Origin of the sequence: Burkholderia sp. SRS-25, from assembly GCF_004343765.1 — a bacterium.
GTDB classification, from domain to species: Bacteria; Pseudomonadota; Gammaproteobacteria; order Burkholderiales; family Burkholderiaceae; genus Burkholderia; species Burkholderia contaminans.
The window spans coordinates 1-46,860 of the sequence record NZ_PTXM01000041.1; the positions used below are offsets into that span (position 1 = coordinate 1).

General features: G+C 67.6%; 41 protein-coding genes. 16 read left to right on the top strand and 25 right to left on the bottom strand.

The window, feature by feature from the left end; all coding sequences use genetic code 11:
* The 5 genes from C5O79_RS36655 to C5O79_RS36675 form a co-directional block, all read right to left on the bottom strand.
* The coding region (locus tag C5O79_RS36655) for a pyridoxal-phosphate dependent enzyme (RefSeq protein WP_131932272.1) at positions 1–502 on the bottom strand (502 nt) is incomplete at its 3' end.
* 310 nt (positions 503–812) lie between these two features.
* The gene (locus C5O79_RS36660; protein ID WP_122476205.1) at positions 813–1,796 is read right to left on the bottom strand and encodes a sulfonate ABC transporter substrate-binding protein; all 984 of its coding nucleotides are present in this window, start codon (positions 1,794–1,796) and stop codon (positions 813–815) included.
* A gap of 126 nt (positions 1,797–1,922) precedes the next feature.
* A complete protein-coding gene (locus C5O79_RS36665; RefSeq protein ID WP_046548116.1) occupies positions 1,923–2,762 on the bottom strand; it encodes a MerR family transcriptional regulator in 840 nt (279 codons plus the stop codon).
* Between the two features lie 9 nt (positions 2,763–2,771).
* Positions 2,772–3,332 (bottom strand): GNAT family N-acetyltransferase, encoded by a 561-nt coding sequence (locus C5O79_RS36670; RefSeq protein ID WP_046548115.1) that lies wholly within the window; start codon positions 3,330–3,332, stop codon positions 2,772–2,774.
* An 87-nt stretch (positions 3,333–3,419) separates the two neighbouring features.
* Entirely contained in the window at positions 3,420–4,292 is an 873-nt protein-coding gene (locus C5O79_RS36675; RefSeq protein WP_047851030.1) for a LysR family transcriptional regulator, read from the bottom strand.
* Between the two features lie 130 nt (positions 4,293–4,422).
* Here C5O79_RS36675 and C5O79_RS36680 point away from each other — a divergent pair, with 130 nt between their 5' ends.
* Positions 4,423–5,421, top strand: coding sequence for a quinone oxidoreductase (locus C5O79_RS36680; RefSeq protein ID WP_122476203.1), 999 nt, complete (start codon positions 4,423–4,425; stop codon positions 5,419–5,421).
* A 64-nt stretch (positions 5,422–5,485) separates the two neighbouring features.
* On the opposite strand, the gene C5O79_RS36685 is transcribed toward C5O79_RS36680, so the two are convergent.
* Positions 5,486–7,000, bottom strand: coding sequence for an MDR family MFS transporter (locus C5O79_RS36685; RefSeq protein ID WP_047849758.1), 1,515 nt, complete (start codon positions 6,998–7,000; stop codon positions 5,486–5,488).
* 230 nt (positions 7,001–7,230) lie between these two features.
* Between C5O79_RS36685 and C5O79_RS36690 the strand changes: the two genes are divergently transcribed.
* Entirely contained in the window at positions 7,231–8,790 is a 1,560-nt protein-coding gene (locus tag C5O79_RS36690; RefSeq protein ID WP_047849759.1) for a methyl-accepting chemotaxis protein, read from the top strand.
* Positions 8,791–8,864: 74 nt separating this feature from the next.
* Here C5O79_RS36690 and C5O79_RS36695 read toward each other — a convergent pair whose 3' ends face one another.
* Together C5O79_RS36695 and C5O79_RS36700 are read right to left on the bottom strand one after the other, a co-directional pair.
* Entirely contained in the window at positions 8,865–10,532 is a 1,668-nt protein-coding gene (locus C5O79_RS36695) for an ATP-dependent helicase (RefSeq protein WP_131932265.1), read from the bottom strand.
* A gap of 125 nt (positions 10,533–10,657) precedes the next feature.
* Positions 10,658–11,512, bottom strand: a complete 855-nt coding sequence (locus C5O79_RS36700; protein ID WP_006485970.1) for a helix-turn-helix domain-containing protein — start codon at positions 11,510–11,512, stop codon at positions 10,658–10,660.
* Between the two features lie 224 nt (positions 11,513–11,736).
* Between C5O79_RS36700 and C5O79_RS36705 the strand changes: the two genes are divergently transcribed.
* Complete coding sequence (locus C5O79_RS36705; RefSeq protein WP_046548110.1) at positions 11,737–13,071, top strand: FAD-binding oxidoreductase; 1,335 nt, start codon at positions 11,737–11,739, stop codon at positions 13,069–13,071.
* 83 nt (positions 13,072–13,154) lie between these two features.
* A complete protein-coding gene (locus tag C5O79_RS36710; RefSeq protein WP_046548109.1) occupies positions 13,155–14,249 on the top strand; it encodes a potassium channel protein in 1,095 nt (364 codons plus the stop codon).
* A 211-nt stretch (positions 14,250–14,460) separates the two neighbouring features.
* On the opposite strand, the gene C5O79_RS36715 is transcribed toward C5O79_RS36710, so the two are convergent.
* On the bottom strand, positions 14,461–14,766 hold the full coding sequence (locus C5O79_RS36715; protein ID WP_047849762.1) for a DUF4148 domain-containing protein: 306 nt from the start codon (positions 14,764–14,766) through the stop codon (positions 14,461–14,463).
* A 278-nt stretch (positions 14,767–15,044) separates the two neighbouring features.
* On the opposite strand from C5O79_RS36715, the gene C5O79_RS36720 reads away from it, so the two are divergent.
* From C5O79_RS36720 to C5O79_RS36735, 4 genes are all read left to right on the top strand, one after another.
* Entirely contained in the window at positions 15,045–15,257 is a 213-nt protein-coding gene (locus C5O79_RS36720; protein WP_047849763.1) for a hypothetical protein, read from the top strand.
* A 296-nt stretch (positions 15,258–15,553) separates the two neighbouring features.
* Positions 15,554–16,231 carry a response regulator transcription factor gene (locus C5O79_RS36725; protein ID WP_047849764.1) on the top strand — a complete coding sequence of 226 codons (678 nt, stop codon included), beginning with the start codon at positions 15,554–15,556 and terminating at the stop codon, positions 16,229–16,231.
* A 79-nt stretch (positions 16,232–16,310) separates the two neighbouring features.
* A complete protein-coding gene (locus C5O79_RS36730; protein ID WP_122477460.1) occupies positions 16,311–17,642 on the top strand; it encodes a HAMP domain-containing sensor histidine kinase in 1,332 nt (443 codons plus the stop codon).
* Positions 17,643–17,700: 58 nt separating this feature from the next.
* Positions 17,701–18,384 carry a response regulator transcription factor gene (locus C5O79_RS36735; protein ID WP_122476199.1) on the top strand — a complete coding sequence of 228 codons (684 nt, stop codon included), beginning with the start codon at positions 17,701–17,703 and terminating at the stop codon, positions 18,382–18,384.
* Positions 18,385–18,458: 74 nt separating this feature from the next.
* On the opposite strand, the gene C5O79_RS38335 is transcribed toward C5O79_RS36735, so the two are convergent.
* Positions 18,459–18,614 (bottom strand): hypothetical protein, encoded by a 156-nt coding sequence (locus C5O79_RS38335; protein ID WP_163009029.1) that lies wholly within the window; start codon positions 18,612–18,614, stop codon positions 18,459–18,461.
* Positions 18,615–18,707: 93 nt separating this feature from the next.
* Positions 18,708–18,980, bottom strand: coding sequence for a DUF4148 domain-containing protein (locus C5O79_RS36740; protein WP_046548104.1), 273 nt, complete (start codon positions 18,978–18,980; stop codon positions 18,708–18,710).
* A gap of 325 nt (positions 18,981–19,305) precedes the next feature.
* On the opposite strand from C5O79_RS36740, the gene C5O79_RS36745 reads away from it, so the two are divergent.
* Complete coding sequence (locus tag C5O79_RS36745) at positions 19,306–20,481, top strand: porin (protein ID WP_046548103.1); 1,176 nt, start codon at positions 19,306–19,308, stop codon at positions 20,479–20,481.
* 86 nt (positions 20,482–20,567) lie between these two features.
* Here C5O79_RS36745 and C5O79_RS36750 read toward each other — a convergent pair whose 3' ends face one another.
* The 5 genes from C5O79_RS36750 to C5O79_RS36770 form a co-directional block, all read right to left on the bottom strand.
* Entirely contained in the window at positions 20,568–22,034 is a 1,467-nt protein-coding gene (locus C5O79_RS36750) for an efflux transporter outer membrane subunit (protein WP_131932267.1), read from the bottom strand.
* On the bottom strand, positions 22,027–23,232 hold the full coding sequence (locus tag C5O79_RS36755; protein ID WP_046548101.1) for an efflux RND transporter periplasmic adaptor subunit: 1,206 nt from the start codon (positions 23,230–23,232) through the stop codon (positions 22,027–22,029). Before C5O79_RS36755 ends, C5O79_RS36750 begins: the two co-directional genes overlap by 8 nt.
* Entirely contained in the window at positions 23,222–26,476 is a 3,255-nt protein-coding gene (locus tag C5O79_RS36760; RefSeq protein WP_046548100.1) for an efflux RND transporter permease subunit, read from the bottom strand. Before C5O79_RS36760 ends, C5O79_RS36755 begins: the two co-directional genes overlap by 11 nt.
* Before the next feature lie 157 nt (positions 26,477–26,633).
* Positions 26,634–27,308: a response regulator transcription factor gene (locus C5O79_RS36765; RefSeq protein WP_046548565.1), complete on the bottom strand. Its 675-nt coding sequence runs from the start codon at positions 27,306–27,308 to the stop codon at positions 26,634–26,636.
* Positions 27,309–27,330: 22 nt separating this feature from the next.
* Complete coding sequence (locus C5O79_RS36770; RefSeq protein ID WP_046548099.1) at positions 27,331–28,254, bottom strand: LysR family transcriptional regulator; 924 nt, start codon at positions 28,252–28,254, stop codon at positions 27,331–27,333.
* A 329-nt stretch (positions 28,255–28,583) separates the two neighbouring features.
* Between C5O79_RS36770 and C5O79_RS36775 the strand changes: the two genes are divergently transcribed.
* Complete coding sequence (locus tag C5O79_RS36775; protein WP_046548098.1) at positions 28,584–28,958, top strand: hypothetical protein; 375 nt, start codon at positions 28,584–28,586, stop codon at positions 28,956–28,958.
* A 150-nt stretch (positions 28,959–29,108) separates the two neighbouring features.
* Here C5O79_RS36775 and C5O79_RS36780 read toward each other — a convergent pair whose 3' ends face one another.
* The gene (locus tag C5O79_RS36780) at positions 29,109–30,197 is read right to left on the bottom strand and encodes a porin (protein WP_046548097.1); all 1,089 of its coding nucleotides are present in this window, start codon (positions 30,195–30,197) and stop codon (positions 29,109–29,111) included.
* A 280-nt stretch (positions 30,198–30,477) separates the two neighbouring features.
* Positions 30,478–31,401 carry a LysR family transcriptional regulator gene (locus tag C5O79_RS36785; RefSeq protein WP_236862332.1) on the bottom strand — a complete coding sequence of 308 codons (924 nt, stop codon included), beginning with the start codon at positions 31,399–31,401 and terminating at the stop codon, positions 30,478–30,480.
* 86 nt (positions 31,402–31,487) lie between these two features.
* Between C5O79_RS36785 and C5O79_RS36790 the strand changes: the two genes are divergently transcribed.
* Complete coding sequence (locus C5O79_RS36790; protein ID WP_122476193.1) at positions 31,488–32,360, top strand: NmrA family NAD(P)-binding protein; 873 nt, start codon at positions 31,488–31,490, stop codon at positions 32,358–32,360.
* A 185-nt stretch (positions 32,361–32,545) separates the two neighbouring features.
* Here C5O79_RS36790 and C5O79_RS36795 read toward each other — a convergent pair whose 3' ends face one another.
* On the bottom strand, positions 32,546–33,172 hold the full coding sequence (locus tag C5O79_RS36795; protein WP_122476191.1) for a TetR/AcrR family transcriptional regulator: 627 nt from the start codon (positions 33,170–33,172) through the stop codon (positions 32,546–32,548).
* A 321-nt stretch (positions 33,173–33,493) separates the two neighbouring features.
* On the opposite strand from C5O79_RS36795, the gene C5O79_RS36800 reads away from it, so the two are divergent.
* A complete protein-coding gene (locus tag C5O79_RS36800) occupies positions 33,494–33,838 on the top strand; it encodes an H-NS histone family protein (RefSeq protein ID WP_046548095.1) in 345 nt (114 codons plus the stop codon).
* Positions 33,839–34,112: 274 nt separating this feature from the next.
* Here C5O79_RS36800 and C5O79_RS36805 read toward each other — a convergent pair whose 3' ends face one another.
* Complete coding sequence (locus tag C5O79_RS36805) at positions 34,113–34,871, bottom strand: SDR family oxidoreductase (protein ID WP_046548094.1); 759 nt, start codon at positions 34,869–34,871, stop codon at positions 34,113–34,115.
* Positions 34,872–34,995: 124 nt separating this feature from the next.
* The gene (locus tag C5O79_RS36810; RefSeq protein WP_122476189.1) at positions 34,996–35,949 is read right to left on the bottom strand and encodes a LysR family transcriptional regulator; all 954 of its coding nucleotides are present in this window, start codon (positions 35,947–35,949) and stop codon (positions 34,996–34,998) included.
* Between the two features lie 166 nt (positions 35,950–36,115).
* Between C5O79_RS36810 and C5O79_RS36815 the strand changes: the two genes are divergently transcribed.
* Positions 36,116–37,330, top strand: coding sequence for an FAD-dependent monooxygenase (locus C5O79_RS36815; protein ID WP_131932270.1), 1,215 nt, complete (start codon positions 36,116–36,118; stop codon positions 37,328–37,330).
* Between the two features lie 149 nt (positions 37,331–37,479).
* On the opposite strand, the gene C5O79_RS36820 is transcribed toward C5O79_RS36815, so the two are convergent.
* Together C5O79_RS36820 and C5O79_RS36825 are read right to left on the bottom strand one after the other, a co-directional pair.
* A complete protein-coding gene (locus C5O79_RS36820; protein ID WP_122476185.1) occupies positions 37,480–38,415 on the bottom strand; it encodes an alpha/beta hydrolase-fold protein in 936 nt (311 codons plus the stop codon).
* Positions 38,416–38,476: 61 nt separating this feature from the next.
* Entirely contained in the window at positions 38,477–39,574 is a 1,098-nt protein-coding gene (locus tag C5O79_RS36825; RefSeq protein WP_046548090.1) for an OpgC domain-containing protein, read from the bottom strand.
* Between the two features lie 381 nt (positions 39,575–39,955).
* Here C5O79_RS36825 and C5O79_RS36830 point away from each other — a divergent pair, with 381 nt between their 5' ends.
* Entirely contained in the window at positions 39,956–41,110 is a 1,155-nt protein-coding gene (locus tag C5O79_RS36830) for a porin (protein WP_047849774.1), read from the top strand.
* A gap of 45 nt (positions 41,111–41,155) precedes the next feature.
* Here the strand turns inward: C5O79_RS36830 and C5O79_RS36835 are convergent, their stop codons facing one another.
* On the bottom strand, positions 41,156–42,067 hold the full coding sequence (locus C5O79_RS36835) for a LysR family transcriptional regulator (RefSeq protein ID WP_046548088.1): 912 nt from the start codon (positions 42,065–42,067) through the stop codon (positions 41,156–41,158).
* A 140-nt stretch (positions 42,068–42,207) separates the two neighbouring features.
* Here C5O79_RS36835 and C5O79_RS36840 point away from each other — a divergent pair, with 140 nt between their 5' ends.
* Positions 42,208–43,224, top strand: coding sequence for an aldo/keto reductase (locus C5O79_RS36840; RefSeq protein ID WP_122476183.1), 1,017 nt, complete (start codon positions 42,208–42,210; stop codon positions 43,222–43,224).
* 278 nt (positions 43,225–43,502) lie between these two features.
* Positions 43,503–44,243, top strand: a complete 741-nt coding sequence (locus C5O79_RS36845; RefSeq protein ID WP_122476181.1) for a sulfite exporter TauE/SafE family protein — start codon at positions 43,503–43,505, stop codon at positions 44,241–44,243.
* A gap of 105 nt (positions 44,244–44,348) precedes the next feature.
* On the opposite strand, the gene C5O79_RS36850 is transcribed toward C5O79_RS36845, so the two are convergent.
* Entirely contained in the window at positions 44,349–46,502 is a 2,154-nt protein-coding gene (locus C5O79_RS36850) for a hypothetical protein (RefSeq protein ID WP_122476179.1), read from the bottom strand.
* Positions 46,503–46,860 lie beyond the last annotated feature (358 nt).

Consider the following 46,860-nt stretch of genomic DNA (forward strand, 5'->3'; position numbering starts at 1 on the left):
CGTCGAACGGATGGACGAACGTGAGACCGCGCTCTTCCTGCACCTTGACCGCGTGTGCATACGCGTCGCTGTACGACTCGCCGGCCTGGATCACCTCGACGCTCGGGCCGCCGTGCGCACGCACCGCGTCCACCTTCACCTGCGGCGTCGTGACCGGCACGACGATCACGGCCTTGACGCCCATCCGCGCCGCCGAGAACGCGACACCCTGCGCATGGTTGCCGGCCGACGCCGTGATGACGCCGCGCGCGAGCGCTTCCGCCGGAATGTGCGCCATCTTGTTGTACGCGCCGCGCAGCTTGAACGAGAACACCGGCTGGTTGTCCTCGCGCTTCAGGTAGACCGTGTTGCGCAACCGGACCGACAGGTTGCGGGCGGGTTGGAGTTCGGTCTCGCGCGCGACGTCGTAGACACGGGCAGTGAGAATTTTCTTGACGTAGTCGACTGGAGGTCGGGCTTGCGCGGCAAGCGCGGTGCAAGCGTCAGGCGAGCTTCGGTACAGAGACACGGTCACTTCCTTTCGAGGGCGGGTTTGAAATGCCCTGGGCGGAAATGAAAAAACCCGCCTCAGGGGCGGGTTATCGTCATTGAGCCGGATGCGCGCTAACCCACCATTCGAAGAATGGTGCGAATAATCAGCGCAATGGTGAAGGCTCGGCAACTCATGTCTTGAAGCATCAACCATAGCGGCGGCAGTTGTCAACTGCATTGAGCGAATGGCGGCCATCGTGGCAGCTCGGTCGCAGGCACTTCGCATCGAATGCCCCGGTAATCCTCGACCAGCAACGAGCCAGGCCGCGCCGCGGTATGCGCTACTTCGCCGCGAGCGCACTCTGAACATTTTTGTCGACCCATGCGTTGTCGGCCACGTTCAGCTTCTGCGGAATCAGCTTCGCCGCATAAAACGCATCTGCAACCCCTTGCTGGGCTGCGACGATCTTTTCGTCGAGCGGCACCGCGCCGAACGGGACACGCTTGATCCACGTCTCGACGAGCGGTTGCGGCAGGCCGACCTTGGGTGCGATCAGCGCGGCCGTGTCGGCCGGATGCGAGTTGACCCACTGGCCGGTCTCGCGCGCCTGCTTCAGGATCGCGCCGACCACGTCGGGGTGCTGCTGCGCGAAGTCCCGCGTCGCTTCGTAGAAGTTGTTGGTTGCAGTGAGGTCCGTGTAGTCGGACAGCGTACGCACCTTCAGCGCGTTTTGCGCGGCTGCATAGTAAGGATCCCAGACGACCCACGCATCGACGTTACCGCTCTCGAATGCGGCGCGCGCGTCGGCTGGCGGAAGATACACGGGGCGGATTTCGTCGTAGCGCACACCGGCCCGCTTCAACGCTTCGAGCAGCAGGTAGTTCGCGCTCGAACCCTTCTGCAGTGTGACCTTCTTGCCGCGCAGGCCGGCGACGGAGCGGATCGGCGAATCGGCCTTCACGACCACGGCTTCGTTGTGCGGCGCCGGCGGTTCCGCGCCGACATAGACGAAGTGCACGCCGGCCGCCTGTGCGAATACGGGCGGCGGCGCGCCCGTATAGCCGAAGTCGATGCTGTTCGCGTTCAGCGCTTCGAGCAGTTGCGGGCCGGCCGGGAACTCGAACCATTGCACGCCATAGCCGAGCGGCTTGAGCCGCGCTTCGAGCGAACCTTGCGCCTTGATGACCGACAGCAGGCCGGCCTTCTGGTAGCCGATGCGCACGACCTTGTCGGCGCCGCCTTGCGCGAAGGCTGACGCCGCGGACAGCGCGACGAGCGTGGTGACGGCCGCGGTGCGGGCGATCCAGCGGGTGAAACGAATCATCGAACGGACTCCATGCAAAACGTCTTCGGGCGAGCGGCGGTGGTGCCGCTTGGTTGGAAGAATCGTCGCATGGGCGATTGCGCCCGCAAACGAAGCATTGCCGATATCAATATGACGGCGGCGCGCCTATGCTTCGTCGCTGCCGTTTTCCGGTGAAGGTGTGCCGGATTGCCGCGCGGCCTCGTCGCTGAGCTTCTTGTCGAGGATCGTCGCGACGCGGCCGCCGAGATAGGCGCTTGCCGCGGTTTCCAGTGCGCGGTTCGTCTCGCCTTCGACGAACACGGCCGCGAGCGGGCGCAGGCGCCAGATCGCGTCGACCAGCTCGGGTACGTCGGTGGCGGGCGGCAGCGTGCCCGCATCGTAGCGGTCGAGCCGCTTCACGACGAGATCGACGAGCAGCCGCGCGATCGCGTCGAAATGCGGCCGCGCGAGGCTGATCACGTCGAGCAGCTCGCGCGGCGGGATGCCTTCCTTCGTCATCGCGGCAGCCGCTTCGAGCAGCGCGGGGCTCTTGGCAACGAACGACAGGCCGCGTCGTTCGAGCAGGCCGAGTTCGGTCACGCGTGACAGCTGCGTGGTGGCCTGCGGGCCGAACATCTGCGCGAGCGCGGCGAGCGAATAGGTCTTCGGCAGTTCGTGCGACCAGCGGCCGCCGATTGCGTTTTCGAGGCCGAGGATCGAACGCAGGTCGTGGCCTTCGTCGATCGCCTTGATCAGGTCCTGGATGTTCGACAGCGTATAGCCGCGCGCGAGCAGGTGGTTGATCAGCTTCAGGCGTGCGACGTGCGTGTCGTCGTAGATGCCGACGCGGCCGCGCTTTTCCGGCGGTGCGAGCAAACCGCGATCCTGGTACGCGCGGACATTGCGCACGGTCGTGTCGGACACGCGCGCGAGTTCGTCGACCGTGTACTCGTTGCGGGAATCCGGCGCTGCCTCGTCGGGTGTGGAATGAGTCTGTTTTGACATGCGGCCATTCTAGCGCGACGCGGGAGGCTCAGGCGAGACGGGGAGCGTGTTCGCGCCGTCGCCGAGCGGCCGTTGCAGCAGCGCCGTATCGATCCAGCGGCCGTGCTTGAAACCGGCCGCCTTCAGCGTGCCGGCCGGCTCGAAGCCGAACGCGCGATGCAGCGACGTCGAGCCTCCGATGCCGCCGTCGGCGATCACCGCGATCATCTGCCGCCACGGGCCGGCCTCGCAGCGTTCGATCAGCGCGGCGAGCAGCGCGCGGCCGATTCCGCGCCCGCGCTGCGCATCGTCGATGTAGATCGAATCCTCGATCGTGAAGCGGTACGCGCGGCGCGTGCGGTACGGCGTCGCGTACGCGTAGCCGGCTACGCGGCCGTCGCATTCGGCGACGAGATACGGCAGCCCGTCGCGTAGCACCGCGGCACGGCGCGCGCGGAGTTCGGTGACGTCGGGCGGCGTTTCCTCGAACGATGCGACGCTGTGGTGCACGTGGTGCGCATAGATCGCGTGGATCGCATCGAGGTCGGCGTCGGTTGCGTCGCGAACGACGCAGGCGGGGGTGGTGGGCATGGCGGCAGGTCCGGTGAATTCAGAACGCAAGACGCTACTATGCCAGCCGCCGCAGCGCGCGGCAAAGCAGGGTGCGGAGGCGGCCGCCTATAGCCGGCCGTCCGCCGCGTGAACGGCTTCGGCGATCGCGTCGGCAACGCGCTGCACGCGCGGCGACCGGCGCACGTCCGGGTGGACGACGAGCCAGATCTCGCGCTCGATGTCGCAACGCGGCGCGGCCGTCAGCTCGACGAGTGACGCACCGGCGTGCGCAGCCGGATCGTCGACGAGAAACCGCGGCAGCAGCGCGACGCCGGCGCCGGCCGCGCATGCGCGATGCTGCGCAGCAAGGTCATTGGTGACGAACGCGAAACGGCGGCCGGCCGCGAAGCGGGCGAGCCACTGATGCTGCGGCGTTTGCGCGAGCGCGTCGTCGTAGCCGACGAACGGCCAGGTGTCGGGCGGCGCGTCCGCCCATTCCGGCGACGCGCACAGCGCGAAGCGCATCGTGCCGAGCCGGCGCGCGGCGAGCCCCGGCTCGGTCGGCCGCGACAGCCGCACGGCTAGGTCGGCTTCGCGCGCATACAGGTTCGCCGCGTGCATCTCGCCCAGCAGGTCGATGCGCAGCGCAGGCCACGCGCGCTGCGCGTGGGCGAGCCGCGGCGCGAGGAAGTGGCTGGCAAACACCGGTGACGCCGATACGCGCACCACGCCGTCGAGCGCTGCTGCGCCCTGGGCGGCGCGCGCGAACGCGTGCGCGTCGGTTTCGATGCGTGCCGCGTGCTCGGCAAGGTGCAGCCCTTCATCGGTCGGCGGCCAGCCGCGCGGCAGCCGGTCGAACAGCCGGATGCCGAGCGCTGACTCCAGCGCGTCGATGCGCCGCGCGACCGTCGAATGCTGAACCTGCAGCGCCCGCGCGGCGGCCGACAGGCTGCCGCCGCGCATCACCGCGAGGAAATAGCGGATGTCGTCCCAGCTCATTGGCAGCGCGGACGCAACGGGATCCGGATCGGTCGAATTTTGCACAGTAGATGGGCGCTTGGCGTGAATTCCGTTCGATTATGCACGATGGGATGATCGTGTCACTTCAATTCGATTGTGAGAGGACGCCATGACCCAGACTGCCACCGCCATCCGGATCGGGATCGACCGTTACGGCGACGCCGGGGTGCTGCGCCGCGTCGACGCGCCTGTCGCGCCGCCCGGTGCCGGCGAAGTGCGGATTCGCCAGACCGCGATCGGCGTGAATTTCGTCGACATCTATTTCAGGACGGGCGCGCACGCGTTGCCTGCGCTGCCGGATGCGCTCGGTGTCGAGGCGGCCGGCGTGATCGACGCGGTCGGGCCGGGCGTGACGGATCTCGTCCCCGGCCAGCGCGTCGCGTATGCGGGCATGCCGACCGGCAGCTATGCGAGCCTGCGCACGATGCCGGCCGAGCGTGTGTTGCCGGTCCCCGACGGCCTGAGCGACGACGCGGCGGCCGCCGGGCTGCTGAAGGGAATCACCGTCTACATGCTGCTGCATCGTGTCCGGCAGGTCGTCGCCGGCGACACCGTGCTCGTGCATGCGGCGGCCGGCGGCGTCGGGCTGCTGGCGACGCAATGGGCGCGGGCGCTCGGCGCGCGGGTGTTCGGCACGGTCGGGTCGGCCGCGAAAGCCGCGCTCGCGCGCAAGCATGGCGCCGAGGCGGTCGTCGATTACCGCGAGGAGGATTTCGTCGCGGCGGCACGCGCGTTCGGCGGCGGCGCGGGAGTCGATTTTGCGATCGACGGGATCGGCGGCGATGTGCTGACGCGCACGCTCGGCGCGGTCCGTCCGTTCGGGATGGTCGCGAGCATCGGGCAGGTGGCCGCGATCGGTGCGCGGCAGACGTTCGATCTCGACGAACTGGGGCCGGCGCGCTCGATCGCGCTGGCGCGGCCGAGCGTGCTCGGCTTCATCGCGCGTGACGTCGACGGCTATCGGGAGGCTGCGCGCGCGACGCTCGAGCGGCTGGCGGGCGGAATGCATGTGGAGATCGGCGCGCGGCTGCCGCTCGAACAGGCGGCCGATGCGCACCGGTTGCTGGAGTCGCGCGCGACGACGGGAGGGGTCGTGCTGGTGCCTTGACCGCGGGCGGATCGGGATCGCGATGCGGCTCGATGCTCGCATTGCGATCCGCTCCACGGGAGGCTCAGTTGTGCTTGCGCAGCGGCGCATCGTCGACGAACCACGCGAGCACGAACGCGATCGCGATGACCGTCGCCGCGGCCAGGTACACGACATGCAGCGAGCCGGCGAACGCGTGCAGGTACGCGTCGCGCACGGCATCCGGCAACTGGTGAACGGCGGCCGGGCCGAGCGCCGGCGGCAGCTCCGTGCCGGCCGGCAGCGCAGCCATCACCCGCGACTGCAGCCCGTGCGAGAACAGCGCGCCGAACGCCGCGACACCGAGCGAACCGCCGATCGAGCGGAACAGCGTCGCGCCCGACGTCGCGACGCCCATGTGCCGGAATTCGACCGTGTTCTGCACGGCGAGCGTCAGCACGGGCATCACCATGCCGAGGCCGATCCCGAGCAGCGCCATGTACGCGTACATCGTGTGCAGCGGCGTATCGAGCGTCAGCGTCGACAGCAGCGCCATCGCGATGCCGCCGGTCAGCGTGCCCAGGATCGGGAACATCCGGTACGAGCCGAGCCGCGAGATCAGCCGGCCGCTGACGATCGACGTCACGAGCATCCCGCCCATCATCGGCAGCAGCTGCATCCCGGCCTGCGACGGCGTCGAGCCCTTCACGACCTGCAGGTAGAGCGGGATGAACGTGACCGAGCCGAACAGTGCGATACCGACGACGAAGCCGATCAGGCTGACCAGCACGAAGGTGCGATGGCGAAACAGTTCGAGCGGCATGATCGGTTCGGCCGCGAGCCGCTCTTCGTAAATGAAGCCGCCGATCGCGACGACGCCGAGCACGAGCGTCATCCACAGTTGCGGCGACGTCCACGGCAGCAGCGAGCCGCCTTCGCTCGTGAACAGGATCACGCAGGTGAGGGCGGTGGCGAGGAACGCGGCGCCCATGTAGTCGATGCGGTGCTTCACGTGCGCGGTGTGCGGCCGGAACGCGACGCCGATCACCGCGAGCGCGAGAAAGCCGAGCGGCAGGTTGATCGTGAAGATCCAGCGCCACGACAGGTGCTCGACCAGGAAGCCGCCGAGCAGCGGGCCGATGATCGTCGCGAGGCCGTACACGCCGCCGAACATCCCCTGGTAGCGCGCACGGCGATCGGGCGGCACCAGATCGCCGATCGCGGCCATCGTGACGACCATCAGGCCGCCGCCGCCCAGCCCCTGCAGCGCGCGCAGCACGATCAGCTGCGTCATGTCCTGCGCGACGCCGCACAGCGCGGAGCCCGCCAGGAACAGCACGATCGCGGCTTGCAGCACGATCTTGCGGCCGTACAGGTCGCCGAGCTTGCCGTAGAGCGGCAGCACGACGGTGGAGGAGAGCAGGTACGCGGTGACCACCCATGACAACTGGTCGAGACCGCCGAGCTCGCCGACGATCGTCGGTAGCGCGGTCGACACGATCGTCTGGTCGAGTGCGGACAGCAGCATGACGAGCAGCAGCGCGCCGACGATCAGCCCGGTCGGCGCGTCGCGGCGGGCCGTTTCGGCGGCTGGCGAAGTGAGGAGGGTGTCGGTTGTCATCGAGATATCTGCCATGGCAGGGAATTGTGTCGAACTATAGCCACAGATAGTTGACTGGTCAATTTCTGCCCAGCCTCGATGTGTTGCAACCGTAACAGGAGATTGCAGGCCTGGAAAATTGACCGGGATCAGGGGAAAGCGGGGACCGGCTCAAGTTTTTTGCAGGCAAACCGTAATACAGAGTGCTGCGGACCGATTGCCGCGGCACTTTTCACCGCTCACGTCCCGTCATGAACCTGAACGCCCTGTTTTCCCGTTTCTCGATCCGTACGCGGATCTTCTCCACGCTCGGCCTCGTCGCCGTGCTGCTCGTCGTGTCGGGGCTGATTGGCCTCGCCGGCATGCAGAGCTCGAACCGCGCGCTCGACGAGGCTTATACGCAGCAACTGGCTGCAAAGACCGCGCTGTCGGCGGCCAGCCTGAACCTGACGATCGTGCGCACGACGCTCGACCGCGCGATGCTGCATCCGGAAGCGCCGGAAGTGCCCGATCTCGTCAAGAAGGCCGAGAGCTATCTCGCGAAGGCCGACACCGCCTGGCGCGGCTACGCGTCGATGCCGCACGACGGCGACGAAGGCCCGCTCGCGAGCCGCCTCGACGCCGCGCGCCAGGCGCTGATCGGGCAGGCGCTGAAGCCGATGATCGACGCGGTGCGCGACGGCCGTCGCGACGAGGCCGACCGGCTGCTGATGTCGGTTGCGCCGCCGCTGTCGGTCGCGCTCACGCAGGCGACCGATGCGCTCGATGCGTACCAGGTCGCACGCGGCAAGGACGTGTACGACACCGCGCAAACTTATTACGGCTGGATGCGCGCGGGTGCGATCGCCGGTATCGCATTCGGCCTGGCCGCGTGCCTCGGCTGCGCGATCGGCCTGCACTATGCGATCACGCAGCCGGTGAACCGCCTGCTGTCGCACTTCCGCCGCCTGTCGGACGGCGACCTGACGTCGGAAGTGCGCTGGTCGTCGCGGGACGAGATGGCCGAGCTGGTCAAGGGCGTGACCGGCATGCAGCGCAGCCTCGCGGATACGGTCCGCCAGGTCAGCCAGGGCTCCGAAGCGATCTCGACGGCGACGCACCAGATCGCGGCAGGCAACACCGACCTGTCGCAGCGCACCGAGGAACAGGCGTCCGCGCTGCAGCAGACGGCCGCGAGCATGGAGCAACTCACCGCGACCGTGAAGCAGAACGCTGACAATGCGATGGAAGCGCAGGCCTGCGCGGATACCGCGAGCGAGATCGCCACGCGCGGCGCGACGGTGGTTGGCGAAGTGATCGGTACGATGAACGAGATCGACCAGAGCTCGCAGAAGGTCGCCGACATCATCGGCACGATCGAGGGAATCGCGTTCCAGACCAACATCCTCGCGCTGAACGCGGCGGTCGAAGCCGCGCGCGCGGGCGAGCAGGGCCGCGGCTTCGCGGTGGTCGCGGGCGAGGTGCGCACGCTCGCGCAACGCTCGGCGTCGGCGGCGAAGGAAATCCGCACGCTGATCGGCGAATCGGTGGAACGCGTCGCGACCGGCTCGCGGCTCGTCGGCACGGCTGGCGCGACGATGCAGGACATCCAGCAGGCGATCGGCCGCGTGACGGGCATCATGACGGAGATCGCGGCTGCGTCGAACGAGCAGCGCGACGGGATCGAGCAGGTGAACCGCGCGGTGTCGCAGATGGACCAGGTGTCGCAGCAGAACGCGGCGCTCGTCGAGCAGGCCGCGGCGGCGGCTGCATCGCTGGAAGAGCAGGCCGACGGGTTGCGCCGCGCGGTCGGCGCGTTCCGCGTCGCCTGATCGATCGCGGGCGGCGACGGGCGGGCGCTTGCCCGCCTGCCGGCCGCTTGCCCGCCTGCCGGCCGCCCGTTACGTCAGACGGCCGCGAGTTGCGCGGCCGCGCGCGACGACGCGACGATCAGCAGCTTCATCGTCGCCCGCGTCGCGCCGACGAACAGCTTGCGCGCGGCACGCGCGTCGAGCGTGTCGAAGTCGACCTCGGTAAGGATCACGCACGGTGCCGACTGGCCCTTGAAGCGGTAGATCGAATCGAGCAGCACGTCGCCTTCGCGATACTCCGGATTGCCGAACAGGTCGTACTTGCCGGTAAAGCTCTTGAGCCGGTGCGGGCCGAGCTGATCGAGCGGCGCGAGCACCGAGCCTTCGCGGCCGCGATACGACAGCACCGCGATGTCCTGCTTGCGGAAGCCGAGCGACAGCGCGTGCGTGATCGCCCGCTTGGTCGCGTCGATGCAGGCGTCGGCCAGTGCGTCTCCCGACGCGCCTTCTTCCCCGTACGACGAGACAGACGGATCCGACCCGTCGAACGGGCTGCCCGAGCGCAGCTCGGCCGCCAGCGGCTCGACCCGGCCGACGATGTCGCGCACGAATTCGAGCAGGTCGCGCGGGCTGCGGTAGTTCGTGAGTGCCTTCAGCGTGACCCAGCCCGGCAGCGCGACGGGCTCGCGCACGTACAGGTTCTGCAGCGGATCTTCCAGCCACCACCATGCGCCGTCCGGCGCCAGCAAGCGCTCCAGGGCGGCCGCCCATGGTGCATGGAAATCCTGCCCTTCGTCGACGACCAGCACGTCGAAGCGCCAGTGCCCCGGAATCGGCGTTGCCGCGAAGCGCGCCTCGAGCCGCTCGAATTCGCCGGGCACCTGGAAGTCGGGTGTATAGCCGCCGTCGCGCGCGACCCAGTCGCACAGCTGGTGGTAGTTCGCGATCTTCGCGCCGGGCGGCGCGATGCGCGCGATGTAGTCGGCGAGCGGCCGGTTGAAACACACGTAGAGCACGCGCTTGCCGGCCGCGACCGCATCGCGCATCGCCTGCACGGCGAGCTGCGTCTTGCCCGAGCCGGCCGTGCCGGTGACGCGCAGCCGGAACGGCGTGAATTCGAGTTGGCGCGCCCACGCGGCGAGCCCGCCCGACAGCCGAGTGACGAGCGTGCCGGCCTGACCGACGAGCGCGCTCGTGTCGGGCGTGAGCGCGAGCTCGTCCGCGAGGTAGTGGTGAAGTTTCGGCGCGTTCGGGAAATGCTCGTCGTCCTCGGGCAGGATCTGCAGGATCACCTGCGCGAGCTGCGCCTTGCGCGACGCATCGACGATGCGGTCGGCCGCGACGCCGGCGATCGATGCGTCGCGGATCGAGTAGTCGGGGCAGTACAGCAGCGCCTCGACGCCGTAGACGCCCGCGCCGAGCGCGGCCGTCAGGCGCCGATGCAGGGTTTCCTGCGTGCGCGCGAGCTGGATCGGGACATTGCGTTCCTTCTGCAGATAGACCTTCACGAGCCCCTTTGGCGTTTCGCGCAGGAAGCCGGCCTTTTGCTCGATCAGCAGCACGCGGCCGGCCGGGCTCACGACGACGAACGCGGCCTCGCCGAATACCGAGAACGCCTGGTCGGCGCGGGTCCAGTGCACGCCGTGATACACGGTGTAGCTGTCGGGCAGCGCGTGTTCGAGCGCGGCGAGCGTTTCGCGCTCGCGTTCGGCCGCGCCGGTCGCGGCGAGGCTTTTCCAGTCGTCGGGGATGAGGCGGGCCATGGCGTCGGGCGGCGGATGCCGGCGTGGGCGTGAACGGGTGCGGCTATTGTACTGAGCTATGCACCTGTTCACGACCGCCGTGCCGCGCGGACGCCGGCCGACCGGAGGAGGAGCGGCCCGGGGGCTTATCCGCGGGCGAGCCGTTTCGCGAGATCGGCGCTGAGGATTGCCATGCGCGCGGGCTTTTCGTAGCAGACGACGTCGAACGCGCGGATCACTTCGCTGATGTCGGCTTCGCTCGCGCGGCCGGTGAGCAGGTCGCCGGTCAGCACGAAGATCGGCGCGCCCGGGTTGTCGGACGTGCGCACGGCCTTGATCGCAGTGGCGGCCGTGCTGTCGTCGAACAGCCATTCGGTCAGGACCGCGTCGAACGCCTGGCCCTGCAGCGCGTCGACGAACGGCGCGAGGCCGTCGAATGCGGCGGTTGCGAAACCCTGGCGTTCGAGATAGCGGCACAGCTCGGTCGCGCTGACGCGATCGGGGTCGATCACCGCGACGACGAGCTTGTCGCTTTCCGCGCGGCGCGGATAGATCTCGATCTTGTGCACGTCGTAAGCGTTCTGGTACAGCACGCCGGTGTGGCGCAGCACGCGCCAGCGGCCGTTTTGTTCGTACGCGACGAATTCGGGGCGCGCGCCGGCTTCGAGCGGCGCGCCGATCCATGCGGTGCACGGAATCTCGGCGACGCCCGCGTAAAGGACGGCTTCCTGAGAATAGGCGCCGACCATGCCGGGGTCGAGCGTTTGCGCGCCGAACAGCTGCGCGGCGGGTTCGCCGTACGCTTCGGCGACTTTCTTGATCTGCGCGAGCGTCCAGGGGCTGCTGCCGCGCAGCTTGCGGTGGCCTTGCGAGAAACTCAGGTCGAGGATGCGGCACAGCTCGGTGGTCTGCTGGCGCTTGCCGATGCCGTTGCGGGTCATCAGCTCGCGCACGCGCTCGGCAACCGCGAGGGAATCCGTGGTGATTGCTTCAGTGGTCATGCTACGGGAACGGATCGTGACGTTCAGAACGACGCCTTGCGGCAGTCTCGACGGACAGTCTTCATGACGTCCAGGGGCGAGCCGACCGGCCACGCGCAGAAAAGATAACTTTACCGCAAAATGGTCGTTATTCAGCGTGGTGAAAGGTGCGTTTGTGTGAAAGGTGTGTCACGACGTTACCGCCGCCGCCCACATTCGAATGCATTGACGCCTGACAGGAAACAATGACGACAACCTATCCGCTGCATGATGCCCTGACCCTCGCCGACACGCCATTCCCGCTTGAAGCCGACGTCGTGATCGCCGGCGCCGGCATCATGGGCTGCGCAGCCGCGTATTACCTGGGCCTGCGCGGCCTGAAGGCCGTCGTGCTCGACAAGTCGCGCATCGCCGGACAGCAGTCGACCCGTGCGTGGGGCTTCGTGCGGCAGCAGGGGCGCGAAGCGGCCGAGGTGCCGCTGATGATGGCCGGCATGAAGATCTGGGAGGAGTTAGAGGAAACCCTCGGTTTCGATCTCGAATGGCGGCAGGGCGGCTGTCTTTATATTGCGGACAACGAAACGGACTGGGCGTCGTTCAACGCGTGGCTCGCCGTCGCGCGCGAGCACGGGCTCGACACGCGTACGCTGACGCGCGCGCAGATCGACGAGCGCGTCAGCGGCCTTTCGCCGGACGCACGCACGCTCGGCGGGCTGTACACCGCGACCGACGGGCAGGCCGAGCCGCGTCGCGTGGCCGCCGCGTTCGCCGCGCGCGCCGCGGAGGCGGGTGCGCGTTTCTTCGAAGGCTGCGGCGTGACCGCGATCGAGACGGCCGGCGGCGCGGTGGTCGGCGTCGTGACCGAGCGCGGCACGATCCGCGCGCGGCGCGTGATCTGCGCGGCCGGCGCGACCAGCTTCCGGCTGCTCGATGGCGTCGGCATCCGGCTCCCTCAACAGGCCGTGCGCGGCACCTGCATGCGCACCAACGTGGTGCCGCCGGTGTCTGCGTCGACGGTGTGGGGGCACGGGCTCGGCATCCGGCAGCGCAAGAACGGTGCGATCAATCTTGCCGACGACATGCAGGTCGACGTCGACCTGACGCTCGGCCACTTGCGCGGGTTGAGCGTGTTCTGGCCGGAGTTCTGGTCGCAGCGCGACAAATTCCGGCTGCATCTGAACGGGGCCGCATGGCGCGATGCGCTTGCCCGCATCAACGGGGCGACCGGGCCGATCGAGCCGCGCGATCCGCAGCCGCAGCCGAATCGCGCGCATGCGCCGCGCGCGCTCGCGAAGCTCAAGGCGATCTTTCCCGCGCTGAAGGACGCGCAGATCGTCGAGGCCTGGGCCGGCCTGATCGACGTGCTGCCCGACGGCATACCGGTGATCGATGCGCCGGGCGCGCCGTCCGGGCTGGCGATTGCGACGGGGTTCTGCGGCCATGGTTTCGCGATGGGGCCGATCGTCGGGCGGCTGCTTGCCGAATGGATCGACACGGGCGCACCGTCGCTCGACCTGTCGGCGTTTCGCGCGCAGCGCTTCGTCGACGGCACGATGGTGCGGCCGCGCAGCATGCTGTAGCGAACGAGCCGGCGCGATGACGTCGGCCGGCCGCGGCCGACCCATCGTAGAATCGAGCCCGCATCCTTCAGGAGATTCCCCCGTTGGCTTCGCCCTCCGCCCAGCGCCGCTCGTTGCGCTCACGCCTGCGTCGCGCCCGCAATCCGTGGCAGGCGCCGCGTGCGCGCACGCTGTTCACGCGTCCCGCGACGTCGCCGCGGCGCACGCTGCTGTTCCGTATCGGCGCGGTCGTGCTGCTGTGCACGCTCGCGTTTCTCGTGCTGTATCTCGATCGCGACGGGTTGCGCGATTCGACCAAGAGCACGCCGATGACCGTCGCCGATCTGGTGTACTTCACGATGGTCACGGTCGCGACGGTCGGCTATGGCGACATCGTGCCCGTCACCGCGCGGGCGCGCCTGATCGATGCGTTCTTCATCGTGCCGATCCGCATCGTCATCTGGTTCATTTTCCTGGGCACGGCGTATCAGTTCGTGATCCAGCGCGTCATCGAGGAATTCCGCATGAAACGCCTGCAGAAACAATTGTCCGATCACATCGTCGTCTGCGGCTATGGCCTGTCCGGCTCGATCGCGGTGCGCGAACTGCTCGAGAGCGGCGTCGATCCGGCGACGCTCATCGTGATCGATTCGCAGCAGCAGGCGATCGAGGCCGCGACGTCGCTCGGCGTGGCGGGATTGCTCGGCGATCCCGCGCACGAGGATCTGCTGCAGCAGGCACAGGTGCGTGAAGCGAAGGCCGTGATCATTTCGGTGACCGACGATCCGACCGCGATCCTGCTCACGTTGTCGGTGCGCAGCATCGCGCCCGATACGAAGATCGTCGTGCGGATCCAGGAGAACCTGTACCAGCGGCAATTGCGGCAGGCGGGCGCCGACGTGATCGTGTCGTCGACGAAGATCGGCGCGCTGCTGCTCGCGGATGCCGTGCATAGCCGCTATATCGTGCCGTTCGTGAACGACATGCTGTCGACGCGCGGCCGCGCGACGCTGCTGGAGCGCGAGGCGTTGCCGCACGAGATCGGCTGCATGACGAACGTCGTGCCGGGCGCGATCGTCGTCGGGCTCGATCGGTGCGGGAAGATTCTTTCGTTCTACGAGGATCCGCCGTGCAGGATCGAGGCGGGGGACACGCTGGTCGTGATCCAGTCGGCGCGGATTCCGGATCCGGACATTTGAGCGGGGAGTCGATAGAAGAATCAATGATTCGACGGGCGGCGCACGGGGCCGAATCGGGCCATGTCGATCCCTGCCAGATCGGCATTCGTCTCGCGCGCGAAGCGGCCAGGCAAACCAGTCATCCATGACTGCACATCCGGGCAGATAAAAAAAAAAAGCGCACGGCCGCGAGGCGCGCGCGCAAAGTCGGAGATCGGTTGCCGGTCGCGCGTCAGTTGCCGTTCGATGCGACCGTATTGGCCGCGCCCGCGCAATCCTTCTGATACTCCTGCATCAGGCGCGCCTGGGCCGAATCGATATCGTCCGGATAGCTGCTCTCGTCGCCCGACGACGGGTTGTAGCCGACGGATTCCAGCTCGTTCAGCTCGTTGATCAGTTGCCGATGGGAGACCGGGCCTTTCGTATGGACGAACGGATAGTCGTGGCATTGCGCCGGCGTGAGCTTCGGTGCGGCGTGCGCGGAAACGCTCAGCACGAGCAGGGCGGCACAGGCGAGGTAACGGGCGGGATGATTCATCTTCGACTCCAGGGAAGCGTTGGGAATGAGCCGTACGGTGGGAGGCCAACGTCGACTGCACGACGAAGGTTAGGCGCCGCGGGCTAGCGAAACGGCAGCGCGAAAATGAAACAAGTTTTATGCGGTAAGGCACGTGTGGAGGCGCCTGTGTTCGCCCGCATCGGACGTTAAACAAACATTCATGTGCGTGCTGTCGAACGGTTAGCGGCGCGGGCGTATCGTCGAGCCGGTGATCAATCGGCGCTGCGCACGGCGCGGCCTGACATGGAGGGGATCCAATGAAAACAACGACGGTCAGGGTGACCATGCTCGTTGCACTGGCGTGCTCACCGGTGCTGGCGTTCGCGAAGGTGCAGGGAGCAGGGCTCGCGATTGCCGACGTGACGCTCGCGCATGCGAAAGCCGAGCGCCTGAATCGTGCGGAAGATGCCGCGCATCGCGTCGCATCGCAACGGGTCGGCAAGCCGGCTGCCCCACCGCAACGCGGCTGATTTCCGGCATCGTGCACGATTGCCGAGGGTGGTGCGGCATCGTGTCGCAATATTCCGGATGCCCGCCCGGGACGGCTACGGCGAGGCCGCGATGTCGCCGTATATGAAATTTTCTTCATGAAGTCGACGCGCACGATTTACGCGCGCGCGTGTAGTCTCCATCCGAGCGCGTTCGGCCGTCGGGTGTCGAAGCGCATGCATCCCTTCGATGAAGACGAGAATCGTATATGGCATCATCAGTTTCCCCGGGTAACGCGCCGGCCCTGCCCAACAAGCCGGCCGCGAACGGTGCGGCCATGGCGCACGTCCTCACGATCGAAGACGACGAAATCACCGCGAATGAAATCGTAAGAGAGCTGACAGGCCGCGGCTTTACGGTCGAATGGGTCGCCAACGGACGCGACGGCATGGCCCGCGCGCTCGGCAGCGAATTCGACGTGATCACGCTCGACCGGATGCTGCCAGTCGTCGATGGCCTCACGATCCTGACCACGATGCGCAGCGTCGGCGTGCGCACGCCGGTGCTGATGCTGAGCGCGCTCGGCGATGTCGACGAACGCGTTCGCGGCCTGCGCGCGGGCGGCGACGACTATCTGACCAAGCCGTTCGATCCCGAGGAAATGGCCGCGCGCCTCGAGGTCCTGCTGCGCCGCAGCCAGGCGGCGCCCGCGCCGTTCGACACGACGCTGACCGTCGGGCCGCTGAGGCTCGACCTGATCTCGCGCAAGGTGTTTCGCGACGGCGAGGAGATCGCGCTGTTGCCGACCGAATACCGCGTGCTCGAATACATGATGCGCAATGCCGGGCAGACCATCACGCGTACGATGCTGTTCGAGGCCGTCTGGGGCTATCACTTCGATCCCGGTACCAACCTGATCGAAGTGCACATGGGCCGGCTGCGCAAGAAGATCGATCCGCCCGATGCGAAGCAGATGATCCAGACGGTACGCGGTGCCGGTTACATTCTTGGTTGAGCCTGCTGCCTTGACGTCCTCCACGCATCACGTCCAGCCGGCGCCGAAGCGGCGCTGGTACTCCAGTACGTTCCGGCTCGTGTCCGTCTATGCCGTGACGTTTTCCATCTCGGTCATGTTGCTGCTCGGTTTCATTGCATCGGTGATCACGCACGACATGGAGCGTGAAACCGATGTGGTGATCGACTGGCAGATGCTTTACTTCGACTCGATCCAGGACGGCCAGCTTCCTGCCGCCATTCACCAGCGGATCGAGCGCGAGCGGATGCACACCAACTACTACGGGCTGTTCACCGCCGACGGCAAGCATATCGCTGGCGACGTGCTGGCGCTGCCCGACGGCATCCGCCTGAATCGCAACGGCGTGACGCTCGATCACACGATGACGATCGCCGGCGATCAGGTTCCGCCGGTCGTCCGCACGATGGCGGAGCGGCGCGCCAACGGCGACATCCTGGTGCTCGGGCGTGACCTCACGCACATCCTGCGGATCCGCGCGGCGATCATACAGGCGCTGGTCGGCGGCGGGCTGTTCTGCCTCGGCGCGGGCGTCGTCGGCGGGCTGATCCTCAGCGTCCGGCAGATGCGGCGCCTGAAGGAAGTGCGGCGTATCACGCAGCGCATCGCGCAGGGCGACCTCGGGCAGCGGCTGCCGATCGGCGGGCACGACGAGATCGACCTGCTGTCTCATCTCGTCAACCACATGCTCGAGGAAGTCGAGCGCCTGATGAACGAGGTGAAGGGCGTCTGCGACGGTATCGCGCACGACCTGCGCACGCCGCTCGCGCACGTGCACACCCTGCTCGCGCACGCGGCGGAACGGGCGGACCGTCTCGACGATGCGGCGCTGGCGAGCGTCGTCGCGCGGGCGCGCAACGAGACCGACGTGCTGCTCAGCCGCTTTCGCGCGATGCTGCGGATTGCCGAAATCGGTTCGCTGCAGCGGCGCGGCGGGTTCGCGGAAGTGGTGCTGGAGGATCTCGTCACGGACGTCGGGCAACTGTTCGAGCCGCTCGCGGACAGTCGATCGATTCAGTTCGTGGTGCGCGTCGAGTCCGTCGCACGGATCCACGGCGATCGTGCGCTCCTGTTCGAGGCGCTCACCAATCTGCTCGACAACGCGCTCAAGTACACGACGTCGGGCGACACCGTGCGCGTGGAGCTTCACGACACGCCGTCCGGTCCGCGCATCGACGTGGTAGACAACGGCCCCGGCATCGCGGCCAACGAGCGCGAGGCGGTGCTGCAGCACCGCTACCGTAGCCGCCGGACCGGGCATCTCGCCGGCGCCGGGCTCGGGCTGAGCATTGTGTCGGCGGTCATCAACGTGCACGACTTCACGCTGCGCATCGGCAATGCCGAGCCCGGCACGCGCGTGACGATCGAATGCTGGCCGAGGTCGCTGGCATGACGGCCGTCCGGATCAGGCTGCACGGGCCCGCGTATTTCCGCTGCGAGGCCCGTTGACGATGCGCGTCCTGCTCGTGACTTCGCCGCATCCTGAAGCGTCGTGGCTGCACAAGGCGCTACAGGAGAGCGGACACAGCCTGCAGCGCGCCGACGATCTGCGCGACGGCCTGTTCCTCGCGTCGCAGGAGGCGTTCGACGCGATCGTCGCGATGGCCTTCGAACCCGGCAGCGACGCCGCGCTGATCGCGATGCTGCCGCGTTTTGCTGCGGAAGGCCGCGGTGCGGCGCTGGTGGTGCTGATCGGCCCGGCGTCGGCGCGCGAGCGCATCCGCATGCTGCGTGCGGGCGCCGACGCATGCTTCGGTGCGCCATATTCGTTCATCGAGCTGCACGAGCGCCTGCAGGCGTTGCAGCGGCTGGCCGGCGCGCGCGACACGGAAGGCCCGGTCGCGGCGGTGTCTGCCCTCGAGACGCTCGCGCGCGAACTCAAGGACGGCAAGCTGCGCCTGGCTGTGACACGCCGCGAATGCCTGCTGCTCGAATGCCTGATGCGCCATCCGAATGCGCCGGTGCCGCGCGAGCAGCTGATCCGCTACGTGTGGCAGGACAAGGAGGACGTCGATCCGTCGAGCGTCAATCTCGTGGTGTCGCGGCTGCGCCGCAAGCTCGAGCGGCATCTGCCCGGCGTGCGGATCGATACGGTGAGCCGTTACGGCTACCAGGTGACGCTGACGGACGCATGAGCGTGCGGGTACGGCTCGCGCCGCGCCGCGGATACGAAGGGCGCGCTGCCGCCGGCAGCGCGCCCTTCGTCCGTTTACGAACCGAAGAACGGTACGCAGAAATCGGGCGGGCCGACGCAATCGCCGGGGCCGTCGGGCTGCGCGGCGGCGCAGCCGGACAGCACGACGCCGACGGCGATCGCGACGAGCGCGACGCGGGTCGAGCGGATGAGCAAGGGGCGAAGCTTCATGAATGGCGGGCGAGTCGGTGAAGGGGAGGTGTTGCCGCGGGCGGCGCGGGCGGCGTGAGCCGGGCGCCGCGCCCGGCCGCACGCCGGCCCGCATCAATGCGAGTAGAGCGTGGAGTCCAGGTACTTGATTTGCCCGTCCTGTTCGGCACGCACGAGCTCGGCGTAGACTTCCGCGCGCGTTTTCTCGTGAATCGCCTGGCCGTACGGCGGCACCCATTCGCCGGCAGCCTGTGTGCCGGGCACGCCGTCCTTGGTGGCGGCCGGGGACATCTGCGTCGGCTGGCCGCTGACCTGCGCAAACGCGGGAACGGACAGCGTGCCGATGGCGGCGAGCATGGCGGCGGCGACGATGTTAGCGGTTTTCATATTCGGAGTCCTCATGATGATTGACTGGGGTGATCCCCTGCGCGGCGTGTGAATGCCGCGCATCGGGTTGAGGACAAGCATAGAGGAGCGGGGCTAGCGGATCGGCATGCGCAACGTGAAAAGAAATTCATGCGCTGACGTGGCTGTCGGGCGGACATGAAACCGGCGCGTCGTGAACATGAAGAAGGTTTCATTTTTCAGGCCGTTTCGATAACGGCGCTGTCATGCCCGCTGCCTAAATTGTGCGCCATCGCATCGCGGACGGACCGGCCATCCCACACTGGCCGGCGATGCGAGAAGACCGATCCACTCTAGCGAAACCATCATGAAGAAATATCTGGCAATCCCGGCGGCGATCGCGTGCTTGCTTGCGGGCACGGCCCATGCGCAGAGCAGCGTCACGCTGTACGGCACGATCGACGCGGGCCTGGACTACATCAGCAACCAGAAATCGTCGGCCGGTGCCGGCCCGGCCTACGGCGTCCAGAGCGGCAACGTCAGCACGTCGCGCTGGGGGCTGCGCGGCAACGAGGATCTCGGCGGCGGCCTGGCTGCCGTGTTCACCCTCGAGAACGGCTTCAACGTCGCGAACGGCAAGTTCGGCAACGGCGGCGACGAGTTCGGCCGCCAAGCATGGGTCGGCCTGTCGAGCCGCCAATGGGGCACGGTGACGCTCGGCCGCCAGTACGATTTCCTGGTCGACTTCGTCGCGCCGCTGTCGGCAACGGGCTCGGGATTCGGCGGCAACATCGCCGACCATCCGTACGACAACGACAACCTCGCCAACGACACGCGGATGAACAACGCGGTGAAGTTCCGCAGCGCGGACTACGGCGGCTTCTCGTTCGGCGGCGCGTACGGCTTCAGCAACCAGGGCGGCGGGGCCGGCAACAACAACGCGTACAGCGTCGGCGCGCAGTACGTGAACGGCCCGGTCGATTTCGCCGTCGCGTACCTGCAGTCGAACCAGCCGGGCGGCGTGAACGCGCCGCAGAACACCGGCGGTTCGCTGAGCAGCTCGGATGGCGACGCGATGCTGGTCGGCGGCCGCTGGCGCACGTTCGGCGCCGGTGCGCACTACGCGTTCGACCATGCGACGGTCGGCTTCGTCTACACGAGAACGATCCTGAACGATCCGCGCGAACTGTCGCAAGGCGGCGCGTACGGCACCGTGAACGGCCAGTTGCTGACGTTCAGCAACTACGAACTGAATGCGCGCTATTTCCTGACGCCGGCGTTCTCGCTGGGCGGTTCCTATACGTTCACGCAGGGCCGCTTCGACGATGCGGGTCGCAGCATCGCACCGAAGTGGAACCAGTTCATGCTGCAGGCCGACTACGCGCTGTCGCGCCGCACCGACCTCTATCTCGAAGGCGTGTACCAGCGCGTGACGGGAGCGGACGGCGTCGCGGTGCTCGGCAACGCGGGGATCTTCAACCTCGCCGCGTCGGGCAACGATCGCCAGGCCGTGGTCGCGGCCGGCATCCGTCACAAGTTCTGAGCGGCGGAAGCCACGTAAAAAGACGGCACCCGTCATCGCGACGGGTGCCTTGAAATGCGACACGCCTGCTGCGTGTCGCGAGGGATTCAGGTCGTGGAACGGGCCGGCGTCGCGGCCGGTGCTTGCGCGCCGGATGCGGCTTCCTCCGTCGACCACCCGCCGCCCAGCGCGGCGATCAACCCCACCGCCGCCAACTGCCGGCGCGTGTCCAGTTCCAGCATCGCGACCTTCGTGTTGAGCTCGGTGGTCTGCGCGGTCACCACGTCCAGATAGCTGACGACGCCGTCCCGATAGCGCGACATCGACAGCTGCAGCGTGCGCTCGGCCGCATCGAGCGCCTCCTGTTCGCGAGCGGCTTCGTCGCCGAGGTGATGCATGAGCGCGAGGTTGTCTTCCACCTGCTGGCACGCAGCGAGCACGACCGCGCGATATTGCGCGCCGTTCTCGGCCAGTTTCGCGTGTGCCTGGTCGGTGAGCGCCTGGCGGCGGCCGCCGTCGAACAGCGTCAGCGCGAGGCTGGGCCCGATCGACCAGATCTCGTTCGGCGCGCTGAGCCAGTGGCCGAGGCCCGAGCTCTGGTATCCGCCGATCAGCCCGAGCGTGATGTCGGGGAAGAACGCCGCGCGCACCACGCCGATCTTCGCGTTGGCGGCCGCCATGCGGCGCTCGGCGGCCGCGACGTCGGGGCGCCGCTGCAGCAGCGTGGAGGGAAGGCCGGCCGGGATCGTCGGCAGATACGCGGCGTCCAGGGCCGGCGTCAGCGCGAACGACGACGCCGGCACGCCCGTGAGTGTTGCGATCGAGTGCTCGTAGAGCGCGCGGCGCGCCCGCACGTCCTCGGCCGACGCGCGGGCCGAATCGAGCTGCGTCTGCGCGCGCGAGACGTCGAGATCGGAGGCGATGCCGCCTGCATGCCGGCTCATCGTCAGTTGCAGCGCGCGCTGGTAGGTGTCGATCGTGTCGGCCAGCAACTGTTGCTGCTGGTCGAGCCCGCGCAGGTTGAAGTACGCGTTCGCGAGGCTGGCCTGCAGGCTTAGCCGCACCGACGCGAGATCGTCGGCGCTGGCCTGCGCGTCGGCGCGCCCGGCTGCGACTTCGTTGCGGACTTTCCCCCACAGGTCGAGGTCGTAGTCGAAGCCGGCGTCGAGCGTGTTGGCGCCATAGACGTTCGGCTGGTTCGAGCCGCGCAGCGGCCGCATGGCCGATTGCCGGTTGCTCGAGACCTGCGCGCCGAGGCCGATGGTCGGGAACAGCCCCGAGCGCGCCTCGTCGAACAGCGCGGCCGCTTCGTCGTGGCGGGCCACGGCAGCGGCCACGTCGGGGTTGGCTGCGGCCACCTGCGCTTCGAGCCGGTCGAGCACCGGATCGCGGAAGGCCTGCCACCAGCCGTCGCGTGCGATCCGGTCGGCCGGCTTCGCGGCCTGCCAGCCGCCCGCTTCCTTGAAGCTGGCAGGCAGCGCGGTCTGCGGCGCGCGATAGGTGGGCGCGAACGAGCATGCGGAGAGGAACGCGACGCCGGCGAGCAGCGCGCAGAGCCGAAGCCGGTTAGCCATTCGCACGCTCCGTGTCGTGCGCGGCCGATGCGACGGTGCGGGCCGGCGCCGCCAGCCTGACCGGGTCGCCCGCGGCCAGCGAGTCGGGTGGGTTGTCGATCACGCGATCGTCCGGTGCGAGGCCGGTCGCGATCTGCACGTGCGTACCGAGGTCGGTCGCGACCGTCACGGGCTTGAGCACCGCGCGATTGTCCTTGCCGACCACGGCGACCTGCAGGCCGGCCTGCCGGAAGATCAGCGAGCTGGCCGGGATCGTCAGCACGTGGCTGCCGCCGGCCGGCAGTGCGAAATGCACTTCGGTGTATTCGCCCGGAATCAGCTTGCCGTCGCGGTTGTCGACCATCAACTGCACGAGCAGCGTGCCGGTCGAATCGGCGATCGAGTCGTCGGTGTCGGCGAGCGTCGCATGGAAGGTCTCGCCCGGATGTTCGGGTACGGTCAGCGTGGCCGTCATGCCGGGGCGGATCGCGGCCGCCTCGTTCTGCGGCACGCTCACGTACACGCGCATCTGATGCACGTCGGACACCGCGAACAGCTCGGGGCCCGTGCCGCCGCCGGCCGAGATCAGCTGGCCGATGTCGGTCTTGCGCGCGGTCACGACACCGTCGAACGGCGCGACGATGCGCTTGAACGCCTCCAGCGCGTCGAGGCGCCGCACGTTGGCCTCGTTGGCCGCGACGATCGCCTGCTTGGCGGCGAGGTCGCTGGTCTTCTCGTCGGTTTCCTGCTGCGACACCGAATCCTGCGCGAGCATCTTGGTCCAGCGCGCGGCCGTGGAGGCGGCGAGTCTTTCGTTGGCGAGCGAGCTTTGCAGATCGGCACGCGCCTGCTGCAACTGCTGGTCGAGCTCGGGCGTGTCGATCAGCCCGAGCAGTTGCCCCGACTTCACGTGCGCGCCGATATCGGTGTACCACGCATGCAGGTAGCCCGACACCTGCGCATGGATCGGCGCGCTCTCGAACGCGGACAGGTGGCCGGGCAGCACCAGCGTGGCGCCGTCGGCGCCAGTCGACGGCGTGTACGCGACCACGGTCGGCACGGCCTGTTCGGCGGACCAGGTCGTCATCGCCTGTTTCGCATGCGCGCGGCCGATGATGCCGGTGGCCACGATGCCGACCGCGATCAGCGCGGTGACCGTGGCGACGAGCTTGAGGTTGGGCAGCCGTTTCGGCGACTTGATATCGATCTCAGTGGACATGGGAAGCTCCGGACGCGGAAGGGGAGGAAGCGCGGGAAGCGTCGTGCTTCAGCCCGTCGCGCCGATGCACGAGGCTGAACACGACGGGAACGAAGAACAACGTCGCGATCGTCGCGCACGCGAGGCCGCCGATCACGGCGCGGCCGAGCGGCGCGTTCTGCTCGCCGCCGTCACCGAGGCCGAGCGCCATCGGCGCCATGCCGATGATCATCGCGAGCGCGGTCATCAGCACCGGGCGGAACCGCGTGAAGCCGGCTTCGAGCGCGGACGCCAGTGCGTTGCCGGTTTCGGCCAGGCGCTCGCGCGCGAAGCTGACGACGAGGATCGAGTTCGCGGTGGCCACGCCCATGCACAGGATCGCGCCGGTGAGCGCCGGCACCGACAGCGGCGTGTGCGTGGTGAACAGCATCCAGACGATGCCGGCCAGTGCGGCAGGCAGCGCCGAGACGATCACGAACGCGTCGGCCCACGAGTGGAAATTCACGACGATCAGCAGGTAGATCAGCGCGATCGCGCCGACGAGGCCGAGCAGCAGGCCGGCGAACGCGCCGTTCATGGTCTGCACCTGGCCGCGCAGCGTGACGGTCGAGCCTTTGGGCAGATCCTTCGCGGTGGCCTTCACGATGCCGCCGATGTCGGCCGCGACCGCGCCGAGATCGCGCCCCTGGGTGGTCGCGTAGATGTCGAACAGCGGCTCGATGTTGTAGTGCGACACCACCGCGTTGCCGACGCCGCGCGTGATCGTGGCGAGACCGCCTAGCAGCTGCGACTGGCCGCTTGCGCCGGTGACCGGCAGGTTCTGCAGCGCCGACAGCGTGGTCATCTTGTACTGCGGCGTCTGCGCGACGATCGGATAGGACACGCCGTTGCGCGGGTTGAGCCAGTAGGTCGGGGCGACCTGGCTGGTGCCGGCCAGCGTCGCGACCACCGAGTTCGTCACGTCCTGCTCGGTGATGCCGAGCTGGTCGGCGCGCGTGCGGTCCACCGCCACCGTGAACTGGGGGTAAGTGCTGGCCTGCTGGATACGCGGATCGGCGACACCGGCGATCAGGCGCAGCTTGCGGTAGAGCTCGCGCGCATACGCGAGGTTCGCCTGCTGGTTGGGGCCGGCGACCTGCAGGTCGACCGGGGCCGGTGCGCCGAAGTTGAGGATCTGGCTCACGATGTCGGCGGGCAGGAACGAGAACGTGGTGCCCGGATACGCGCGCGGCAGCCGTTCGCGCAGCTGGCGCACGTAGCCGGCGGTCGGTGCGTGGTCCTTCGACAGCGAGATCAGGATGTCGCCGTCCTGCGGCCCGAGCGTGCCGCTGTTGTTGTAGGTCAGGTTGATCCCGCTCTTCGGCAACCCGATGTTGTCGATCACCTCGCCCAGCTGCGCGGGCGGGATCACGCCGCGGATCGTGTTCTCGATGCGGTCGAACTCGGCGGCGGTTTCCTCGACGCGCGTGCCGACCGGCGCGCGCACGTGCAGCGAGATCTCGCCCGAGTCGATGGCCGGAAAGAAGTTGCGGCCGAGCCACGGCGCGAGCAGAAACGACGCGGCCACCACGCACAGGAATGCGACGACGAACGGCTTGCGGCGCGTGAGCGCGAGGCCCAGCAGGATCCGGTACGACGCGCGCACGGCCTCGAAGCGGCGCTCGAACGCGCGCTGGAAACGCACCAGCGGATTGCGCGACGGCGGCGCGTCGTGCGCGCCGGCATGGCCCGCGTGCGAATCCATGATCGCGGCGAGTTCGCCTGACGCATGGCCGGCCGACGCGTGCGGCTTGAGCAGGTATTGCGCGAGCATCGGCACGAAGGTGCGCGACAGCACGAACGACGACATCATCGAGAAGATCACGGCCTTCGCCATTGGGACGAACAGGAAGCGCGAGATGCCGTCGAGCATCAGCATCGGCACGAACACGATGCAGATGCACAACAGCGAGACCAGCGCCGGCATCACGATCTGCTTCGCGCCGTCGACGATCGCGGTGCGCGTGTCCTTGCCCTGTTCGAGGTGCCAGTTCACGTTCTCGATCGTCACCGTCGCATCGTCCACGAGAATCCCGACCGCGAGCGCGAGGCCGCCGAGCGTCATCACGTTGAGCGTCTCGCCGGTGGCCGCGAGCAGCGCGATCGCCGACAGCACGGCCAGCGGGATCGACGCCGCGATGATCAGCGTCGAGCGCCACGAGCCGAGGAACAGCAGGATCATCAGCGAGGTCAGCGCGGCGGCGATGATGCCCTCGCGCGCGACGCCGCTGACGGCGCCGTTCACGAAGGTCGACTGGTCGCCCATCGTGACGAGCTTCAGCCCTGGCGGCAGCGTCTGCTCGATCAGCGGCAGCTTGGCCTTCACGCCCGCGATGATGTCGAGCGTCGACGCCGAGCCGTTCTTCAGGATGCTCATCAGCACCGCGCGGTGGCCATCCACGCGCACGATGTTGCTCTGCGGCGGGAAGCCGTCGCGCACGTGCGCGACGTCGCGGATCGTGATGGTCGTGCCGTCGACAGACTTGATCGGCAGGTCATTCAGCGCGTCGAGCGCGAGCGGGCTGTTGTTGAGCTTGATGTTGTATTCGAAGCGGCCGATCTTCTGCGTGCCGGCCGGGATGATCTGGTTCTGCTGCGCGAGCGCGTGCGCGACGTCCTGCGCCGACAGCCCCTTCGACTGCAGCGCCTGCGGATCGAGGTCGATCTGCACCTCGCGCGCCTTGCCGCCGTACGGCGTGGGAATCGCCACGCCGGGCACCGACAGCAGCTGCGGGCGGATGAAGTTCTCCGCGTAGTCCTCCAGCTTCTGCTCGTCGAGCGTGTTGCTGGTCAGCGCGATCTGCAGCACCGGCACGGTCGACGCGTTGTAGTTGAGGATCTGTGGCGGCGTGGTGCCGGGCGGCATCTGCTTGAGCACGGTCTGCGAGATCGACGTGACCTGCGCGGTGGCCGTGCGGATGTCGACGGTTGGCTGGAAGAAGATCTTCACGATGCCGAAGCTGCGGAACGACTGCGATTCGATGTGCTGGATGTCGTTGACCGTCGTGCCGAGCGTGCGCTCGTAGTACGTGACGATGCGGCCGGACATGTCGTCCGGCTGCAGGCCGGAATAGTTCCAGACGACGCTGATCACCGGAATGCGGATATCCGGGAAGATGTCGATGGGCGTGCGCACTGCCGCGAGCGGACCTGCGATCAGGATCAGCAGCGCCAGCACGACGAACGTATAGGGCCGGGTGAGCGCGAGCCGGACAATTTTCAGCATGGGGTGCTGCTCCGTTCAAAAGCGTCGTGAAGAAGAGCCGGCGGCGCGCGGCGTCGGGAATACACCGGCGCGCCACCGATGACCGCATTCTGCGGAGCGGCCCCTAACAGCCGGTCGCTAAAAAGATGAAACAAGTTTTAGGTGGCGGCGGCCGGATTCAGCCGAGCATGTAGCCCGAGCCGCGGATCGTGCGGATCAGCGGCGCGGCGCCGGGCCGGTTGACTTTCTTGCGCAGGCGGCCGACGTGCACGTCGATCAGGTTCGTGCCCGGATCGAAGCGGCAGCCCCACACGGCCTCGAAGATCATCGTGCGCGTAAGCACGCGCCCGGCGTGGCGCATCATGAATTCGAGCACGCGCCATTCGGTCGGCAGCAGCGCGAGTTCGCGGCCGCCGAGCGTGACGCGGCGCCGGACCAGGTCGAGTTCGAGCTCGCCCGTGCGCAGCACCGTCTCGACCTGCGGGCCGCGCGGTCGCCGGCGGATCAGCACCTCGATGCGCGCGCACATCTCGTCGAGCGAGAACGGCTTGACGAGATAGTCATCGCCGCCCGCGCGGAGCCCCTGGATGCGCTGGTCGACATCGGACATGGCACTCATCACGAGCACCGGCGTGTCGAGTCCGACGCCGCGCATCGTTGCGAGGATCGTGAGGCCGTCGAGATCGGGCAGCATGCGGTCGAGCGTGACGACGTCGTAGTCGGCGCTCATCGCCTTGGCCATGCCGTCCCGGCCGGTACGCGCGACGTCGACCTGGTGGCCGGCGGCGCGCAGCGTCTGCGAGATATGATCCGCGATCAGCGGATCGTCTTCGATCGTGAGGATGTGTGTCATCGACGAAGCGGACCGGGTGGCGTCACGCAGCGGCGAGCCGCGCGGCTGCGCGCTCGGGCGCGCGGTAGTGGTCGACAACGTAGTCGATGAAGCTGCGCACCTTCGTCGACAGATAGTTGCGGCTGGGATAAAGCATCGACACGCAACGCGGGCCGCCGTTGACTTCGTAGCGCTCGAGCAGCGGCAGCAGCGTGCCGCGCGCGAGATCGTCGGCGACGAGCGGCTGCGGCAGCTGCGTGATGCCCATGTGATTGAGTGCCGCGAGCCGCACCATCATGCTGCCGGTCGACGCCAGTGCGTTGCCGGTATAGACGCGGTAGGAGCCGTCGACATCCGAGAACTCCCAGCTGCGGGCGGTGCCGTTCGACACGGTCAGCAGGCTATGTTCGTTCAGTTCGACCGGATCGTTCGGCCTGCCGTGGCGCGCAAGGTACTCGGGCGATGCGACGACCACGTCACGCACGTTCATCAGCGTCCGCGACACGAAGGTCGCGTTGATCAGGCGGCGATCGTCGCAGAAGCACACGTCGTAGCCGCCTTCGACCATGTCGACGTGCGTGTCGAACGTCGTCACGTCGAAGCGCACACGCGGATGGTCGGCGCGATACGTCGACAGCAGCGCGCCGAGACCGGCCGCGACGGACGTAGCCGACGCGGCGATCCTCAGCGTGCCGCGCGGGTCACGGGTGGCCTGCACGAGATTCGATTCGATCTCGTCGAGCTTCTCGATGATCGTGCGGCACCCGTCGAGGTATTCGCGGCCGGTCTCGGTGAGCGACAGGCTGCGGGTCGTCCGGTTCAGCAGGCGCATGTTCAGATGCGCTTCGAGCATGCCGACGCTGCGCGTGACCGCGGCGGCCGACATCCCGAGCTGGCGGGCGGCGAGATTGAAACTCGACAACTCGACTACGCGCGTGAAGACGCGCATCGCTTGCAGTTGATTCATGGTCTGCGGAAAGTGGGATTGACCGGAGGCCTGCGCCGACGAGGATCGATCGGCGCATCCTGCTACGCGTAGCAGGCGAGGTAGCGAGCCGATTATGGGAGGCGGGCCCGCCGCGGACGCTTAAAAAACCACGCGGATCGGATGAAATTTCGTTTAAGGAAGCAGCGGGAGAGGCGAGGGCATGCGCTGCTCGGGCACGCGCTGAACGGCTTCGCGGCGTCGTCCGGCATCTAAAAAAAACTTCATGAAGCGACACCAAATCTTCAGGTGGGCGCGTGGCGCGGCTGCCGATAATAGGACGAGACAGGTCGCTACAAGGAACGCGAGAAATGACGCAGCCGCTGAGTATCAAGATGATCCAGGAGCACGGCAAGCCGGTGGTGCTGGTGTCGATCGAACGTGGCGCCGCGGTGCTTGATCCGGAGGACGTCGATGCGGTCATCCAGTATCTGAGCCTGCTGCGTGCATCGATGCAGCCGGCGGTGCCCGAGATGCCGCCGCGCGCGCAGCAGTTCGTGACGGAAATGGACCCGTGCTGGTATGCGGAACGCCATCCGCTGTACGGCGGTGCCGTGCTGTTGCTGCGGCACACCGGCCTTGGCTGGGCGAGTTTCGCGCTGCCACCGCAGAGCCTCGAGCGTCTGCATGGGTCGCTGACGCAACTGCTCGAGGACGAGCAGCAGGTGATCAGCCTGCCGAACTGAGGCGGCGTGCCCGTCCGTTGCGCCGGCCCCGGGGCCGGTGGGCAACGTGCCGTCACGTGACTGCGCGACGGGCGGGCAGTGTATCGATCGCCGATGCGCCGCCGGGGCAGGCTTCCGGAACGGCGGAAGCCTGCCCCGGCGCACGCTCGCTCAGAACGTATGACGCAGCCCGATCCGCCCGACGGCCTGGCGACCGTTCGACGACGGATCGAAGCCCGCGACCTGTGCGACGGCACCGCCTGACGCCATCTGCAGCGCCGCGAGCGCATAGACGGCCGTGCGCTTCGACAGTTCGTACTCGGCGCTCGCGTTCAGTTGCCGATACCTCGGCTCCTGGCCGGTCGCGTGGTCGCGGCCGGTCGTGTACGTATAGCCGAGACCGAAATTGAGCTGGCTCGTGGCGGCGAGCGTGCCGGCGATCTCGTAGTTCTGGAACTTCACGTCCTGCTCGTCGTCGCCTTGCTGGAAATCGACGTCCGTGAAGTTGCCCATCAGCTTGACCTTGCCGAGCTGGTACGACGCGCCGGCCGCGAAGATGTTCTGGCTGCGCGCGTTCTCGAGTGCGTTGCCGTATACCGCGTTCGTGTAGCCGCTGCCGCTCTGGTAGCTCTGCACGGCCTGCTCCGGATCGTTGACGCGCAGATAGCCGACGCCCGCCGAGAACGGCCCGTTCGTATACGCGACAGCCGCGCTGTAGGCGGCGTTGTCGGAAAAGCGGCCGGCCTGGCCGCCGAAAGAGTAGAGTGCCTCGCCGGTGAAGCCGGCGATCGTCGGGCTCGTGTATTTCACGGCGTTGCTGACCGCAAAGCCGTTGTCGAGGTTGTCCATGTCGTTCGGGTGCGAGAAATACCAGCCGCCGAAATAGCTGTTCAGCGAATACGGCTCGATCAGGTCGACGACCGGATCCCACTGGCGGCCGAGCGTCACCGTGCCCATGCGCTCGCTCGACAGCCCGACGTAGGCGTTGCGGGAGAACGCGAGGCCGCTGCCGAGCCCGCCGTTCGTGGAATTGAAGCCGCTTTCGAGATCGAAGATCGCGGCGAGCCCGCCACCCAGGTCTTCCCTGCCGCGCAGCCCCCAGCGGCTGCCGGCGCTGACGCCGCTCGCCATCTGCCACAGGTGCTGGTCGCCGACGTTCGACGCGAAGTCGATCCCGGTGTCGATGATGCCGTACAGCGTGACGCTGCTTTGCGCGTGCGCATGGGAGAACAGGCCGCAGCAGGCGAGCGCGCACGTCATGCGCAGTAACCGTGTCGTTTTATTCATGGATGGGTGTCTAGATCGGAGGTTGACGGATATTATTCGCAGTCCTTTGTTAAAGGGCTGGTCGTCGACAATATATCTGCGCCAATAGCGCTCGCGCCTGCAATTCAGTCTTTCAGTTTTCGCGTTGGATTCGCGCACGTGTCGATCGACAAAGGCGATGGGCCTCCCAGGAACGCGTGGGGACGCCGACCGCCGCCGCGCGATCTCGCGGCACGCGAATTCCCGATCCGGAGCGGGCGAGGATGCGCTACGGTTACATCTGCTGCGCAATCTCCGCAATCTGCCGGCGCAGCCACCCGTACGCCGGATCGTCGTGCGTGCGCTCATGCCAGATCATCGTCAACGCGAACTGCGGCACCTCGACCGGCAGTTCGGCGAGCGTGACCGGCATCGACTGCGCGACATGCTGCGCAAGGCGGCGCGGCAGTACCACCGTCATGTCGCTCTTCGCGACCACCATCGGCGCCACCAGAAAATGCGGCAGGCGCATCGCGATGCGTCGCTGCAGCCCTTGCCGCGCGAGGGCCGCGTCGACCAGTTCGCCGCCGCGGCCGCCGATCGTCACCAGCACGTGCGACAGTCCGGCGAAATGCTTCGGCGTCAGCCGCGCGGACAGCGCCGGATGCCCGTTGCGCACGATGCAAACCAGGCTGTCGTCGTAAAGCTTGCGACGATAGATGCCGGCCGGCAACGTATCGTCGTCGAACGCGCCGAGCGCGATGCCGGCCGTGCCGTCCACCACGAGTTCGACGTTGTTGCCGCGTGACGGCGGCACGTCGAGATCCATGCAGGGCGCGCGCTGTTCGAGCCGCGCATTCACGTCCGGCATCAGCGTCAGCGCCATGTGATCGATGCTCGCGATCGAAAACTGCCCGCGTGCGGTAGCCGGATCGAATACGGCCGGCGCGACGATGCTGGCCGCTTCCGTCAGCACGCGTGATACGCGCAGCGCGAGCGACGCCGCGCGCGGCGTGAACTCCAGTCCCTTCGGCGTACGCACGACGACGCGATCGTCGAGCAGCGCTCGCAGACGGCCCAGCGCGCGGCTTGCCGCCGGCTGCGTCAGGCCGAGCCGCACGCCGGCGCGCGTGACGCTGCGTTCCTTGAGCAATGCGTCGAGCAGCTTGAGCAGGTTGAGATCGACGGCGCGCAAATCCACTTCGTGCATGCTGGACATGATTGATATGCATTTGAGTTATGTGAAGCCAGCGTACATCATCGAAGCCATCGCTCCAACGGGTGGGGCGGCTGTCGGAGGAACATATGTTCGTTGTCACGGGTGTCACCGGGCGCACGGGCGCCGTCGCGGCCCAGGCCCTGATCGATGCGGGCGTCGCGGTGCGCGTGGTCGTGCGCGATCGCGCGAAGGCGGTGCGCTGGGCAAAACAGGGCGCGGAAGTGGCCGTTGCCGATCTGACCGATGCCGCCGCCCTGACGCGTGCCTTCGCCGGCGCGCACGGCGCGTATCTGGTCAAGCCGCCCAACTATGCGCTGGCGAACCTGTTCGAACACGCGGACGTGACGGCGCGCGCCGTTGCCGAAGCGGTGCGCGCGGCGGGCTTGCCGAAACTCGTGCTGCTGTCGTCGGTGGGCGCGGACCGGCCGAGCGGCACCGGCGTGATCGCGACCAACCGCACGGCCGAGCAACGACTGGCCGAGCCGGGCATTCCGGTCGTGTTCCTGCGCGCGGCGTACTTCATGGAGAACTGGGCGCGCGTCGTCGAGCCGATGCGCACGCGGGGCATCCTGCCGAGCCTGCTCGTGCCGGTCGAGCGCGCCATTCCGATGGTTGCGACCGAGGACATCGGCCGCGTCGCGGCGGACTTGCTGCGTGAAGACTGGACAGGCATCCGGAAGATCGGCCTGGAAGGGCCGGCAGCCTATTCGCCTGCCGACATCGCGGCGATCTTTGCGCGCGCGCTCGATCGACCGGTGAGGCCGACGGCGCTCGAGCCTTCGGAGTGGGCTGGCGTACTCGCGATGAATCCGTTCCCCAGTGTGGCGATCGATGGATTCATCGAACTGAATCACGGGCTGAACAGCGGGCACATCGATTTCGGGAGCGACGATACCGTCGAGCTTCGACGAGGGCAGGTGACGTTCGAACAGGTTGCCGAGGAGATCCTGCGGGCCTGACGCCGCACATCCGCAGGCGGTGATCACCGCGGCATCTCGGCGTTCGCGAGTGGTGGTGCGGCGGCACTGCCCGGACATGAGCGCCCTCGCGTGCGTCGAGCGGCCGCAATTGCCCGCACGGCATCATGCGCGATCCGGCTCCATCGTGGAGCCGGTCATTTCCCGGTCGCGAGTGACCTTTCCGGTCAACGCACGGGCTCGGCAGTGGCCAGCAGGCTACGCAGGAACACCATGATCATGCGCCCGATCGGCACCTCGGACAGGATCGATTGCTGCAACGACAGGCCTTGCGAGAGCCCCATGAACGAAATGGCGAGGACGGCCGGCGGTTCGGGCGGCACTTTCTTCAGCCGCGCGAAAATCTGCTCGATGCAACAGGCGAGGCCGTCGCGATGGGCGTCCAGCAACGCCTGCGACGCGATGGCGAAAGCGGGGTTGCGCCGCCCCTGAAGCTTGAACTCGACGCCCAGCACCGACCACTCGGGCTCGGCGTCGACGGTCCGCGACCAGACATCCAGCGCATTCAGAATGTCCTCCCCGGACGCGGACGGGTCGCTCAGCGTCCGCGCGATGTCGGCCACCTGCGTCGTCGAACGCTCCCGCATCAGCTCGACGAACAATTCCTCCTTGCTCGCGAAATTCGAATAGAACGCGCCCTGCGTATAACCGGCCTCGGCCGCGATATCCCTGAGCGACGTGCCGCCGAACCCGCGATCGACGAACAGCCGCTTCGCCGCGGCGAGCAAATGGGCGCGGGTCTGCTGTCGGCTTTCTTCGCGGCTCAGCCGCGGGGGAAGGGAGGGCATGTTCATGGCAGGCAGGATATCAGTTGATATTTGAGATAGATACCATTACGATCGCGTTTCAAATATCACTTGATATTTGAAACGCAGGGCGCGATTGTGTCGACAGACGTCAGCAGCGGGGATTCCCCGGGCGGACGTTCGGGTCGACGCGGGGGCGCGCACTGTGTATCGGTGCGCGGCGATGTGTCGTTGCCCGCGTGTCGCGTGCTTCGATGCGCCGACGCGAGCCGCTTGTCGATCGAGTGGGTACCGTCGTCACGGGGCGTCGTGAAACAGTCAGTTAGTGATGCGAATCATGGCGGTTCGCATGCAGATGTGGATGCGGGCATGAAGAAGATGAGCGCGAGCAAGACCTATGCACAGCTCGTAGTCGAGCTGGCCGAACTGGACGAGGAAATCGAGCGAGCACGCGCGCGCGAACGCGTCGATGCGATCGCGGCGGTTCACTCGTTGATGGATACCTATGCGATCAAGCATCGCGACCTGGTCGGCCGCAACGGCAGCCGGGGTTCGTACGTCGTGAAAGCGCTGCCGGCGCGCTATCGCGATCCGGCGAGCGGAAAGGAGTGGAGCGGGCGCGGCAATGCGCCGCTCTGGATCAGGGGCAAGGATCGTCGTCAGTTCGTCATCGTCAAGCCGCCGTCCACCGGCAAGAAAACCCGGACCGGCTGACGCACGGCGCCTGGCTACGGCGACAGCGGCTCACCGGGCCTGACCCGGCGGCATGAGCACCACGAGCAGCGTCGCCTTCGGGCGACGGCGCCACGTACGCATGCGGCCGATGCGACGAGATCAGCGCGCGCTCACCGGCGCGCAACCGCGTCGGTTCGCCGTGCTCGACGTGCAGCTCGAGTTCGGCCGACAGCACATGACGTCGTCAGCAATCGTGGGCGGGTGACGTCTCCCGCTGCGGGCCGGCCGGGACCGGGCGTCGCGAGCGCATCGTTCAGCCCCGGCCGACGAACGGCATCGCGGTCGCCATGATCGTCATGTTCAGGATGTTCGTGTCGAGCGGCAGGTTCGCCATCTGGACGATCGCGTTCGCGACGTGCGTGACGTCCATGCGCGCCTCGGGCGCGAGGCTGCCGTCGGCCTGCGGGACGCCTTGCGTCATCCGTTCCGTGAGCGATGTCGCCGCGTTGCCGATGTCGATCTGGCCGCACGCGATGTTGTATCGGCGGCCGTCGAGGGCCAGCGACCTGGTGATCCCGGTCACCGCATGCTTGGTGGCCGTGTACGCGATCGTATCGGGGCGCGGCGCATGGGCCGAGATCGAGCCGTTGTTGATGATCCTGCCGCCCTGTGGCGATTGCGCTTTCATCAGGCGCCACGCGGCTCGCGCACACAGGAAGACGCCGGTCAGGTTCGTCGCGACGACGCTGTTCCATACGTCGAATTCGTATTCGTCGAGGGAAACCGGCGGCGCGTTGCGGCCGGCGTTGTTGAACAGCACGTCGAGCCGGCCGAACTGCTGCGCGATCTGCGCGAACGCGTGGTCGACCGATGCTTCGTCGGTGACGTCTGCCGGAAACACGTGCGCGTCGCCGCCGGCGGTGCGGATCGCATCCTGCGTTTCGCGCAACGATGCTTCGGTGCGTCCGAGCAGCGCGACGCCGAATCCCGCCTGGGCGAGCGCGATGGCCGCTGCGCGACCGATGCCGGAGCCTGCGCCCGTGACGGCTGCGAATTTCTTCGAGACAGACATGGCTTGATTTCCTGCGAGTTGAATGACGGGTGAGGCTGGGGGATGAACGATGACCCTGCCGCTTCGGCAATGTAGTCGAAATGCGCGGCACGCACGTTCGAGCAACATCGTAAAGCACGCTCGATCACGTCGACGACTCTTCCCGGCCAGGCACGGCCTTCCGCGCCCGCGTGCCTGACTCCGCAAACAGATCGACCACCACGTCGCGCAGCCACTTGTTCCCTTCGTCCTGATTGACCCGCGTATGCCAGAGCATGTGAATCGGCGCGCCCGGCACGGTGACGGGCAACGCACGCCAGCCCAGCGAAAACGGTGCGGCAAGCTGCTGCGCAAGATGCTCGGGCACCGTCGCGATCAGGTCGGTGCGCTGCAGGATGTAACCGACGCTCATGAAGTGCGGCACCGTGAGCCGCACCTGGCGCGCCACGCGGCGGCGCTTCAGCCATTCGTCCACCTGCCCGTGACCGGTGCCGGCCGACACCACGACCAGGTGCTCCGCATTGCGCCACGTGTCGACCGTCAGCGGCGCGTCCTCGAGCGGATGCCCGCGCCGGAACAGGCACACATAGCGCTGATCGAACAGCCGGCGCTGATAGAAGCCGCCCTTGAGCTGCGGCAGCAGGCCGATCGCGAGGTCGACGCGGCCCTCGGCCATTGCGTCGCCGAGGTTGACGCTCGTGTCGCGCACCGTATTGAGCGCGATGCCCGGCGCTGCTTGCGACAGGTGTTCGAGCAGCGCCGGCAGGAACACGACTTCGCCGATATCGGTCATGCCGATGGTCAGCGTGCGCGTGGCGCGCAGCGGATCGAAACCGGTCTCGGGGTTGAGCGCGGCGTGCAGCGTCGCGAGCGCGTGCGACACGGGTTCCGCGAGGCGCAGTGCGAACGGTGTCGGCACCACGCCGCCCGGCCCGCGCACGAACAGCGGATCGCCGAGCCGGCGGCGCAGCTTCGCGAGCGCATTGCTCACGCCCGGCTGGCTCATGTTCATCTGCTCGGCGACGCTCGATACGCGCCGTTCCTGCATCAGCCGCTGGAAAAGCAGCAGCAGGTTGAGGTCGACATCGCTCAGTTCCATGGGTTGGGCCTCGCCGGGTTCATTGCATTCAGTGATGAAGCAGATTCCGGTCATTTTATTGCGGGATGAAAGTCCGCTCCCGAGAATACCGATACGGCCCATGCAATCGGCATGACCGCTGCGCACGCCGCACACCCCACATCGGAATATCGGAGACACCTTCATCATGCAGACGAACCTGAAGATTGCGATCGTCGGCGCCGGGATCGGCGGCCTGACGCTCGCGCTCGCCCTGCGCGAGCACGGCATCGACGCGCAGCTCTACGAACAGACGGAGGTGTTGCGCGAAGTCGGCGCGGCCGTCGCGCTGTCGGCCAATGCGACGCGCTTCTACGAGCGGATGGGATTGCGTGCGGCCTTCGACGCGGTGTGTTCGGACATCCCGGGGCTCGTCTATCGCGACGGCCGCAGCGGTGCGGTGATCGGCCATCATCGCGGCGACCCCGACTATCGCCGGCAATTCGGCGGCGCGTACTGGGGCGTGCATCGCGCGGATCTGCAGGCCGTGCTGTCCAAGGCGGTCGGCCTCGACGCCATCCATCTCGGCCATCGGCTGATCGATCTCGCGCAGCATCCCGATCGCGTTACGCTGTCGTTCGACAACGGTGTGCGCGTCGACGCCGATCTCGTGATCGGCGCGGACGGCGCGCGCTCGATCACGCGGCGCTGGATGCTCGGCTACGACGATGCGCTGTATTCGGGGTGTTCGGGTTTTCGCGGCGTGGTGCCGGCGGCGCGGCTGAGCCTTTTGCCCGATCCCGAAACGCTGCAGTACTGGATCGGGCCGCACGGGCACCTGCTGCACTATCCGATCGGCGACGACGGCGACCAGAATTTCCTGCTGGTCGAGCGTCATCCGTCACCGTGGCCGTCGCGCGACTGGGTGATGCCGTCGGAAGAGGGCGAGCAACTGCGCGTGTTCGGGGGCTGGCATCCGGCGGTGGTGCAGATGATCACCGCCGTGCCGATCAGCCAGCGCTGGGGGCTGTTCCACCGGCCGCCGCTCGGCCGCTGGAGCCGCGGGCGCGTGACGCTGATCGGCGACGCCGCGCATGCGCTGGTGCCGCATCACGGGCAGGGCGCGAACCAGTCGATCGAGGATGCGGTGGTGCTCGCCGCGCAACTGGCGCAGGCCGGGCCGGGCAACTGGCGCGAAGCGCAGGAAGCGTATGAGCGACTGCGTCGCGGCCGCACGCGCAAGGTGCAGTACGCGTCGATTTCCGTGGCCGACGTGCTGCACCTGCCCGACGGGCCGGCCGCGCAGGCGCGCAATGCGCGTCTGGCCGAGCGCGACAGCGTGCTGCATCACCTGGACTGGATTCACGATTTCGATGCGCTGGCCGGGGAGCCGAGCGAACGGCAGGGTGGCACGTGGCTGTGAGCCCGCGATCGTGAGCACGCCATCAGGCGCGAACGGCGCGACCGGTGCGCCGCGATGGCGGACGCGGGATACGCGACTGATCGAAAGGCTACCGTTCGCCGGTCACCGGCCAGCCTGACGAAAACGGTCGAGGCCGCGCCCGCCCACCATCACTTCACGCATTCGAGCGCGTACTTCAACCCCTGCCCGAGCAGCCCGCGCCAGACGTCCCACGTATGCCCGCCGTCGACGATGCGCAGCTCGGCCGGGTTCTGCGCGCGGCGCAGGTGCGTGTACAGCACGCTCGATTCGGCCTGGATGGTCAGGTCGTCGTCGCCGGCCGCGATGAACATCGGGATCCGCCAGCTGCGCGCGAAGTAGCCGCGCATCAGCGCCGGGTAGTTGAGCTCGTGCCACACGCGCGGGTCGAACTGGCGGTCGCCGAACACGCCGACGTAGCGCGCGGCGGAGTTGAGCGGCGGCTCGTTCGCGTAGATCGCGGGGCTCAGCAGCATCGCGCCGCAGAACAGGCCGGGTTCGAGCAGCGAGAAACGCAGCGCGCCGAAGCCGCCCATCGACACGCCGCCGATCGCGCGGCCCGCGCGCTGGTTCGACACCGCGAAGTGCGCTTCGACCTCGGGCAGCAGGTCGTTGAGGAACGCGCTCTGCATCTTCTCCTTGCGGTCGACGTACCAGTCGGTGCCGCCCTGCGGCATCACGATCACGACCGGCGGGATCTCGCGGCGCTCGATCAGCGTGTCGGCGGTGGCCTGCAGCCGGCCCTGCGTGACCCAGTCGTTCGCGTTGCCGGCGTTGCCGTGCAGCAGGTACATCACCGGGTAGCGGGCGCCTTCCGGGTTGTAGCCGGGCGGCAGGTAGACCGTGTACGACCAGTCGCGCTTCAGCGATGCCGACCGGAACGTGCGCAGCACGACGCTGCTGCCCGGATTGAGCGCGGGCTCCTGGGTGGCCGACGGGGTCGTCGCGGTCTGGACGGCCGGTGGCGGCGGCGCGGGCGCTGCCACCGGCGCGGGCGGCGTGGCGCGGGCGGTGGCGATGGCGCCGGCGATCAGGGCGAGGGCGAACGGAAGGGCGAGTCGGCGCATGTCGAATCGTTTCAGGAGAGGCGCCGGCTATCGTAGCAGCGGCGCATGACGGCGCGGCGCGTCATCGCCGCGAACGGAACGGCAGCCGCGCGACGAGCGGCCCGTAGAGTTTGGCGACGAGATACAGCAGGCCCATTGCAACGACGTCGGCAATCAGGCCGAGCTTCACGTCGAGATAGCCTTCGGTCGCCTGGTAGAGCACCGAATCGACCGCGAGCGAGATGGCGGTGCCCGCGACGAAGCACAGCAGCCCCTGCCGGCCGATCGTGCCGATCCACGGCATCGCGTGCGCGACCTTCTTCATCCAGCCGAGGTGGACCAGCTTGGCAGCGAGCCACGCGATCGCGAGGAAGTTCGCGAGCCGCAGCGCGCCGAGGTTCTGCTTGATCGACGGATCGGTCGGGAACGGCTCGATGCGCAGCCGGTAGTACGCGCCGGCCGCGACGATCGCGAGCGCCGCGGCCGTCAGCAGCCAGCCCTGCGGCTTCGGCGCGAGCGTCTGGTAGACGGGCTGGCAGCGCGCGATCACGCCGAGCACGAACAGGAACTGCCATGCGAACGGATTGAAGTCCCACGGCGCGCCTTCGACGGTCGGCAAGAAGCGCGCGACGTGCGGCGCCGCGTACCACAGCGATCCGCTGAACGCGAGCAGCAGCCACGGCTGCGTGCGCGCGAGCGGCAGCGTGAGCGGAACGAGCAGCGCGAAGAACGCGTACATCGGCAGCACCGACGCGAGGTAGGGCTGGCGGCGGAACAGCAGGATGTCGCGCAGCGCGGCGAGCGGCTTGTGGAGCAGGCCGTCGAGGTCGTTGGTCGGCATGTTCGGGCCGTCGATCGCGAACGCGTTCAGCGCGGCCGTGATCAGCAGCATCAGGCCGGCCGTCACGAGGAACGCACGGTAGATCTCGAACGCGCGCCGGATGAAGCGCTGACGCGCGGCGGCCTCGTCGTGCCGTTCGGCGAGCGAGTTGTAAGCGATCGCGGTGGCGAAGCCGCCGAGGAACACGAAGACCTCGGCCGCGTCGCACAGCGCGTACGCGTGCAGCGTCACGCGCGACAGGATGCTGCCGCCGATGTGGTCGACGACGATGACGAGCAGTACGAGGCCGCGGAAGAAATCGAGCTCGGCGTAGCGGCCGGCCCGGGCCGGTGCGGTCATCGGACCGGCTCCCGGCGCGGGCCGCGGGCGCGCCCGGCACGCGCCGCGCATGAATCGGGGTGAAGCATGACTTCGTGAAGAAATGACGAACGGATGCGCATTGTGCCACCGATGCAGTGCACATCGGGTTTACGCGAATAGCCGGCCGTCGTGCCGCTGCCGGTAAGCCGGGTAAGACAGTCTGCGCAACGGGGCAGTTGGACGAGCGCAACGGTTTGCGCGGGGTTCATCTACCCCGATGGACGGACGGTTTGCGACGTGACACCATTTTGACCTCACGCGGCCGCACACCGCGTCGTCCGCCCTGCGGGCCACACCTACAACGACCAAACATTCGCCGGGCGCTCGACCATGCCCGGCCCCCGGCTCCGGAGATTCGTCATGAAGAAGCACATCATTTTTACCGCCGCGCTGGCCGCTTTTGCCGTGCCGGTCTTCGCCCAGAACAGCGTGACGCTGTACGGTGTGATCGATGAAGGCTTCAATTACACGAACAACGTGAACGTCAATGGGGTCGGAAAAACGAATTACCAGCTCGCGAGCGGCTATGCGCAGGGCAGCCGCTGGGGCCTGAAGGGCAGCGAGGATCTCGGCGGCGGGCTGAAGGCGATCTTCACGCTGGAAAACGGTTTTGACGTGAACAACGGCCGGCTCGGCCAGGGCGGCCGCATGTTCGGCCGCCAGGCGTTCGTCGGGCTGAGCGCGCCGCGCTTCGGCACGCTGACCTTCGGCCGTCAGTACGATTCCGTCGTCGACTATCTCGCGCCGCTCACCGCCAACGGCAACTGGGGCGGCACGCTGTTCTCGCACCCGTTCGACAACGACAACACGGACAACTCGTTCCGCGTCAACAACACGGTCAAGTATGCGAGCGCCGACTGGAACGGCCTGACGTTCGGCGGCACGTACAGCTTCAGCAACAGCACCGGCTTCTCGAACAACCGTCAATACAGCCTCGGCGCGCAGTATTCGCTGGCCGGGCTGCAGGTTGCGGCCGCGTACCTGCAGGCGAACAACCCGGGTATCGGCAGCGCGGGCGCGATCTCGGCGGATGACGCGAACTTCGTCGCCGACCGCCTGCGGATCTTCGGCGGCGGCATCAACTACACGTTTGGCCCCGCTACGGTCGGCTTCGTCTACACGAAGACGGACGTGAAGAACCCGGTGTCGACGGTCTACCTGCCGGCGTCGACGTTCGCCGGCCTCGGGCTGAGCGCGACGAAGTTCCAGAACTTCGAGATCAACGGCAAGTACCAGCTCACGCCCGATTTCTATCTCGGCGCGCAGTACGTGTACACGGACGGCAAGTACGATGCCGCGGCCGGGACGTTCAAGCCGAAATACCACACGGTCGGCTTGATGGCCGACTACAGCCTGTCGAAGCGCACCGACGTCTACCTGCAGGGCGCATGGCAGAAGGTGGGCGGCGACAAGACCGGCACGGCGGCCGACGGCGGCTACGTGGTCGGCACGGACGGCCCGTCGGCGTCGTCGAACCAGTTCGCGGTGCGCGCCGCGATCCGCCACAAGTTCTGACGTTCCAAGCGGGCGGCGCCGGGGCGAGTGCCCCGGCGCCTGCCGTCAATCCGCCCCGGGTATGCCCCCGAGCGTTTCCGCAAGCCAGTCGACGAAGATCCTCACGCGTGGCGCGAGATGCCGGCCGGTCGGAAACACCACCGACACGGGCAGCGGCTCGGCATTCCATTCCGGCAGCACCTCGACCAGCGAGCCGTCGGCGAGCAGCGGCCCGAGCCCTTCGCGCGGCGCCTGGATCAGCCCGAGGCCCGCAAGACAGCACGCGAGATACGCCTGCGAGCTGTTGACCGACACGACGCTGCGCATCTTGACCGCGTGCAGCTGGCCCGAATCCATATCCGCATATTCCCAGTCCAGCTCGCGGCCCGTGCGGCTCGAGAAATAGCCGACCGCGACGTGGTCCGGCAGCTCGTCCGGCGAGCGCGGCGTGCCGTGCCGCTCGAGATACGCGGGCGCCGCGCAATTGATCTGCGCCAATTCGCCGATGCGCCGCGCAACGAGCGACGTATCGGACATCGCGCCGACCCGCACCGCGCAGTCGATGCCGTCGGCGACGAGGTCGACGAAGCGGTCGGTCGTGCCGATCACGACGCGCAGGTCGGGGTAGCGCGCGTGGAAACCCGGTAGCGCCGGAATCACCTGATTCAGTGCAAAGCGTTCGGGCAAGTCGACGCGGATCGCGCCGCGCGGCGTCGTGCCGGCGTCTTCGAACAGCGTTTCAGCGTCGTCCAGATCGGCCAGCAACCGCGTGCAGCGCTCGTAATAAGTCGCGCCTTCGGCCGTCAGCGCGACGCGCCGCGTCGTGCGCTGCAGCAGGCGGACCTTCAGGTGTTTTTCCAGATACTGGACGGCGTTGCTGACCGTCGGGCGCGGCAGTTGCAGCTGTTCGGCCGCTTTCGTGAAGCTGCCGAGATGGGCGACGCGCGCGAAGATGCGCATTGCTTGCAGGTGATCCATGCGGGGCGGGTGCGTGGGTGGAGGGGAGCAGGCTCCATTGTTAATCAGCGTCGAACGGTTTGGTTGAGTGTTTCGCGTTTATCGCGCGCCGCAATGCGCCCAGAATCCGCCCTGTTCATTCATCACTCGAGGAAACGGACATGGAAACGCGTGAACTGGGCCGTACCGGCCCGCGGGTGTCGGCACTCGCGCTCGGCTGCATGGGGATGTCGGACTTCTACGGCCCGGCCGACCGCGACGAAAGCATCGCGACGCTGCACGCGGCGCTCGACCACGGCATCACGATGCTCGACACCGGCGATTTCTACGGCATGGGCGACAACGAGATGCTGATCCGCGATGCGCTGCGCGCCCGGGCCCGCGACCAGGTGCTGATCAGCGTGAAATTCGGCGCGCTGCGCGACCCGTCCGGCGGGTTCGCCGGCTACGATGCGCGGCCGGCGGCGATCCGCAACTTCATCGCGTACTCGCTGAAACGGCTCGGCACCGACTACGTCGACATCTACCGGCCGGCGCGCGTCGATCCGGCGGTGCCGATCGAGGAGACGATCGGCGCGATCGCCGATCTCGTGAAGGCCGGGTACGTGCGCCATATCGGCCTGTCGGAAGCCGGCGTCGACACGATCCGCCGCGCCGCGGCCGTCGCGCCGATCTCCGATCTGCAGATCGAATATTCGCTGCTGTCGCGCGGCATCGAGGCCGGAATCCTGCCCGCGTGCCGCGAACTCGGGATCGGCGTGATGGCCTACGGCGTGCTGTCGCGCGGGCTGCTCGGTGGGCGCTGGAGCACGGCACGGGAAGGCGAACGCGATTTCCGCGCGGCGAGCCCGCGCTTCCAGGGCGAGAACCTCGCGCACAACCTTGCGCTCGTCGATGCGCTGCGCGTGATCGCCGACGAGAAGGGCAGCAATCCGGCGCAGGTCGCGATCGCGTGGGTGCTGTCGCGCGGCGGCGATATCGTGCCGCTGATCGGCGCGCGCAAGCGCTCGCAGCTTCACGACGCGCTGCAAGCGACAGAAATGCAACTAACGGTCAATGACATCGCTCGCATCGAAGCGGCGGTTCCCGCCGGGGCGGCTGCCGGTGAGCGTTATCCGGCCGCGCAGATGGCACACCTCGACAGCGAACAGGGCCGGAGGGCATCTCACGGCGGGTAATCGGGCCGGATCGGCGCTCGTTCAGGAGCCGGCCCGGTATTCAGCTCGGACTCGGGTGTCGAAGCAGGGTTCGGCAACCCGGATGCATGGCCCGGCCCCGCCTGCGTTGATCCAGGCGGCGCGGGTTTTTCGCCGGCGCCGCGGCGCGACAGCCCATCGGCACGATCGCGCCGCCGCCCCTCCGGCAAGCCCTAGCCAGCCTCAGGCAAAACCAGATGGCGAGCGGCGCGCTCGGGGTTCACCATCGGCGCCGTACTCAACCGGACGGAACGCCTTTCATGCAAGTTCATACGCTGACGATCATCGCGGTGGTTTTCCTGCTGGCCGGCGCGGTCAAGGGCATGATCGGGCTCGGGCTGCCGACGATCGCGATGGGGCTGCTGACGCTCGCGATGCCGCCGTCGGCTGCCGCGAGCCTGCTGCTCGTGCCGTCGTTCATCACCAATGTGTGGCAGTTGTGGCTCGGCCCGTCGTTCGGGCCGCTGCTGCGCCGGCTGTGGCCGCTGCTCGCCGGCCTGACGATCGGCACGCTGACGGGCGGGCTGCCCGCGCTCGCGGCCGGCAGCACCTGGACGCATGCGGCGCTGGGCGTGGTGCTGATCCTCTACGGGCTGTGGGGGCTGGCCGCCGCGCGGCTGCCGGCGCCGGGCCGCCATGAAAAGTGGCTGTCGGCCGTGGCCGGCTACCTGACGGGGGTCGTGACGGCCGCGACCGGTGTGTTCGTCGTGCCGGCCGTGCCGTACCTGCAGGCGCTGCGGCTGTCGAAGGACGACCTGATCCAGGCGCTCGGGATGTCGTTCACCGCATCGACGATCGTGCTCGGCCTGCAACTGCGCGTGACGGGTGCGTTGCAAACGGTCGATCTCGGCGTGTCGGCGCTCGCACTCGTGCCGGCGCTGGCGGGCATGGCAGGCGGGCAATATGCACGGCGCGTGATGAGCGAGCAGGCGTTCAAGCGCTGCTTCTTCGTCGGGCTCATCGCGCTCGGCGCGTACATGGCGGCTTCGGGGTGGCTGTAAACGGGCATCGCTGACGAGCGCGATGCCCGCTGTCGGTGACGCGCCTGAAGCCGGCTTCGACAACAGCGGGCTTCGGGCGCGTTCACCGGACGTGGGTCACATCGCTCAGCTCGGATCGGCGTACTTCAGCGTCCACCCGAACGTGCGGGTGGCACCCGCGCCGAGTGCAAACGGCTTCGTCGTACACGCGAAGTTCGAATGCAACTGGCCGATCGGCGTCGTCGAGAGCGGATTCGTCGTGCCGTTCGCCGTGTCGAAGGCCGACAGCGCGCAGGTGTCGAACCCGGACGCCGCATAGCCGGTCGCGGCGCTGTTCGCGTAGGTTACCGACACGCCGTCGCCGTTCGCCTGCGTCGACGCGAAATCCGCGAACGACGTGAAGTCCGTCTCGACCGACAGGTTGCCGGTGAGCGAGCCCGTGCTCAGCGTATCGCTGCGAGCGACCGAGCCGTGCGCGAACGTCAGCACCGTATGCACCTGCAGGTCGAGATCCGTCGTGTACGCCGCATTCTTCGAGGCGAGCCGGAACTTCGCGGTATCGAACGACACGACCACCTGCCCGTTGCTTTGCTGGACGTTCAGGTTCTTGTAGTACGTGACGGGAATGTAGGTCTTCCCGTTGTACGACACCTGCGGCACCAGCAGCGCGTAGCCGAGATCGGTCGTGCCGTAGATCAGCTTGTCGGAGAACGGCACCGGGTAGTACGGCGTGTACGAGTTGTAGTCGGGCGCCTGGCTGAGGTTCAGGTTGATCACGCGCCGGCCGTCGCGCACGGTGACGAGCGCCGCGCTGTACGGATGCGCGGTGTCGCCCGGCTGGTTGTACCAGGTGAGCGTGTAGTGCGGCAGCGCGTCGAGCCATGCGTTGTAGTCCGTATCGGCCATCGGTGCCTTGCCGCCGAAGCCGAGCTTGTTCCACCACGCGTTCACGTACAGGTACTGGTGCAGCAGGCTGAAGTTCTCGCCCATCACGCGCGGCTTGCCGCGATACGCGTCCGTGCCGCGGCCCTTGACCCACATGTTCACCGACGGCGTCGGCAGCGACGGGTCGTACCAGTACGTGTCGAAACGCTGCGCGGCCTGGTAGATGAACTTGTATGCAACCTGCTTCTCCTGGTCGGTCAGCACGCCGGCATTGGCCGCGGCCGTCAGCACTTCCATGAACGCCGAATCGCCGTACGGGCCGATCGAGCGGCCGTAGTTGAAGCCCTGGCCGTTCGCGTTCAGCTGCGGCAGGATTAGGTCGACCGACTTGCGCAGATAGCCCTTCAGTTCGGGCGTGAGGTTCGCCTCGTTGCCCATCTCGAACGTGCGCTCGGTCACTTCACCGATCAGCAGCGTGCTGTAGCGGTCGAAGCGCGCCTGGTCGTAGTAGGTCGTGTGCGTGTTCGACGCTTCGTCCGAGAACCCGCCCGACGAGTCGTTGCGGATATGGTTCGCAAGCGTGTACAGCAGCGCGTCGCGCGCGCCCATCGTCGCAACCGACGGATCGGTCTTCGATGCAAACGACGGGCTGCTCCAGCCGAGCTTCTGGCGCAGCCCGGCAATTCCGTAGGACACCGCATAGTAGTTCTGCGCGGTGTTGAGCGATGCGATGTCGATCGGCGTGCCGGCCGCGGGGCACGTATCGGTCTTGCCGCTCGCATCGGGGCCGAACATGTCGCAGAAGGTGAGCCGCCGCTGCAGCGTCGCGAGCATCGTGTCGCTGAAGACTTCGTTGAGCATCCCGCGCGCCTTCAGGTTGTTCAGCGCGACGAGGTAGTAGTACTCGCCCCAGGACGTATTCGCATATGTGTAGTTGCTGCCCGACTGCGCCATCATTGCGGTCGTGATCGTCTGGTACGTCGCGAGGTAGCTGGCGTACTGCGGATCGTTCTTCGACTTCATGTCGATCAGGATGTAAGACAGGCCGAGCGCGAGCTTGCCCGGCAGGAATTTGTCGCCGGTGTTCGTGTCGAGCACGTGGACCGGCGTGCCGTCGCCGAGATCCATCACGACCTGCGTGAAGTCGGACGATTTCCGGATCAGGTCGAACAACGCGCGCATCTGGCCCATCATCGTGACCGGAATGTTCGTGCCGGCCGGCACGCTGGTGTCGGGCGCGCCGTAGACGAGCGCCTGCAGCGAGTTCGATGCGAGCGTCGGTGTCGTGGACGGGGGCGGCGTGTCGGTCACGTCGTTGCCGCCGCAGGCGCTGACGAACAGGACGGAAAGGGCGCTGAGCGCGGCGCCGAGCGCGAATCTGCTGCGCGGATGCATTGTGTCTCCAGTTTCGAATAGTGATGAAGGACGGGCGGGTGTGGCCGTTGCCGCGCTCGATGCCCGTACCCGGCCGCCGTCTTGCAACCCTGATCCCTGAAGACGGACGGCCTGAATCACCTGTCGAGCGGGCAAGCGTTCTCCCTGCACGGGCCGTGACCGGCGTCGCGCGGACGTGATGGAAAACGTTTTCCAAATTTAGGCATCGAGCGGCGTGATGTCAATGAACTTTCACGTCGGACGGGGCGGGAAAAACCCGGGGGGTGGGAAGACGGGAGAGAAGGGGGGAAGGAAATGTTGCAGAAGTTACCGGGAGTTCTTCGGGAGGAGGAAAGCTGAAGCGTGGGAGAGCGATGCG

Coding starts and splice junctions, on each gene's coding strand:
- C5O79_RS36660 (WP_122476205.1), bottom strand. CDS start 1,796: ATGATTCGTTTCACCCGCTGGATCGCCCGCACCGCGGCCGTCACCACG.
- C5O79_RS36665 (WP_046548116.1), bottom strand. CDS start 2,762: ATGTCAAAACAGACTCATTCCACACCCGACGAGGCAGCGCCGGATTCC.
- C5O79_RS36670 (WP_046548115.1), bottom strand. CDS start 3,332: ATGCCCACCACCCCCGCCTGCGTCGTTCGCGACGCAACCGACGCCGAC.
- C5O79_RS36675 (WP_047851030.1), bottom strand. CDS start 4,292: ATGAGCTGGGACGACATCCGCTATTTCCTCGCGGTGATGCGCGGCGGC.
- C5O79_RS36680 (WP_122476203.1), top strand. CDS start 4,423: ATGACCCAGACTGCCACCGCCATCCGGATCGGGATCGACCGTTACGGC.
- C5O79_RS36685 (WP_047849758.1), bottom strand. CDS start 7,000: ATGACAACCGACACCCTCCTCACTTCGCCAGCCGCCGAAACGGCCCGC.
- C5O79_RS36690 (WP_047849759.1), top strand. CDS start 7,231: ATGAACCTGAACGCCCTGTTTTCCCGTTTCTCGATCCGTACGCGGATC.
- C5O79_RS36695 (WP_131932265.1), bottom strand. CDS start 10,532: ATGGCCCGCCTCATCCCCGACGACTGGAAAAGCCTCGCCGCGACCGGC.
- C5O79_RS36700 (WP_006485970.1), bottom strand. CDS start 11,512: ATGACCACTGAAGCAATCACCACGGATTCCCTCGCGGTTGCCGAGCGC.
- C5O79_RS36705 (WP_046548110.1), top strand. CDS start 11,737: ATGACGACAACCTATCCGCTGCATGATGCCCTGACCCTCGCCGACACG.
- C5O79_RS36715 (WP_047849762.1), bottom strand. CDS start 14,766: ATGAATCATCCCGCCCGTTACCTCGCCTGTGCCGCCCTGCTCGTGCTG.
- C5O79_RS36720 (WP_047849763.1), top strand. CDS start 15,045: ATGAAAACAACGACGGTCAGGGTGACCATGCTCGTTGCACTGGCGTGC.
- C5O79_RS36725 (WP_047849764.1), top strand. CDS start 15,554: ATGGCGCACGTCCTCACGATCGAAGACGACGAAATCACCGCGAATGAA.
- C5O79_RS36735 (WP_122476199.1), top strand. CDS start 17,701: ATGCGCGTCCTGCTCGTGACTTCGCCGCATCCTGAAGCGTCGTGGCTG.
- C5O79_RS38335 (WP_163009029.1), bottom strand. CDS start 18,614: ATGAAGCTTCGCCCCTTGCTCATCCGCTCGACCCGCGTCGCGCTCGTC.
- C5O79_RS36740 (WP_046548104.1), bottom strand. CDS start 18,980: ATGAAAACCGCTAACATCGTCGCCGCCGCCATGCTCGCCGCCATCGGC.
- C5O79_RS36745 (WP_046548103.1), top strand. CDS start 19,306: ATGAAGAAATATCTGGCAATCCCGGCGGCGATCGCGTGCTTGCTTGCG.
- C5O79_RS36750 (WP_131932267.1), bottom strand. CDS start 22,034: ATGGCTAACCGGCTTCGGCTCTGCGCGCTGCTCGCCGGCGTCGCGTTC.
- C5O79_RS36755 (WP_046548101.1), bottom strand. CDS start 23,232: ATGTCCACTGAGATCGATATCAAGTCGCCGAAACGGCTGCCCAACCTC.
- C5O79_RS36760 (WP_046548100.1), bottom strand. CDS start 26,476: ATGCTGAAAATTGTCCGGCTCGCGCTCACCCGGCCCTATACGTTCGTC.
- C5O79_RS36765 (WP_046548565.1), bottom strand. CDS start 27,308: ATGACACACATCCTCACGATCGAAGACGATCCGCTGATCGCGGATCAT.
- C5O79_RS36770 (WP_046548099.1), bottom strand. CDS start 28,254: ATGAATCAACTGCAAGCGATGCGCGTCTTCACGCGCGTAGTCGAGTTG.
- C5O79_RS36775 (WP_046548098.1), top strand. CDS start 28,584: ATGACGCAGCCGCTGAGTATCAAGATGATCCAGGAGCACGGCAAGCCG.
- C5O79_RS36780 (WP_046548097.1), bottom strand. CDS start 30,197: ATGACGTGCGCGCTCGCCTGCTGCGGCCTGTTCTCCCATGCGCACGCG.
- C5O79_RS36785 (WP_236862332.1), bottom strand. CDS start 31,401: ATGTCCAGCATGCACGAAGTGGATTTGCGCGCCGTCGATCTCAACCTG.
- C5O79_RS36790 (WP_122476193.1), top strand. CDS start 31,488: ATGTTCGTTGTCACGGGTGTCACCGGGCGCACGGGCGCCGTCGCGGCC.
- C5O79_RS36795 (WP_122476191.1), bottom strand. CDS start 33,172: ATGAACATGCCCTCCCTTCCCCCGCGGCTGAGCCGCGAAGAAAGCCGA.
- C5O79_RS36800 (WP_046548095.1), top strand. CDS start 33,494: ATGAAGAAGATGAGCGCGAGCAAGACCTATGCACAGCTCGTAGTCGAG.
- C5O79_RS36805 (WP_046548094.1), bottom strand. CDS start 34,871: ATGTCTGTCTCGAAGAAATTCGCAGCCGTCACGGGCGCAGGCTCCGGC.
- C5O79_RS36810 (WP_122476189.1), bottom strand. CDS start 35,949: ATGGAACTGAGCGATGTCGACCTCAACCTGCTGCTGCTTTTCCAGCGG.
- C5O79_RS36815 (WP_131932270.1), top strand. CDS start 36,116: ATGCAGACGAACCTGAAGATTGCGATCGTCGGCGCCGGGATCGGCGGC.
- C5O79_RS36820 (WP_122476185.1), bottom strand. CDS start 38,415: ATGCGCCGACTCGCCCTTCCGTTCGCCCTCGCCCTGATCGCCGGCGCC.
- C5O79_RS36825 (WP_046548090.1), bottom strand. CDS start 39,574: ATGACCGCACCGGCCCGGGCCGGCCGCTACGCCGAGCTCGATTTCTTC.
- C5O79_RS36830 (WP_047849774.1), top strand. CDS start 39,956: ATGAAGAAGCACATCATTTTTACCGCCGCGCTGGCCGCTTTTGCCGTG.
- C5O79_RS36835 (WP_046548088.1), bottom strand. CDS start 42,067: ATGGATCACCTGCAAGCAATGCGCATCTTCGCGCGCGTCGCCCATCTC.
- C5O79_RS36840 (WP_122476183.1), top strand. CDS start 42,208: ATGGAAACGCGTGAACTGGGCCGTACCGGCCCGCGGGTGTCGGCACTC.
- C5O79_RS36845 (WP_122476181.1), top strand. CDS start 43,503: ATGCAAGTTCATACGCTGACGATCATCGCGGTGGTTTTCCTGCTGGCC.
- C5O79_RS36850 (WP_122476179.1), bottom strand. CDS start 46,502: ATGCATCCGCGCAGCAGATTCGCGCTCGGCGCCGCGCTCAGCGCCCTT.